The 54,883-nt window shown below is 42.4% G+C and carries 71 protein-coding genes and 1 pseudogene (1 of these 72 cut by a window edge); 46 read left to right on the forward strand and 26 right to left on the reverse strand.

The genetic code is table 11. From position 1 onward, the window contains the following. The 3 genes from AC5YCI_RS02685 to tnpA all read right to left on the reverse strand — a co-directional run. Positions 1-281 (reverse strand): IS66 family transposase (locus AC5YCI_RS02685; RefSeq protein WP_496175161.1); only part of this gene is annotated, 281 nt, incomplete at its 3' end. A 74-nt stretch (positions 282-355) separates the two neighbouring features. After that, positions 356-745 carry an IS66 family insertion sequence element accessory protein TnpB gene (gene tnpB, locus AC5YCI_RS02690; protein ID WP_496175162.1) on the reverse strand — a complete coding sequence of 130 codons (390 nt, stop codon included), beginning with the start codon at positions 743-745 and terminating at the stop codon, positions 356-358. Further along, positions 688-1,071, reverse strand: a complete 384-nt coding sequence (tnpA, locus tag AC5YCI_RS02695) for an IS66-like element accessory protein TnpA (RefSeq protein WP_218999213.1) — start codon at positions 1,069-1,071, stop codon at positions 688-690. Before tnpA ends, tnpB begins: the two co-directional genes overlap by 58 nt. A 67-nt stretch (positions 1,072-1,138) precedes the next feature. Between tnpA and AC5YCI_RS02700 the strand changes: the two genes are divergently transcribed. Next, positions 1,139-1,354: a hypothetical protein gene (locus tag AC5YCI_RS02700; protein ID WP_496175163.1), complete on the forward strand. Its 216-nt coding sequence runs from the start codon at positions 1,139-1,141 to the stop codon at positions 1,352-1,354. Between the two features lie 75 nt (positions 1,355-1,429). Next, positions 1,430-2,953 (forward strand): anti-phage dCTP deaminase, encoded by a 1,524-nt coding sequence (locus tag AC5YCI_RS02705; RefSeq protein WP_496175164.1) that lies wholly within the window; start codon positions 1,430-1,432, stop codon positions 2,951-2,953. 30 nt (positions 2,954-2,983) lie between these two features. Here AC5YCI_RS02705 and AC5YCI_RS02710 read toward each other — a convergent pair whose 3' ends face one another. The 4 genes from AC5YCI_RS02710 to AC5YCI_RS02725 all read right to left on the reverse strand — a co-directional run bounded on the left by AC5YCI_RS02710 (position 2,984) and on the right by AC5YCI_RS02725 (position 5,934). Then, positions 2,984-3,268 carry a DUF3817 domain-containing protein gene (locus AC5YCI_RS02710; RefSeq protein WP_496128787.1) on the reverse strand — a complete coding sequence of 95 codons (285 nt, stop codon included), beginning with the start codon at positions 3,266-3,268 and terminating at the stop codon, positions 2,984-2,986. A gap of 168 nt (positions 3,269-3,436) precedes the next feature. After that, on the reverse strand, positions 3,437-3,994 hold the full coding sequence (gene sodC, locus AC5YCI_RS02715; protein ID WP_496175165.1) for a superoxide dismutase [Cu-Zn] SodC: 558 nt from the start codon (positions 3,992-3,994) through the stop codon (positions 3,437-3,439). A 92-nt stretch (positions 3,995-4,086) separates the two neighbouring features. After that, positions 4,087-5,199, reverse strand: coding sequence for an AI-2E family transporter (locus AC5YCI_RS02720; protein WP_496175166.1), 1,113 nt, complete (start codon positions 5,197-5,199; stop codon positions 4,087-4,089). 90 nt (positions 5,200-5,289) lie between these two features. Continuing rightward, on the reverse strand, positions 5,290-5,934 hold the full coding sequence (locus AC5YCI_RS02725) for a ParA family protein (protein WP_496128790.1): 645 nt from the start codon (positions 5,932-5,934) through the stop codon (positions 5,290-5,292). A gap of 466 nt (positions 5,935-6,400) precedes the next feature. Here AC5YCI_RS02725 and AC5YCI_RS02730 point away from each other — a divergent pair, with 466 nt between their 5' ends. Next, positions 6,401-6,907: a hypothetical protein gene (locus AC5YCI_RS02730; RefSeq protein WP_496128990.1), complete on the forward strand. Its 507-nt coding sequence runs from the start codon at positions 6,401-6,403 to the stop codon at positions 6,905-6,907. 15 nt (positions 6,908-6,922) lie between these two features. Next, complete coding sequence (locus AC5YCI_RS02735; RefSeq protein ID WP_496175167.1) at positions 6,923-7,330, forward strand: protease inhibitor I42 family protein; 408 nt, start codon at positions 6,923-6,925, stop codon at positions 7,328-7,330. Between the two features lie 46 nt (positions 7,331-7,376). Here AC5YCI_RS02735 and AC5YCI_RS02740 read toward each other — a convergent pair whose 3' ends face one another. After that, positions 7,377-7,709, reverse strand: coding sequence for a HopJ type III effector protein (locus AC5YCI_RS02740; RefSeq protein WP_496175168.1), 333 nt, complete (start codon positions 7,707-7,709; stop codon positions 7,377-7,379). Positions 7,710-7,812: 103 nt separating this feature from the next. On the opposite strand from AC5YCI_RS02740, the gene crcB reads away from it, so the two are divergent. Then, complete coding sequence (gene crcB / locus AC5YCI_RS02745; protein WP_496128991.1) at positions 7,813-8,178, forward strand: fluoride efflux transporter CrcB; 366 nt, start codon at positions 7,813-7,815, stop codon at positions 8,176-8,178. Positions 8,179-8,216: 38 nt separating this feature from the next. Here the strand turns inward: crcB and AC5YCI_RS02750 are convergent, their stop codons facing one another. Beyond that, positions 8,217-8,477 (reverse strand): type B 50S ribosomal protein L31, encoded by a 261-nt coding sequence (locus AC5YCI_RS02750; protein ID WP_496128793.1) that lies wholly within the window; start codon positions 8,475-8,477, stop codon positions 8,217-8,219. Between the two features lie 89 nt (positions 8,478-8,566). After that, on the reverse strand, positions 8,567-9,865 hold the full coding sequence (locus AC5YCI_RS02755; protein WP_496128794.1) for an ABC1 kinase family protein: 1,299 nt from the start codon (positions 9,863-9,865) through the stop codon (positions 8,567-8,569). A 133-nt stretch (positions 9,866-9,998) separates the two neighbouring features. Here AC5YCI_RS02755 and AC5YCI_RS02760 point away from each other — a divergent pair, with 133 nt between their 5' ends. Continuing rightward, the gene (locus AC5YCI_RS02760; protein WP_496128795.1) at positions 9,999-10,223 is read left to right on the forward strand and encodes a DUF1737 domain-containing protein; all 225 of its coding nucleotides are present in this window, start codon (positions 9,999-10,001) and stop codon (positions 10,221-10,223) included. 14 nt (positions 10,224-10,237) lie between these two features. Here AC5YCI_RS02760 and AC5YCI_RS02765 read toward each other — a convergent pair whose 3' ends face one another. Both AC5YCI_RS02765 and AC5YCI_RS02770 read right to left on the reverse strand, forming a co-directional pair. Then, positions 10,238-11,575 (reverse strand): MATE family efflux transporter, encoded by a 1,338-nt coding sequence (locus tag AC5YCI_RS02765; RefSeq protein ID WP_496175259.1) that lies wholly within the window; start codon positions 11,573-11,575, stop codon positions 10,238-10,240. 27 nt (positions 11,576-11,602) lie between these two features. Continuing rightward, the gene (locus tag AC5YCI_RS02770; RefSeq protein ID WP_496128797.1) at positions 11,603-12,061 is read right to left on the reverse strand and encodes a DMT family transporter; all 459 of its coding nucleotides are present in this window, start codon (positions 12,059-12,061) and stop codon (positions 11,603-11,605) included. Positions 12,062-12,186: 125 nt separating this feature from the next. On the opposite strand from AC5YCI_RS02770, the gene hemW reads away from it, so the two are divergent. Continuing rightward, on the forward strand, positions 12,187-13,341 hold the full coding sequence (gene hemW / locus AC5YCI_RS02775; protein WP_496128798.1) for a radical SAM family heme chaperone HemW: 1,155 nt from the start codon (positions 12,187-12,189) through the stop codon (positions 13,339-13,341). Positions 13,342-13,582: 241 nt separating this feature from the next. Here hemW and AC5YCI_RS02780 read toward each other — a convergent pair whose 3' ends face one another. The 5 genes from AC5YCI_RS02780 to ribA all read right to left on the reverse strand — a co-directional run bounded on the left by AC5YCI_RS02780 (position 13,583) and on the right by ribA (position 18,576). Continuing rightward, positions 13,583-15,406, reverse strand: coding sequence for an acyl-CoA dehydrogenase C-terminal domain-containing protein (locus AC5YCI_RS02780; RefSeq protein WP_496128799.1), 1,824 nt, complete (start codon positions 15,404-15,406; stop codon positions 13,583-13,585). A 344-nt stretch (positions 15,407-15,750) separates the two neighbouring features. Then, positions 15,751-16,539 (reverse strand): shikimate dehydrogenase, encoded by a 789-nt coding sequence (gene aroE, locus AC5YCI_RS02785; protein WP_496128800.1) that lies wholly within the window; start codon positions 16,537-16,539, stop codon positions 15,751-15,753. 49 nt (positions 16,540-16,588) lie between these two features. After that, positions 16,589-16,795, reverse strand: a complete 207-nt coding sequence (locus tag AC5YCI_RS02790) for a hypothetical protein (RefSeq protein ID WP_496128801.1) — start codon at positions 16,793-16,795, stop codon at positions 16,589-16,591. A gap of 120 nt (positions 16,796-16,915) precedes the next feature. Beyond that, positions 16,916-17,860, reverse strand: a complete 945-nt coding sequence (gene hemF / locus AC5YCI_RS02795; RefSeq protein ID WP_496128802.1) for an oxygen-dependent coproporphyrinogen oxidase — start codon at positions 17,858-17,860, stop codon at positions 16,916-16,918. 113 nt (positions 17,861-17,973) lie between these two features. Further along, positions 17,974-18,576 (reverse strand): GTP cyclohydrolase II, encoded by a 603-nt coding sequence (ribA, locus tag AC5YCI_RS02800; protein ID WP_496128992.1) that lies wholly within the window; start codon positions 18,574-18,576, stop codon positions 17,974-17,976. A 300-nt stretch (positions 18,577-18,876) separates the two neighbouring features. Between ribA and dxs the strand changes: the two genes are divergently transcribed. The 8 genes from dxs to AC5YCI_RS02840 all read left to right on the forward strand — a co-directional run bounded on the left by dxs (position 18,877) and on the right by AC5YCI_RS02840 (position 27,571). Continuing rightward, the gene (gene dxs / locus AC5YCI_RS02805; protein ID WP_496128803.1) at positions 18,877-20,787 is read left to right on the forward strand and encodes a 1-deoxy-D-xylulose-5-phosphate synthase; all 1,911 of its coding nucleotides are present in this window, start codon (positions 18,877-18,879) and stop codon (positions 20,785-20,787) included. A gap of 100 nt (positions 20,788-20,887) precedes the next feature. After that, positions 20,888-21,718: an inositol monophosphatase family protein gene (locus AC5YCI_RS02810; protein WP_496175169.1), complete on the forward strand. Its 831-nt coding sequence runs from the start codon at positions 20,888-20,890 to the stop codon at positions 21,716-21,718. A gap of 455 nt (positions 21,719-22,173) precedes the next feature. Next, positions 22,174-24,048: a DEAD/DEAH box helicase gene (locus AC5YCI_RS02815; protein WP_496128805.1), complete on the forward strand. Its 1,875-nt coding sequence runs from the start codon at positions 22,174-22,176 to the stop codon at positions 24,046-24,048. 352 nt (positions 24,049-24,400) lie between these two features. Continuing rightward, the gene (locus AC5YCI_RS02820) at positions 24,401-25,216 is read left to right on the forward strand and encodes an ABC transporter ATP-binding protein (RefSeq protein WP_496128806.1); all 816 of its coding nucleotides are present in this window, start codon (positions 24,401-24,403) and stop codon (positions 25,214-25,216) included. Beyond that, a complete protein-coding gene (gene mlaE, locus AC5YCI_RS02825; protein ID WP_496175170.1) occupies positions 25,213-25,992 on the forward strand; it encodes a lipid asymmetry maintenance ABC transporter permease subunit MlaE in 780 nt (259 codons plus the stop codon). Before AC5YCI_RS02820 ends, mlaE begins: the two co-directional genes overlap by 4 nt. Beyond that, positions 25,992-26,645: an outer membrane lipid asymmetry maintenance protein MlaD gene (gene mlaD, locus AC5YCI_RS02830; protein WP_496175171.1), complete on the forward strand. Its 654-nt coding sequence runs from the start codon at positions 25,992-25,994 to the stop codon at positions 26,643-26,645. Before mlaE ends, mlaD begins: the two co-directional genes overlap by 1 nt. A gap of 15 nt (positions 26,646-26,660) precedes the next feature. Beyond that, on the forward strand, positions 26,661-27,287 hold the full coding sequence (locus AC5YCI_RS02835; RefSeq protein WP_496128809.1) for an MlaC/ttg2D family ABC transporter substrate-binding protein: 627 nt from the start codon (positions 26,661-26,663) through the stop codon (positions 27,285-27,287). Then, the gene (locus AC5YCI_RS02840) at positions 27,287-27,571 is read left to right on the forward strand and encodes an STAS domain-containing protein (protein ID WP_496175172.1); all 285 of its coding nucleotides are present in this window, start codon (positions 27,287-27,289) and stop codon (positions 27,569-27,571) included. Before AC5YCI_RS02835 ends, AC5YCI_RS02840 begins: the two co-directional genes overlap by 1 nt. A gap of 55 nt (positions 27,572-27,626) precedes the next feature. Here the strand turns inward: AC5YCI_RS02840 and AC5YCI_RS02845 are convergent, their stop codons facing one another. Beyond that, entirely contained in the window at positions 27,627-28,640 is a 1,014-nt protein-coding gene (locus AC5YCI_RS02845; RefSeq protein WP_496128811.1) for a magnesium and cobalt transport protein CorA, read from the reverse strand. Positions 28,641-28,788: 148 nt separating this feature from the next. Here AC5YCI_RS02845 and AC5YCI_RS02850 point away from each other — a divergent pair, with 148 nt between their 5' ends. Both AC5YCI_RS02850 and AC5YCI_RS02855 read left to right on the forward strand, forming a co-directional pair. Then, positions 28,789-29,388: an LOG family protein gene (locus tag AC5YCI_RS02850; RefSeq protein ID WP_496175173.1), complete on the forward strand. Its 600-nt coding sequence runs from the start codon at positions 28,789-28,791 to the stop codon at positions 29,386-29,388. Further along, positions 29,385-29,789 carry an NUDIX hydrolase gene (locus AC5YCI_RS02855; protein WP_496175174.1) on the forward strand — a complete coding sequence of 135 codons (405 nt, stop codon included), beginning with the start codon at positions 29,385-29,387 and terminating at the stop codon, positions 29,787-29,789. Before AC5YCI_RS02850 ends, AC5YCI_RS02855 begins: the two co-directional genes overlap by 4 nt. Here AC5YCI_RS02855 and AC5YCI_RS02860 read toward each other — a convergent pair. Beyond that, entirely contained in the window at positions 29,769-30,413 is a 645-nt protein-coding gene (locus AC5YCI_RS02860; RefSeq protein ID WP_496175175.1) for a ComF family protein, read from the reverse strand. The genes AC5YCI_RS02855 and AC5YCI_RS02860 overlap by 21 nt on opposite strands. After that, positions 30,361-32,406 carry an ATP-dependent DNA helicase RecG gene (gene recG, locus AC5YCI_RS02865; protein WP_496175176.1) on the reverse strand — a complete coding sequence of 682 codons (2,046 nt, stop codon included), beginning with the start codon at positions 32,404-32,406 and terminating at the stop codon, positions 30,361-30,363. The genes AC5YCI_RS02860 and recG overlap by 53 nt, the downstream gene beginning before the upstream one ends. A gap of 41 nt (positions 32,407-32,447) precedes the next feature. Between recG and AC5YCI_RS02870 the strand changes: the two genes are divergently transcribed. Continuing rightward, positions 32,448-33,254 (forward strand): NAD-dependent epimerase/dehydratase family protein, encoded by an 807-nt coding sequence (locus AC5YCI_RS02870; protein ID WP_496128816.1) that lies wholly within the window; start codon positions 32,448-32,450, stop codon positions 33,252-33,254. 15 nt (positions 33,255-33,269) lie between these two features. On the opposite strand, the gene plsB is transcribed toward AC5YCI_RS02870, so the two are convergent. After that, positions 33,270-35,819 (reverse strand): glycerol-3-phosphate 1-O-acyltransferase PlsB, encoded by a 2,550-nt coding sequence (gene plsB, locus AC5YCI_RS02875; RefSeq protein WP_496175177.1) that lies wholly within the window; start codon positions 35,817-35,819, stop codon positions 33,270-33,272. Positions 35,820-36,049: 230 nt separating this feature from the next. Here plsB and AC5YCI_RS02880 point away from each other — a divergent pair, with 230 nt between their 5' ends. Then, positions 36,050-36,925, forward strand: a complete 876-nt coding sequence (locus AC5YCI_RS02880) for an acyl-CoA thioesterase (RefSeq protein ID WP_496128818.1) — start codon at positions 36,050-36,052, stop codon at positions 36,923-36,925. A gap of 40 nt (positions 36,926-36,965) precedes the next feature. Here the strand turns inward: AC5YCI_RS02880 and AC5YCI_RS02885 are convergent, their stop codons facing one another. Beyond that, positions 36,966-37,091, reverse strand: coding sequence for a hypothetical protein (locus tag AC5YCI_RS02885; protein ID WP_496128819.1), 126 nt, complete (start codon positions 37,089-37,091; stop codon positions 36,966-36,968). 256 nt (positions 37,092-37,347) lie between these two features. Here AC5YCI_RS02885 and AC5YCI_RS02890 point away from each other — a divergent pair, with 256 nt between their 5' ends. Then, positions 37,348-38,586 carry a dicarboxylate/amino acid:cation symporter gene (locus AC5YCI_RS02890; RefSeq protein WP_496128820.1) on the forward strand — a complete coding sequence of 413 codons (1,239 nt, stop codon included), beginning with the start codon at positions 37,348-37,350 and terminating at the stop codon, positions 38,584-38,586. Between the two features lie 174 nt (positions 38,587-38,760). On the opposite strand, the gene yihA is transcribed toward AC5YCI_RS02890, so the two are convergent. The 4 genes from yihA to AC5YCI_RS02910 all read right to left on the reverse strand — a co-directional run bounded on the left by yihA (position 38,761) and on the right by AC5YCI_RS02910 (position 42,273). Continuing rightward, positions 38,761-39,606, reverse strand: coding sequence for a ribosome biogenesis GTP-binding protein YihA/YsxC (gene yihA / locus AC5YCI_RS02895; protein WP_496128821.1), 846 nt, complete (start codon positions 39,604-39,606; stop codon positions 38,761-38,763). A gap of 62 nt (positions 39,607-39,668) precedes the next feature. Then, complete coding sequence (locus AC5YCI_RS02900) at positions 39,669-40,109, reverse strand: RrF2 family transcriptional regulator (protein ID WP_496128822.1); 441 nt, start codon at positions 40,107-40,109, stop codon at positions 39,669-39,671. Positions 40,110-40,176: 67 nt separating this feature from the next. Then, entirely contained in the window at positions 40,177-40,938 is a 762-nt protein-coding gene (locus AC5YCI_RS02905; RefSeq protein ID WP_496128823.1) for a globin domain-containing protein, read from the reverse strand. Between the two features lie 144 nt (positions 40,939-41,082). Further along, positions 41,083-42,273 carry a PLP-dependent transferase gene (locus tag AC5YCI_RS02910; RefSeq protein ID WP_496175178.1) on the reverse strand — a complete coding sequence of 397 codons (1,191 nt, stop codon included), beginning with the start codon at positions 42,271-42,273 and terminating at the stop codon, positions 41,083-41,085. A 162-nt stretch (positions 42,274-42,435) separates the two neighbouring features. Between AC5YCI_RS02910 and AC5YCI_RS02915 the strand changes: the two genes are divergently transcribed. The 26 genes and pseudogenes from AC5YCI_RS02915 to rpsK all read left to right on the forward strand — a co-directional run. Further along, the gene (locus tag AC5YCI_RS02915) at positions 42,436-43,173 is read left to right on the forward strand and encodes a type 1 glutamine amidotransferase (RefSeq protein ID WP_496128825.1); all 738 of its coding nucleotides are present in this window, start codon (positions 42,436-42,438) and stop codon (positions 43,171-43,173) included. Between the two features lie 270 nt (positions 43,174-43,443). Next, complete coding sequence (rpsJ, locus tag AC5YCI_RS02920; RefSeq protein ID WP_000070912.1) at positions 43,444-43,755, forward strand: 30S ribosomal protein S10; 312 nt, start codon at positions 43,444-43,446, stop codon at positions 43,753-43,755. A 59-nt stretch (positions 43,756-43,814) separates the two neighbouring features. Further along, positions 43,815-44,453, forward strand: coding sequence for a 50S ribosomal protein L3 (gene rplC / locus AC5YCI_RS02925; RefSeq protein WP_496128826.1), 639 nt, complete (start codon positions 43,815-43,817; stop codon positions 44,451-44,453). 11 nt (positions 44,454-44,464) lie between these two features. Continuing rightward, positions 44,465-45,067, forward strand: a complete 603-nt coding sequence (gene rplD / locus AC5YCI_RS02930) for a 50S ribosomal protein L4 (protein WP_067731189.1) — start codon at positions 44,465-44,467, stop codon at positions 45,065-45,067. Further along, positions 45,064-45,384 (forward strand): 50S ribosomal protein L23, encoded by a 321-nt coding sequence (rplW, locus tag AC5YCI_RS02935; protein ID WP_004809809.1) that lies wholly within the window; start codon positions 45,064-45,066, stop codon positions 45,382-45,384. The genes rplD and rplW overlap by 4 nt, the downstream gene beginning before the upstream one ends. 11 nt (positions 45,385-45,395) lie before the next feature. Further along, a complete protein-coding gene (gene rplB / locus AC5YCI_RS02940; protein WP_122899905.1) occupies positions 45,396-46,220 on the forward strand; it encodes a 50S ribosomal protein L2 in 825 nt (274 codons plus the stop codon). A 19-nt stretch (positions 46,221-46,239) separates the two neighbouring features. Next, a complete protein-coding gene (rpsS, locus tag AC5YCI_RS02945) occupies positions 46,240-46,515 on the forward strand; it encodes a 30S ribosomal protein S19 (protein WP_004281508.1) in 276 nt (91 codons plus the stop codon). 9 nt (positions 46,516-46,524) lie between these two features. Then, entirely contained in the window at positions 46,525-46,854 is a 330-nt protein-coding gene (rplV, locus tag AC5YCI_RS02950) for a 50S ribosomal protein L22 (protein ID WP_001982638.1), read from the forward strand. A gap of 1 nt (position 46,855) precedes the next feature. Continuing rightward, positions 46,856-47,633 (forward strand): annotated as a pseudogene (gene rpsC, locus AC5YCI_RS02955) (30S ribosomal protein S3). Further along, entirely contained in the window at positions 47,612-48,025 is a 414-nt protein-coding gene (rplP, locus tag AC5YCI_RS02960; protein WP_496128827.1) for a 50S ribosomal protein L16, read from the forward strand. Before rpsC ends, rplP begins: the two are co-directional and overlap by 22 nt. Continuing rightward, on the forward strand, positions 48,025-48,222 hold the full coding sequence (gene rpmC / locus AC5YCI_RS02965; protein ID WP_180047003.1) for a 50S ribosomal protein L29: 198 nt from the start codon (positions 48,025-48,027) through the stop codon (positions 48,220-48,222). Before rplP ends, rpmC begins: the two co-directional genes overlap by 1 nt. Then, a complete protein-coding gene (rpsQ, locus tag AC5YCI_RS02970; RefSeq protein WP_122899910.1) occupies positions 48,219-48,476 on the forward strand; it encodes a 30S ribosomal protein S17 in 258 nt (85 codons plus the stop codon). Before rpmC ends, rpsQ begins: the two co-directional genes overlap by 4 nt. Positions 48,477-48,564: 88 nt before the next feature. Continuing rightward, on the forward strand, positions 48,565-48,933 hold the full coding sequence (gene rplN, locus AC5YCI_RS02975) for a 50S ribosomal protein L14 (RefSeq protein WP_005012978.1): 369 nt from the start codon (positions 48,565-48,567) through the stop codon (positions 48,931-48,933). A 9-nt stretch (positions 48,934-48,942) separates the two neighbouring features. Further along, complete coding sequence (gene rplX, locus AC5YCI_RS02980) at positions 48,943-49,260, forward strand: 50S ribosomal protein L24 (RefSeq protein WP_122899912.1); 318 nt, start codon at positions 48,943-48,945, stop codon at positions 49,258-49,260. 16 nt (positions 49,261-49,276) lie between these two features. Beyond that, entirely contained in the window at positions 49,277-49,813 is a 537-nt protein-coding gene (rplE, locus tag AC5YCI_RS02985; RefSeq protein WP_496128828.1) for a 50S ribosomal protein L5, read from the forward strand. A gap of 9 nt (positions 49,814-49,822) precedes the next feature. Further along, positions 49,823-50,128, forward strand: coding sequence for a 30S ribosomal protein S14 (rpsN, locus tag AC5YCI_RS02990; protein WP_106984040.1), 306 nt, complete (start codon positions 49,823-49,825; stop codon positions 50,126-50,128). A gap of 12 nt (positions 50,129-50,140) precedes the next feature. After that, positions 50,141-50,536 (forward strand): 30S ribosomal protein S8, encoded by a 396-nt coding sequence (rpsH, locus tag AC5YCI_RS02995; protein WP_122899918.1) that lies wholly within the window; start codon positions 50,141-50,143, stop codon positions 50,534-50,536. Positions 50,537-50,549: 13 nt separating this feature from the next. Beyond that, a complete protein-coding gene (rplF, locus tag AC5YCI_RS03000) occupies positions 50,550-51,083 on the forward strand; it encodes a 50S ribosomal protein L6 (protein ID WP_122899920.1) in 534 nt (177 codons plus the stop codon). Positions 51,084-51,097: 14 nt separating this feature from the next. Further along, positions 51,098-51,448, forward strand: a complete 351-nt coding sequence (gene rplR / locus AC5YCI_RS03005) for a 50S ribosomal protein L18 (protein WP_004281497.1) — start codon at positions 51,098-51,100, stop codon at positions 51,446-51,448. A 2-nt stretch (positions 51,449-51,450) separates the two neighbouring features. Then, on the forward strand, positions 51,451-51,948 hold the full coding sequence (gene rpsE / locus AC5YCI_RS03010; protein ID WP_496128829.1) for a 30S ribosomal protein S5: 498 nt from the start codon (positions 51,451-51,453) through the stop codon (positions 51,946-51,948). A 6-nt stretch (positions 51,949-51,954) separates the two neighbouring features. Continuing rightward, positions 51,955-52,131 (forward strand): 50S ribosomal protein L30, encoded by a 177-nt coding sequence (gene rpmD / locus AC5YCI_RS03015; protein WP_005094139.1) that lies wholly within the window; start codon positions 51,955-51,957, stop codon positions 52,129-52,131. 3 nt (positions 52,132-52,134) lie between these two features. Beyond that, positions 52,135-52,575, forward strand: a complete 441-nt coding sequence (rplO, locus tag AC5YCI_RS03020; protein ID WP_496128830.1) for a 50S ribosomal protein L15 — start codon at positions 52,135-52,137, stop codon at positions 52,573-52,575. Positions 52,576-52,620: 45 nt separating this feature from the next. Continuing rightward, positions 52,621-53,940: a preprotein translocase subunit SecY gene (gene secY / locus AC5YCI_RS03025; protein WP_171407306.1), complete on the forward strand. Its 1,320-nt coding sequence runs from the start codon at positions 52,621-52,623 to the stop codon at positions 53,938-53,940. Between the two features lie 20 nt (positions 53,941-53,960). Continuing rightward, positions 53,961-54,077 (forward strand): 50S ribosomal protein L36, encoded by a 117-nt coding sequence (gene rpmJ, locus AC5YCI_RS03030; protein ID WP_000867907.1) that lies wholly within the window; start codon positions 53,961-53,963, stop codon positions 54,075-54,077. Between the two features lie 106 nt (positions 54,078-54,183). Further along, entirely contained in the window at positions 54,184-54,540 is a 357-nt protein-coding gene (gene rpsM, locus AC5YCI_RS03035; RefSeq protein ID WP_122899928.1) for a 30S ribosomal protein S13, read from the forward strand. Positions 54,541-54,559: 19 nt separating this feature from the next. After that, on the forward strand, positions 54,560-54,883 hold the 5' portion of the coding sequence (gene rpsK, locus AC5YCI_RS03040; protein WP_001040166.1) for a 30S ribosomal protein S11. Its footprint extends 63 nt past the window's final position; 324 of the gene's 387 nt are visible here — the first part of the coding sequence; the start codon lies at positions 54,560-54,562; its stop codon lies beyond the right edge, outside the window.

The raw sequence follows: 54,883 nt of genomic DNA on the forward strand, positions 1-54,883 counted from the left end.
GCTGCGATATCTTCTTCGACCGCTTCGTCCCATAGATGGATTTGTTTTGCGGTGAGATGTTCGTTTTTACTGCCGAATTTATGCTTTTTAAACAGCGCCAGTTCATGCTCGTATTTTTGATTGAGAATAGAAAGATGCTGAACTTTGGCATCCAATTGCTGGTTTGATTTTTCTAATTCTTGATTTGATTGTGCCAGAGACTGATGCTGCATTGCCAACTGCTGGGTAAATTCCAGCAGTTGTTCATGGGTCAGTTGGCTTAAGTCAGGCAGCGTATTCATGATCGCAGTATGCCTGAGGTCATGACGCAGAGGAAATAGAACGTTTGGAGAATAGCAGAATAACCGAGCTTGGTTTAGAGCATTGTGACCACTTGCTGTCGTCCAATGCGCTGCCAGGGCAAACCCTGGATTAATGCCTGTAACTGTTCCGGGTTGAGGGCCACGGTTTCACCTTGGTGAACTTGAGCCCAGTGGAATTTTCCCTGTTCCAGCCGCCTGGCACACAGCCAGATGCCCAGTCCATCATGTACCAGCACTTTCATACGATGGCCACGTTTATTACAGAACAGGTAAGCACAATGCGGTTTAATGTAGCCAAAGGCTCTCACCACCTGAGCCATGACAGTATCCATCCCTGCTCGCATATCCAGAGGTTGGGTAGAAAGCCAGATTTCATCAATGCGGATCATGTTGCCAGTGCCTTGAGTAATTCTGCTAAAGCAGATATTTCTGATACTTGCCATTTCAAGCCAATTTCTGCTTTTGAGTGGGGTAAAGTAATTTGAACCTTTAACATGTCAGTAGGAGTAGGATCTAATGGTGCAGAGCAAGATAAGGCAATAAATGCAGGTTTATTCGGTAGTGGTGAGCGATCACTCCCTGGCTTAGCATCAATTAAGCGAATCCATTTGGATACAAGATTTGTATTCAATCCATGTTGCAAAGCGACCGAAGCAATTGAAACGTCCGGTGCTTTACAAGCCTGAACGATCTGCTGTTTAAATTCAGCACTGTATGTTCTTCGTTTTTTCGCAAGAGATGCGATGGATGTCTGGTGATTTGTAGTCATAAATTTTAGTCCCCACTTGTTTTTAAGTGGGGACTAAATTAAGGCTTATAGGATGAATTCATAAGGTGTGTTCAGCGGACGCTTACGTTTAAATGATGATTTTGATCGAAATATAAGAGTGATTGTTTACTATTATGATGATTCGGCAAAGTTCTCTTTGCTCAATAATCTCCTTGCCATTTTAGATAAAGATAAAGTTGAAAAATGGATGAAGAAAAAATGGCTACAGTTTAAGCCTAATCCTCAAATTAATTTTGAAGTTCAACAACAGCAAATTGCTTAAAAACAGCTAAAAACTTGAAAAAAAACACATCAGTATAGAGAATAGAGAATCTGCTGTTTTCTTTACTGGTGCACTATGCTCGAAGATATCAAAATAACCAACCATGAGCTTGTCATTGGTCTTGTGGGCGCGGTGGGTAGTCGCCTTGGGCAACTCAGTGACATTGTGCAAAACCTACTCGAACAGCAATTTAACTACCAAGTCGAAATTATTCGCGTGTCTAAAGACATCCTCGCCGAATTCTATCCGTATACCCAAAATGGCAGCGCCTTTGACCGTATTCATCACTATATGGATAAAGGCAATGAACTGCGCCGTGATTACCAAACCGACTTTTTAGCGCTGCAAATTGTTAAAAAAATCTATCAGCGCCGCCAAATATGGCAACAGCAAAATCCTGAGCAAGATATTCAGCAGCGCCGTGTGGCTTATATTGTGGATTCGTTAAAACACGAGTCAGAGATTCAAGCCTTACGCCAAATTTATGGCAATGGCTTTTTTCAGTTGTCATTATATGAAGCCAAAAGCGCACGTACCCATGCTTTAGTCACCAAATACGGCATGAGTGAAAACAAAGCCAAAATCTTAATTGAACGTGATGAAGGTGAGGCCAATTCGTATGGGCAACATACCAGTGAAGCATTCCATCTAGCCGACTACTTTTTAAAGTTTGAACATAATCAAAATCAATTACGTGAGTCTTGCTTACGCTTTTTAAAACTGATTTTTAAAAACCCGTATATCACGCCTACTTTCAATGAATTTGCAGCGTATATGTCGTTTAGTGCTAGCTTGCGTTCGGCAGATTTATCGCGTCAAGTGGGGGCAGTAGTGGCCAAAGATGAAACCATTTTAGCCATTGGCTCCAATGATGTACCTAAGTTTAGAGGGGGTACCTATTGGCCGTACTTTAATGAAGAAACGGGAGCGGTCGAAGATGTGCCCAATGGCCGTGACTATATGCGTGGCTATGACGTCAATACCCAAGAAAAGCAGGGCATTATTCAAGATTTGTTAGGCAAAATCGAAAACGTGATTGAACGCGAAATGCCAGATGAGCGCCGTGCTTTAGTCAAAACCGAAATTGAAGCGATTTTAAAACAAAGCAAAATTAAAAATATTTTGGAATATGGTCGCGTGGTACATGCCGAAATGGATGCGCTACTCAGTTGTAGCCGTAGTAATATTTCGACTGTAGGTGCGACTTTATTTGTCACCACTTTTCCATGTCATAACTGCGCTAAACATATTTTGGCAGCAGGGATTGAAAAAGTAGTATTTGTCGAGCCTTATCCGAAAAGTTTAGCACTGCATTTACATCATGAATCAATTACTCAGCGCTGGGAACAACAAGAAAGTGAAATTCATAACAAACTGATTTTTGAACCTTTTGTGGGTGTAGGTGCGCGGAGTTTTATGAACTTATTTTCGCTGTCTTTAGGTGTGGGTGAAAAAGTCAAACGTAAAGATGCCTTTGGTCGCGTACTCAATTGGCAAGCAGAAACAGCAACTTTACGCATGCCAATGCATGTCTTGTCTTATCAAGCCTTAGAAGAAAAAATTATGCAGATGATGCAAAGCAAAAATAAAGCAGATTAAAACTAAAATCCCGCATATTGCGGGATTTTTTTAAACTTGAAGTTGTTTTAATTTACGGTCATACACAAACGTACCAAAAGGTAGAATAGCTGCCACTAAACCTGCTACAAACATATTCAGTGACCATTTTTCACGTTCACAGACAACCAATAAAACCGCTAAAAAAGCGATGACTAAAATACCGTGCCCCATGCCCACATATTTAACTAAAATAGGATTTCCCCACAGATATTTAAGCGGCATAGCAATAAACAGCAGCAATAAAAAGGATAAACCTTCAATAAAACCAACCAGACGTAAGGCTTGAATATTCATCTTAAAAAATAGCAAAAACAATACTATATGAGATTTTTAATCTTGCTTTAACTCAAGTTTTAATTAAATTGTAAATGGGTTGTGATGTCTTTGGCAGTCTAGCTCAACTCTGTTGTAGCGTTGGCTTTTAAGAACACAATAAAAAAGCAGCCGAAGCTGCTTGTAAACTTAGTGGATGACACCACAAGCAATACGATCACCGCCACCGCCTAAAGGTTTTGGTACATCTGAATAGTTATCACCACCGGCATGAATCATCACTGCACGACCACTGATGTCTGCTAGTTTTAATCGAGGTGCAATTAGACGTACGTTGGCTGTGCCATCTTCTGCCACTTTTAATGCTGGTAAATCGCCTAAGTGACCTGATAAAGGTGTGCCATGGTTGGCAGCGCCATTGCTATTTAAATGGCTACCCGCTGCCAATGCTGCGCCCATTTTGCCATCTTTTTCAGCAGGCGCACATGAGCCATTTTCATGAATGTGAAAGCCACGTTCACCCGCAGGTAAGCCACTTAAATTGGTGCTAATGATTAAACCTGCAACGCTGTCTTGGAACGTGATAGTACCGAGTTTTTGACCCACGCCTTGTGCAGATACGGCATTTACCTCAACAGTTTTTTGTGCTGTAGGGACAATTTGCCCCTGATCATTGGTGGTGGCACAGCCTACAGTAACGGCTGCGCTCAGAGCTGTAAGAACTGCAAGTTTATAAAATGACGACATTGTATTTCCTATGGTTGTAATTATAAACAAGAATCATTTAAACAAACTCAAGTGCTTAACTCAATCTAAAGCGGTGACAATCTGTATAAGTTTTACTTGATTTGTGCATCATCCAAATCATGAGCAAGGGTGGCTTTAGGCATTAAGCCTGCATCAACTTCTTTGCTTTCATGCAGCCATTCGCGCCAAATCGCCAATAACACCGCTAAAATTACAGGACCAATAAATAAGCCCACCATGCCAAAGCTGGCCAATCCCCCCAAAACCCCAAACATAATTAAGATAAATGGAATTTGGGTGGCGCCTGAAATCACCAGTGGACGAATCACATTGTCGGCGGTACTCACTACACAAACACCCCATGCCATCACGCCAATCGCCTCAATGGTATGACCTTGTGAAAATAACCATAGAGATATAGCACCATAGGCCACAGGCGGACCAAATGGAATTAGGGCAAAGATAAAGGTCACTAGGGTGAGGAGCATTGGATTTGGTACACCAGCAACAAAATAGCTGAGACCTGCCAATAATGCCTGTGCAACCGCAGTTAAGCCAACACCATAGACCACTGCGCGTGTTGTTTCAGAAATGGTGTCTAGATAATGGTGAACGCGTGGTCCAATGACCATCTCTAACGCACGACTGACTTGGGTTAAAATAGTTTGACCATCGCGGTAAAAGAAAAACAGAGTCAGTACGGCAAAGCAGAGTTTGACCATGTTGCGCGTGACTTCATTTAATACAATCTTGCCGTAATTCAGATGACCCTGTATCCAAAGTGATGCGGATTGAATAATGCTGTTGGGATCTTGATTGATTTCTTGTAAAGTGCGAGTAATTTCTTTACCAATAAAGGGTAAATTGGCAATCACCTCAGGCACAGATAAATGCCCAGAGAAGACTTGTTTTTGTAACTCGTAATACAAGCTACGACCTTCATGCTGGATCATAAAGATCGCAAAAATGACTGGCACACCGACGATTAACACCACCAGCAGAATCATTAAAGTGGCGCTTAAGGTGGCACGTTGACCACAGGCAGCCTTAATACGGCAGTATAAGGGCCAAGTCATATACGCGATAATTGCTGCCCATAACACCGGAACAATAAAGTATTTGAGCACACTAAAGCTCAAAAACAACAAGAAGAAAAACAGTCCAAAGAGCAAGACTTTTTGTATTGTTGGCGCGTACTGATGCACTGATGTCACTGATTGATTAATGGGTCGTTGACCATCTTAACGCAAAAATCGTGCGCAGCAAGTTAAAGCATGTGTCTAATTGGTTTTAATTTAAAACCAATTGCTTGGATCATCAATAATCGCATTCAGCACGGGCTGCCATTGATCTTGCATGGTTAAATAAGTCTTTTGAGATTTATCAAATATATTCAAACCTTGCTGGGCCAATTGTGCATAAGCAACCCGCTCAGAGATCCATGCCAAAGGGGTTTGCCCGACTTTATCAAAAAAGGCCTGCATATCTTTATTGGTGGCACTGTTGGCTTTAACCCGATTGGCCAGTAAATGAATCTGCACTTTGCCTTTACGAATGCGTTTAATATCTTGAATATGCTTTAAAAAGCGTCGCGTACTATCAATATCAAAAAATGAGGGTTGCAGCGGGGTAATCATGGCATCTGCTTCGGCAATCAATTGTTCAGCATTTGTGCCGGATAAAGCGCCTGGTGCATCAATAATTAAATACTCAATGCCTTTGGGAACTTGGCCAAAGGATTTATCCGCACGCCAGTCGAGGCTTTGAATTTGTGCTGCATCCTGAGGACGTTTTTTAAGCCAATGCAAAGCTGATTTTTGTGGGTCAGCATCAGCGAGTGCCACTTTATAGCCTTTTTGTGCTAGGGCTGTTGCCAAACTAATGGCTGTTATGGTCTTACCACAGCCTCCTTTTTGATTTGCAATTAAAATAGTTTTCATGATCCTGCTGGTTTTATTCTGCTCAGCTCTAGCATAGCATCGTTTTATGTCCAGCATATGACATAGGACAAAAGTATTAACAGCGCTTATATGGCGTAAAACAACCGCTTAAATCAACCTTTTAAACTCTAATCTTTATGTGATAATTCTCATAGATTGATAAGGCGATAGGGTTAAAATCATTGCTGATCAGCATGTTAAAAAACATCTTAATAGCGCTAAATTTGGCTTCAAGGAATAATTAAAATCAGCCACAAAAATGCCGTTTAGATGATGATAAGTGAGCTTAAAAACAGATGAAAAAGCTACAAAAACACAGCAAATGCAATAGCTTTGTTACCGATTTTAAATTGTGATTTAGGCTTAAAGATTTAAGCTAGAAGTACATATAAAACTTAGGATAAGCAGGATGAAAACAGTGTTAATTGCGACGACCTTGGCTGTAGTCAGCATTTTAGGCATTGCGATGACGCATGCTGCCCCTGAATATAATATTGCTAAAGGTCTGCCGCCTGCTTTAGAAAGCCAATCCATTGAAGTGTTACAACCCTTTAAAGGTGATTTTCGTATTTTAGGTTCTAAAGTTTATACCGACGATGCACAAGCCAAATTTTCACCAATTGACTATGCGGTGAGTTGGGGATTGTTTGCTGAACCTGAAATCGCGCGGACCATTAAAGTCAATCAATATGACCGTTATTTAAATTGGAATATGCCACAAGTGCCGGTTCCAGTTGAGCAAGCCATGCAGATGGTATCTAATATGCATATTGTGCCAGCCAACCCAGAAATTGCTCAGCAAATTAAACAGGTTAAGCGTGGTGATCTGGTGCGTTTAAAAGGCGAATTAGTTGAAATTAAAGACCAAGATTTAGTGTGGCGTTCCTCTTTAACTCCAACTGATATTGGCGATGGTGCCTGTGAAGTTTTTCGTGTAAATTCAATTCAGTGGATCGAAAAAGTTCAGGCATGATTAATCGGGGAAAACATGAAAAAAATCACTTTAACGCTGTTAGCGGCAACTTTACTCACCGCCTGTGTGAGCACGCCAAAGCCAACCCAACCACCACAAGGGACCTATCATTATCCAGTGGATAAACCGTGTAGCGACAATCTACGCTTAAAAGTAGGTGAGAGTATTACTGTTCAGGTTTATGACAACCCTTCAACGGGCTATAGTTGGAATGTGGTAGGTGCGGAAAAATTTTCAGTACAAAGTGCTTATATTGCCGCAGTGGCCAAGCCTAAGCAGCCCATTATGGTTGGTGCAGGACAAGATAAAACCTTTATCTTTACCGCTAAAGCACAAGGCGATGACCAAATTGCCTTGCATCATGGACGTAGCTGGGAAAGCCAATCGGCACCACAATGGTCATGTCAAGTAACCGTTGAATAAAGCTATTGAGTTAAAAATCCTCCTTTTAGGGAGGATTTTTTTATGCTTATTTCTCTGTTAATGCTTGACCCGAAAATTGGATACCTGCCCAGCCATGTTGCATAAATTGGCGGATATTTTGATGATCTGTACCCTCAGGATGGGCTAGCACCGCAGCATAATGTTCAGCAAATAAGCTTAAAGTTTGTGCTTGGTCTAATTGTTGCAACTGCGCAAAGGCAAACACTTTAGCACTGCCTTGATTTTGATCTGCTGCATTGCTTTGGCTACCATTTTTAAATGCAGTTGGGGTATGGGTGTAATGTTGTTCGATATAAGCCAAAACATCGCTAAATTGGGCCTGATTTTGGCTTAAACGTTGCAGTAAATCCTGTGCCATTAGACTTTTATCCTCAAAAAATGTGTTTCGAATATAGCAGGCTTAAGCTTTGTTTTTAATACAGGGTTAAACTGTAGTTTTTAGTTTTTTGTATAACACTATGATGACGTGGTTATTGGTGGCAACTGGTGGAGCAATTGGAGCGATGCTTCGCTATGCATTAGGTTTAATGTTGGTCAAGCCAACTAGCCTATTTCCTTGGTCTACGTGGTGGATCAATTTAGTGGGCTGTGCTTTAGCTGGTATTTTCTTTGCTTTTAGCCAAAAGTATCCAAACTTACAACAAGAAGCACGCTTATTTTTTATGGTCGGGGTATTGGGTGGTTTTACCACCTTTTCAAGTTTTGGTTTAGAAACCTTTCAATTATTAAAACATGGACACTGGATGATTGCCCTAAGTTACGCCTTATCCAGCTTGGTTTTAGGGGTATTGTTGTTAACGCTTATGGTGTATCTGTTGCAGCGTTAAAAATAGGTCCAATGTGGAGATTAGACCTATGCCAGCCATTAATCCGCTTTTTTGCGGCCAAAACGTGCAAAACGTTTATTAAAGCTCGCCACACGTCCTTCATTACTGGTTTGACGTTGTTCACCAGTATAAAAAGGGTGAGAAGCACTGGAAATATCAAGGCTAATATATGGATAAGTCTGACCTTGGTATTCACGAGTTACACTGCTTTGCAAGGTGCTACCAATCACAAAATACACATCAGCGTTGGTGTCATGAAACAAAACTTCATGATATTGGGGATGAATATCAGGACGCATATTGTTTTTCCTAATTTATAGATATGTTATAACATAGCATAAAGGGGTAAAAAGTAAACCCAAAGTTGATGAAAACTTTGGGGTGTATACTAAGCTCGGGGCGGCAGCAACTCATCAAATACGTCGTTTAAGTTGTCATTGACCTTGAGGTTGATCAAATTCCAATATTGGCCTGAGATGGTACGATTCACCATTAGAGTATCGGGTGAGGGTTTAAATAAATCCCAGTACTTCAGTGAAGGCTTCACCAATTCCATCGCATCATGATGTGAGCTGTTAGCAGCAAAATCATAATGGGTGGTTAAAGGACGGGTGAAAATCTCAACCCAAGACTCATAGAGCTCGGTTGGAAATTTCCCAGTTTCTGCTAATGAGTTTAAACGTACTAAGTAATCTTCCATGGTCACAAAATCTTGGGCACGTGCAGCATGCACTAGGGCTTTAAAGTTTTCTACCACTTCAGTAGATAAAGTTTTGACCCCACCATAATCGTAAATCAGGACGCTGCCGTCTTCACGAAAAGCAAAGTTACCTGGATGCGGATCACAATGAAAACGTTTTAAATAAAAGATTTCTTGGCCAATGGCACGTAGCAAACGACGGCCGAGTTCATTACGCGTTGCTTGTGACCAAGTACTGGCAGTTTCAATACTATCACCTTGTTCTAAACTTAAAGTTAAAACATGGCGTGAGGAATAGTCAGTGTAGACTTTTGGAATCACGACTTTAGGGTCAAGTTGCTGATGAAAAGTGCGTGCCACTTGCAGGTTTTGTGCTTCAATTTCGTAATTAAGTTCATTATCCAAACTGTCTTGAATTTCTTGAAATAAGCGATCTTGCAGTTTACGTTCAATTTTTAAGACACCCATTAAACGTAGCGCTAAACGTACTTGTTTCAAATCACTTTCACAGGCTTCTTCGACTCCGGGATACTGCACTTTGACCACGACTTGCTCACCATTTTTTAAGATGGCTTTATGGACTTGACCAATCGAGGCTGCTGCAAAAGGAGTTTCATCAAAATGCTGGAACAATTGATCTAAAGGTTGACCGAGCTCTTTTTCCACCTGTGCTTTAATTTGCTTAAAGGGCATTGGCGGTGCTTGACGCTGTAATTTCGCAATGGCTTTAGAAACTTCGGGTGGAAAAATATCTTTATATTGTGAAGCAATTTGCCCCACTTTCATGACAGCACCTTTCATATCCCCTAAGGTTTCGGCAACTTGAACTCCAATGTCTTGGAACATTTTACTGCGCGCGGCATTCTTTTTTTCTTCATCCGCAGTCAAATTGCGTATCGAATTGGAGACAGTTTTTGTCGCGATACTTGCGGTCATGCCTGCAAGTTTTAGAAAACGACGACCAGGCGTACTTGCCGGTTTTGCCATGCGTAAATCCTCGGAAAAAAATCTGCACTATTGAGCTTGATCATAGGCGACAAATGCGCTTGTGCCTACTTTAAATTGTTAAAGGATTGTATAAGGGCGTAGACTCAATCTTATTTTAAAATGAGTCAGCATCATGCAAGTGTATCGCTATTTAACTGGTAAAGATGATGTCAATTTTTGTGCGCGGGTTACGCAGGCTTTAAATGAAGGTTATCAACTCTATGGTTCACCCACCATGACCTTTAATGGTACAGATGTGATTGTGGGACAAGCCATTATTAAGGAAGTTGCTGATGAAACTTTAATGCCACAAGGCTTACAAGATGCAATCCACGCACAAAAAAAAGCGAAGCTTTAAGCTTCGCTTTAGATTTAGCTACTCAGACTTAAACGCTTATTATTCATATATAAACGCATGAGTAATAAGATACATGCCACGGTTAAACCGACAATTAGACCGATCCATACCCCGGGCGCGCCCATACTGGTAAAACGTGATAAATAAATTCCAACAGGGAAGGCCACAATCCAGTAGGCCACCATGGTGATCCACATGGGGCCTTTGGTGTCTTGCATACCACGTAAACAACCGGCTGCACTAATTTGCCATGCGTCCATAATTTGGTAGGCAATCGCAAACCAAATTAAATACATCGCCACTTCAGCCACAGCAAAATCATGGGTATAGATGGCCACAATTTCAGGACGCAACAACCACATGAATAACATCGTCATGAGCGCTAAAGCGGTAGCGGTCAGCAAGCCCAGCTTTTGTACTTTCCGCATGGCAACAAAGTTTTTCTCACCATAGTAGGTGCCAACCCGAATGGTCAGTGCCAAAGCTAAAGACATTGGAATCATAAACAATTGTGAAGTCACAGAAATGGCAATTTGATGCGCAGCGACAATGGTTTCACCTAAAGGGCTTAAAATAATGGCTGCGGTACTAAAAATACTCACTTCAAAGAAAATGGCTAAACCAATCGGGAGCCCAAGTTTTAAAATGCGTTTAATCCAATAGGCATCCATTTTTTCAAAATGACTGAAAATCGAGGTGGCGGTATAAATCTTGGCTTTTTGAATATAAGCCAATAAAGCAAAGAACATCAGCCATTGTAAAATCGCCGTGGCAAAACCGCAGCCGGCACTACCCAGCGCTGGAATGGGGCCAAAGCCATGCATAAAAATAAAATTCAGAGGTACCAATAGCACTAAAGCGATCAAGCTAATTGCGGTGACAGGGCGTGGAAAACCTAAGGCTTCAGAATAACCACGTAAAGCCGCATACATGGTCACCGCAGGCATCCCAAAGCCAATCGCATGTAAGAACAAGCTGGCTTTAGGCAAGAGATTTTCAGGTACACCCAGCACTGGCAGTAAAAATGGCATGAGCTGTAAAACTAAGCCAGCGATAATGCCTAAAATTAATGCCACCCATAAAGATTGCCGCACAATGGTGGCAATTTTCTCAGGTGTTTTGGCGCCGTTGGCTTCTGCCACCAGTGGCGTGGTCGCAATCATAATGCCGCTAAACAGCAACATAATTGGAATCCAAAGACCCACCCCTACCGCAATCGCCGCCAAATCTACTGCGGATAAATGGCCGGCCATAATCGTGTCAATTAAACCAAAACCGGCCTGTGAAAACTGGGTAATTAAGATGGGCAGCATTAAATGCATCAGCTTCTTGAGTTCGAAGCCTGTAGACATCAATTGTGACACAGTAATACTCATCCTCTAGCGTTGTAGGGTGAGCAGTACACCGACAAATATGACCACGCCACCCAATAAACGTTGCCAATGGATTGGATTTTTTTCGGCACCTAACCAACCAAAATGATCAAATAACATAGAGGTGAGTAACTGCCCAAAAATGACCAAACCTGAAAAAGTCAGAAAACCTAATTTGGGGGCAGTATAGATGCTAACGCTAATTGCATAAACCCCTAATACACCGGCAAACCATGCGTACCATGGCAGGGTGAATATACTGTTTAGTTCAGGTAGCTGTTGCTTTTCTAACACCACTAAGCCCGCCAAAACGATGCTGCCCACACTAAAAGATAAAAATGCCGCCTGTAAAGACGAAGCTAGAATTTGACTGACTTGGGTGTTAATGGCTGTCTGTAAGGTCATGGCAGCGCCAATCGCAAATACTAAGGGCATCAGCATTAATAATGGTGTAGATAAATTCATACACATGATCCATTCTTTTTATTGGCTTTTTTACTGTAACCAAAAACGGTCAGGCTTTTCGTCGGTGTCTTGCTAGAGTCATGTTAAAATACGCAGCATTCTCTTTGTTGTTTTGAGCTTGTGCCTTGGCCAAATTAAATCCGCTTGCTGTGCCCTTATCTTTGTATATTCATATGCCGTGGTGTGTGCGTAAATGTCCATATTGTGATTTTAATTCGCATGCCGTACCGGATGGCAAACTGTCGCTCGAGCTAGAGCAAGAATATTTACATGCTTTAGTAGCTGACTTTAAAACCCAAGTGGATTTTGCCAAAGGGCGTAAAATTCATAGTGTCTTTATTGGGGGCGGCACACCGTCGTTGATTTCAGCGCAAGGCTATACTTGGCTGTTTGCCCAGCTTAAGAGTTTAGTGGCTTTTGAAGAAGATTGTGAAATTACCCTTGAGGCCAATCCCGGCACTGTGGAACATGATCCTTTTAAAGATTATTTAGAGGCAGGGATTAACCGCTTATCACTTGGCGTACAAAGCTTTAATGTTGCACAACTCAAAAAATTGGGTCGTATTCATAGTGATGACGATGCGATTTTAGCAATTCGACACGCCAAAGAAGCAGGCTTTAAGCGGGTAAATGTGGATTTAATGCATGGCTTACCTGAGCAAACCCTAGACCAAGCTTTATTGGATTTAAAGCTTGCGGTTGACAATGGTGCCACCCATATTTCGTGGTATCAATTGACCATTGAACCCAATACGGTATTTTTCCGTACTCAGCCAGTTTTACCCGTAGATGAGGTTTTAGAGGACATTCAGGCAGCAGGTGAGGCCTATTTAAAAGCCAATGGTTTTGTCAACTATGAAGTGTCTGCTTGGCGTAAAGAATTACCCTCTGCGCATAATGTCAATTACTGGCAGTTTGGTGATTACCTAGCGATTGGTGCAGGTGCACACGGTAAAATTACCCAACAAGATGGCGTATATCGTTTCCAAAAAACCCGTTTACCTAAGGACTACTTAGCTAAAGTGCCTGCTGAACATTTGCAATATAAACGTATTGAAGATGCTGACATGCCGTTTGAGTTTATGATGAATGCACTGCGTTTAAATCACGGCGTCGACGCTGCACTTTACCCAGAACGGACAGGCTTAAGCTTAAACACGCTACAACCTGTATTAGATTCGCTACGTCAGCGTCAATTAATGCTCAATGAACCTCATCGTTTAGCATGTAGCGAAAAAGGTCATATCTTTTTAAACTCAGTCTTGGAAGAATTTTTGTAAGCTTGAATGTATATGAATTCATGTGGTGGGCGTCTAGGTCTGTATCTAGAGGGCTTATTCTTACTTTATTGAGAATAGGAAGTTCTAAAAATATACAACACTCACTGTTTCTACTTATACCTAAAGATGGGTAGTACAAGAGTGGTAGATTGGACAGTCTCTCATCAAAAAGCCCAACATGATATTGGGCTTTTTTGTGTTTAAAAAATTGATCAGAGAGCACTATGCTGCGCTGTGACCTTTAATAGTCAAAACTAAAATGCTCAGAGTTGAGTGCGGTCATGGTGCGTGATGGATTGACCATTGCTTCGGCATGGCCTTGGGTACGTGGCAAAAGACGCTCAAAATAAAAATCGGCCACTTTAATTTTGGCTTTATAAAATTCAATCGTTTCTGGACCTTGATTAAGCCCAATCTTCTCTGAGGCAATTGCAGCTTGTTGTGCCCAGAAGTAAGCCATCATCACATAGCCTGAGAACATGAGAAAATCCATTGAACTCGACGACACTACATCACGATCTTTACGTGCTACCAATAAAATACGCAGTGTTAGCGTATTCCACTGCGCACAGAGTTTGGTGAGATCCCAAGCAAAACGGCGCATATATTTGTTACGCGCTTGATTGCTACAGAATTTTAAAATTTCGGCGGTATATTCGCGAATCACTTTACCGCGTGAACTTAAAATCACTTTACGACCAATTAAATCTAGAGCTTGTACGCCGGTGGTTCCTTCATATAAGGTGGCAATGCGTGCATCACGCACAATTTGCTCCATGCCCCATTCTTTGATGTAGCCATGTCCACCAAAGACTTGCATCCCTAAATTGGCAGACTCATAACCAAGCTCAGTTAAAAAGCCTTTTAAAATGGGGGTATAAAAACCCAGTTGATCATCATATTCTTTAAATGCTGCTGAATCGCCACGCTCTAATGCATCTTGCATTTTGTCAGAGATTTGTGCGGCATAATAAATCATGGCTCGCCCGCCTTCAGCGACCGCTTTTTGTGTCAGCAGCATACGGCGCACGTCGGCATGATAAATAATCGGGTCGGCGACTTTATCGGGCTCTTTTTTACCTGACAGCGCGCGCATTGATAGGCGCTCTTTGGCATAGGGCAGCGCACCTTGAAAAGACAGCTCTGCATGCGCAATACCTTGAATTGCGGTGCCAATACGCGCCGTGTTCATAAAGGTAAACATGGCATGTAAGCCTTTGTTAGGTTCACCAATTAAATAGCCTGTGGCATTGTCAAAGTTTAAAACAGCAGTAGCAGAGGCACGAATTCCCATTTTGTGTTCAATCGAACCGCAGGTCACAGCATTACGCTCGCCAATGCTGCTGTCTGGATTGGCTAAAAATTTAGGCACAATAAATAAGGAGATGCCTTTAGTACCTTGTGGTGCATCGGGTAAACGCGCCAACACAATGTGCACGATGTTTTCAGTAAGATCATGTTCACCTGCCGAAATAAAGATTTTAGTACCGCTAATACGATAACTGCCATCTTCACATGGTTCAGCTTTGGTTTTAACTTGGCCTAAATCAGTACCACATTGTGGCTCAGTTAAACACATGGTCCCTGACCATTCACCTGTTACCAACTTTGGCATATAGGTATCTTTTTGGGCCTCGGTTCCGTATTGCATAATGGTATTCATACAACCGATGCTTAAACCGGGATACATTTGAAAGGACCAATTGGCAGTGCCCATCATTTCCGACTTAATTAAATTTAAGGACTGCGGTAAGTTTTGACCGCCATATTGCTCAGGATAAGACAGCCCTTGCCAGCCCCCCTGTACCAATTGATCATAAGCTTCTTTATAGCCTTTAGGTGTGGTTACTTCACCATTGTTAAAATGACAGCCTTCTTCATCACCACTTTGATATAAGGGCGAGAGGATATTTTCACAAAACTCAGCTGCACCTTCTAAAATCATATCTACAGTTTCAGGATCAGCCGCTGTGCCATTGCTTAGTGTTTGGTAGTGTTTAGGATAGTCAAACACTTCATTCATTAAAAAACGAATATCGCGTAGGGGAGCTTTATATGTTGGCATAGTTGTAATCCCTCATTGTAAACATTGTTGTTGAGTACTTGATTATTCATATTTGCAGGTGAATTACATTGATAAACCTGCCTAGCTTAAGTGTCAGAAAAGCCAATCTAAGCTAGAATTATTTCAGTTGCGTGAAGCTTGATAATGCTTAAATACTGTACTGATTATTTTTAATCTGTTATTAAGATATTAAATTCAATCATAAAAAAAGGTAGAAAAATATTGTGAAGATATGTGTGCTAAGAGAGTGTTAAGAAAAAATAGGTTTAAAATTTTGGCAAAATAATCAATAAAACTGCAACAAAAAGCCAAAAAAGAGCCTTAATAGGCTCTTTTCAAATAGCTTATAAAAAATCTTTTAAATTAGGACGTACGCCGTTCCAGATATAAAAAGATTCAATCGCCTGACCCACCAGCATGCCAAAGCCATCGGTAGAGGGGACACCACGCGCACGCGCTTGATCTAAAAAGCTTGATGCTTTGCCATAGGCCATTTCATAAGCATGTTTAAAAGTAAGTTCTTGAGGTAAGCGCAGTGCATCACCGCTTAAGCTTGCAGAGGTCGCATTTATCATAAAATCAAATTCACCGCTTAAGTGATCTAAGCTAATCGCGCTGAGTTGTGCTTCAGGCACACTATCTTTTAAATCTCGGACTAATTGTTCAGCACGTGCCAACGTACGGTTAGCAACCACAATTTTCTTTGCCCCAGCATGGACTAAAGGATAAATTACACCACGTGTGGCGCCACCGGCACCTAAAATTAAAATAGAACTATCCTGTAAGTCCCAATTCAAGGCTTGAATTGCCGCCACTAAACCTTGGCCGTCGGTGTTGTCACCATGCAATACACCATCTTGCATCCATAAGGTATTGACTGCCTTTGCAATCTTGGCACGTTCGCTTAGCTGATCACAGGCAGCAAAGGCTTGCTCTTTAAAGGGTACGGTCACATTCATGCCACAACCACCTGCCTTAAAGAAACTATGCATACTCTCAGTAAATCCATCTAGCGGGGCAAGACGTTTTTCATAGCTGAGTTGAATACCGACTTTTTTAGCAAAGGCATGATGTAAATCAGGTGAGCGTGATTGTTCGATAGGGTTGCCAATAACCGCGAATTGTTTGGTCATGATTGCAATTCCGTGTGCACAAATTTGCTGCAACTATACGGCAAAAGCATTAAGGGTTACAAATATCGTTCACTACATCAAACAGCCAAATACTGGCTAATACAAATAAAGAAATGCCAGCTAAAGCACTAATACTGATAGAAATACCATCTGAGAGTAAGCTTTCATAAGCAAGGGTAATACCAAAAGAGATGCCCAAAACGGCTAAGAGAAGCACCAACCACAATGATTTGTGGTTGGAAAAGGACGCAAGCATAAGGCTGCCCTTATTGTAAAAATCAAGAATTTCTAGCTTAAAGGTTTTTATGCTTTAAGTCTGTGGCAGGTTGTAATTAAATATGTATAAAAAAGGCTATTCGAAAATAGCCTTTAGTCATTATTTTTTAAGTTCATTGAGCCAATCATGTGGTTTTAAGTAATAGTCGGTCAGGCGTTTTTCTGGCGAACCCTCTTGCCATTCTGGACGATATGACCAACCCGTCAGAGGCGGTAAGCTGACTAAGATAGATTCGATTCGACCACCCGTTTGTAAGCCAAACAAAGTGCCACGGTCGTAGACTAAGTTGTATTCTACATAACGACCACGGCGATATAACTGGAAATCACGTTGTGCTTCGCTATAAGGTTTGGCTTGGTTACGTTGAAAGATGGGCAAAATCGCCTCTAAATAGCCGTTCCCTACCGCTTGCATATAGTTAAAGCAGGTTTCAAAGTCCCATTGGTTTAAGTCATCAAAGAATAAACCGCCCACGCCACGCTGCTCATCACGATGTTTTAAGTAGAAGTAATCATCACACCATTGTTTGTGTTTTGGATAAATTTCCTCACCAAAGGGTGCACACAGGTCATATGCAGTTTGATGCCACGATAAAACGTCTTCATCATTTGGATAAAAAGGCGTTAAGTCAAAACCACCGCCAAACCACCAAATTGGATCTTGTCCTTCAGGTTCTGCCACAAATAAACGTACATTGGCATGTGAAGTGGGTACATGTGGGTTTTTAGGATGAATCACCAAAGACACACCCATGGCTTGCGCTTTTGCACCAGCAATTTGCGGATGACGCTCAGTTGCCGAAGCTGGCAATTTTGAGATGTTGATGTGGGAGAACATCACACCGCCTTTTTCAATCACGCTGCCATTTTGTAAAACCCGAGAGCGACCACCGCCGCCTTCAGGGCGTTGCCAATCATCAATGGCAAATGTTGCATGACCGCCACCTTGCTGTTCTTGTTGTTCGAGTGCTGCACAAATTCGTGCTTGTAAATCTAGGAGAAATTCGCGAACGCGTTGAATATCAGCCGAAGTTGGATGCTGCATAAGTGACGCCTCAATCAAAAATAGGGGACTTAACCATCAAAACATAAAACCTTAATAAAAGTAAGGGATTTTTAAAGCTAAAAATCCCTTTTTTACAACACAGTTGCTTTGGTTTAAAAATCGTCTTTTTGATACATGTGTGACATACGATCGTGTTTGGTTTTTAAATATTGTTCATTAAATGGATTTAAACCTACCGTTAAGGGTACACGACCGACTACATCAATACCCTGTGAAGTTAATGCTTCAATTTTTAAGGGATTATTGGTAATAAGTTTGACTTCTTTGACCTGTAAATGATCGAGCATAATGCTACACATTTCATAGGTACGTGCATCAGCAGGCAAATTCAGCATTAAATTTGCATCAACAGTGTCATGTCCTTGATCTTGCAAGGCGTAAGCACGAATTTTATTGGTTAAACCAATACCACGTCCTTCTTGGCGTAAATACAAAATTACACCTTGACCAGCATCATTAATTAAACGCTGCGTGGCTTGCAATTGTGGACCACAATCACATTTGAGCGAAGCAAAGGCATCACCGGTTAAACATTCTGAATGTACGCGAACCAAGACTGGTCCTTCAGGTGGCAGATCTAAACCTTTAGACAATGCCACATGCTCTTCTCCCGTTTCGGGATCTTGAAAAACGCTAAGCTTAAATTCACCAAAAGCGGTCGGTAATCGAGACGTTGCGACAAATTGAATTGGCACTGCAAAACCCGTCAAAGAAAAAAAATTGGCTAAAGTATAGCTCAATGCTTGGACATTAGTAGAATTGCTACGCTGAATTTATGCAGAAGATTTTCTTTTTTGTATAAAGCACACGATAATAGTTGATAAATAGTGAGATTATTCAGGATAATCTACCTACCCATGCCCGCGAGAAATTTGTTTTAACAGGACATCGCTAAAAATGTGGCTGATTTAAGGTGCTATCATTCGACGATATGTTCGAGTAACCCATTTGACCTAGCTATAAAATTTGCCAGGCTTTAGAAGGCTTTGCCACATATGTTGTATACAGAAATTCCAACTCATCGCCCTGTAACTCCGTTGCTGGATACGATTGATCATCCAGAGCAACTGCGTATGCTCGACCGCAGCCAACTCGAACAAGTGGCGGATGAGTTGCGTCAATACATTTTGTATGCTGCAGGACAAAGTGGTGGCCATTTTGGCGCAAACCTTGGTGTCATTGAGCTTACAGTGGCGTTACATTATAGCTTTAACACCCCACATGACCGTTTGATTTGGGATGTAGGGCATCAAGCTTATCCGCATAAAGCCTTAACGGGTCGTCGTGAACAGCTCACTACCATTCGTGCCAAAGATGGTTTAGCTGCATTTCCTGCACGTGAAGAATCTGAATTCGACACCTTTGGGGTAGGGCATTCTTCAACGGCTATTTCAGCTGGCTTAGGCATGGCATTGGCCAGTCGTTACCAGAATATTCAACGTGATGTGGTGGCCATTATTGGTGATGGTGCCATGACTGCTGGCATGGCTTTTGAGGCCATGAACGATGCTGTAGCGCATAATGCCAATTTAATGGTGGTCTTAAACGACAATGATATGTCGATTTCATGTAGCACTGGTGGTTTTGCGAAGCATTTAGCTGCCATTTGGGCGCGCGGTGAATCGATTAATATTAGCCAAGATGGTCAGGCCTATGTACAGCCGCATCCACAGTGGTCATACAACTCACGCTTACATCAAGCAGCAACCGATGCAGCCGATAATCTTTTTAAAGCGATTGGCTTTGACTATTTTGGCCCATTTGATGGTCATAACGTACAACAATTAAGTCAAGTGTTTGAGGCCTTAAAAAAACGTCAAGGCCCGCGTTTAATTCATATCTACACCAAAAAAGGTAAAGGTTTTGCTCCTGCTGAAGCAGAGCAAATCAAATACCACGCCATCACTAAAATTAATGCCCTTGTTGCGCCAGCGGCTGCACCTAAATACTCAGATGTGTTTGGCCAGTGGTTGATGGATCAAGCTGAACAAGATTCACGTTTATTGGCCATTACCCCAGCCATGTGTGAAGGCTCTGGAATGGTGAAGTTTGCCAAAAAATATCCTGAGCGTTTCTTTGATGTAGCGATTGCTGAACAACATGCAGTGACTTTAGCGGCAGGTATGGCATGTGAAGGGCTAAAACCTGTGGTTGCTATTTATTCAACATTTTTACAACGCGGCTATGACCAATTAGTGCATGATGTTGCTTTGCAAAACTTAGATGTAACCTTCGCGATTGACCGTGCGGGTTTAGTCGGTGAAGATGGCCCAACCCATGCCGGTGCTTATGACTATGCCTATATGCGCACCATTCCAAATATGGTGATTATGGCGCCAAAAGACGAAAATGAATGTCGTCAAATGTTACATAGCGCCTATATGTACCCGGGTCCTGCCGCAGTACGTTACCCACGTGGTAATGGTATAGGCGTGCATATAGACACACAGATGACAGCCATCCCACTGGGTCAGGCTGAAATTGTGGCTGAATTTAATCCAGATTTAGATGAGCAGATTAGCCTCCTTGCATTTGGTAGTCGCGTAGTACCCGCCATTGCTGCAGCAGAGCAACTGGCAACCCAACTTGCTGTTGCTGTACGCGTAGTGAACATGCGTTTTGTGAAACCATTAGATACAAAAATGCTCGATCGCTTAGCTATAGACACGCATTTATTTGCCAGTGTTGAAGAGCATGCGGTGATGGCAGGGGCAGGAAGTAGTGTTAGTGAATACTTTGCTCATGCACAAATTGTTAAACCAATCATTCATTTAGGTTTAGATGATAGCTTCATGCCACAGGCTAGCCATAGCCAAATGTTAGCTGCAGCAGGTCTTGATAGCGCAGGCATCGCTCAGTCTATTAAATCGGCATGGTTAAAGCTTAAACAGCCTGTTTCATCGTAAAAATTAATTTTTTTGCCCAAAAGCCCCGATCTTTGCTAAAATGTCGGGGCTTTTATGCATTATTCTTTATCGTCTTCAATATATTGTAGTAGGGTGTTCAATGGAACCTATGGTGGTGATGGCTGCGCGTGCGGCTCAGTTAGTTGGTCAAGAGCTTTTGAAAGCGCATCAAAATCGTCATAAGCTCGATCTACAAGTCGAAGAAAAAGGCATCGATGGTCCTGTAACGCGTGTAGACCGTTATTTGGAACAATTAACCATTGATACGCTACGTAAGAGCTATAAAAACCACAGCTTTTTAGGTGAAGAATTTGGTTACCAAGAAGGTAAAGGTCACGACGCCGAATGGTGTTGGGTGATCGATCCGCTTGATGGCACATTAAACTTCATTAACGGCGTTCCGCATTTCTGTATTTCTATTGCTGTTCAACACAAAGGCGTAACTCAACACGGTGTTATTTATGACCCTGTAAAAGATGAGTTATTCTCTGCTAGCCGTGGTCGCGGTGCTATGTTGAATCAACGCCGTATTCGCGTTAACGTGAAAGACAACCTAAGCAACACATTCTTATCTGTAGGTCATGCTTACCGTAAAGTTCGTAACGGCGAAGTGGTTTCTTATGCGAAAAACCATTTTGATGCATTACTAAATGTATCAGAAGCAGGTGCACAATTCCGTCGTACAGGTTCAGCTGCGCTGGATTTAGCGTATGTAGCTGCAGGTCGTTTTGATGGTTACTTCGAACTTGGTTTAAAACCTTGGGACATCGTAGCTGGCGAACTGATTGTGAAAGAAGCCGGTGGTACTGTAGTAGATGCACGTGGTGGCTCTGAATCTATGGAAAATGGCCAAGTGCTTGCTTGTTCTATGAAAATGCTTAAGCCACTTATGCAAGCTGTTGTTCCAGCTTGGGGTGATGCTGCAAAATAATAGAATGCTTTGATCGAGCAAAAAGACATTAAAAATATAGCCCTCCATGCAGGGCTATATTTTTACAAAAAAATAACAATTAAAATAATTATTAAAAACATGAACTTATTAAATTTTTTATAAATTTTAGCTAAAGATTGAGCAAATGGCATGACATTTTCATTAACTCTGCTATAATCCGGCAACGCACTTAATTTCTGTTCGTTACCTGAACATTTCTCTTCTAATCATTGTGTATGCGCGTTCGGTCCAAAGAGAGGACGATATCTCGCGCCCCAATCGCTAAAGCGATTCTATTCAGGTTATGCCGTACTACAAGCGTGCGTTATCACATCGTCGTTACTCGGATCGCCGCTGATTCTCATATTTGTCAGCGATTATTGCTGTACCGCTTTTTGTCGATGTCCATCTGACTTTATTTTAATGGAGCACCCAAATTTCGGGTGAAACACTCTATGAGCAAAACTTTTGCTGATTTTCCTTTACATGAATCTTTACAACAAGCGATTCAAGCTTTAGGTTTTACTTCGCCAACTCCAGTACAGGAACAATCGATTCCTGCAGCGTTAGAAGGTAAAGACCTACTTGTATCAAGCCAAACAGGTTCAGGTAAAACTGCAGCGTTTTTACTCCCAACTTTAAACGCACTTGCATCTGAAGATGCATTCGTTCCGTTTAAAGAGCGCATGAAGGCGATTACTCAGCCGACTATTTTGGTGATTTCACCAACACGTGAATTAGCGCAACAAGTAAGCCAAGACGCAATCGCATTTGTACGTCACATGAAAGGTGTTCGTATTGCTGCAATTATGGGTGGTATGCCGTTTGGTAAACAAATCCAACAATTAAAAGGCGCGCAAGTTGTTGTTGCAACGCCGGGTCGTTTAATTGACTTAGTAAATCGTCGTCAAATTAAACTTGATAAAGTTGAATCTTTAATTGTCGACGAAGCTGACCGTATGCTTGACCTAGGCTTCTCTGAAGACTTAGAAGCAATTGGCGAATATGCTGCTAACCGTAAACAAACATTAATGTTCTCTGCAACGTTTGCACCGCGTATTATTACGCTTGCTGAACGTATGATGAATGATCCACAACGTATTTCAATCGAAACGGGTCACTCTACCAACACTGATATTACGCAAACTTTACATTGGACTGATGGTTTTGAGCACAAGAAAAAATTGCTTACCCATTGGTTAAATGCAGAAGACGTTGATCAAGCAGTTGTGTTTGCTTCAACCCAAGAAGATACTGACATGCTTGCTGAAGAGCTTGCAGAAGCAGGTCTTTCAGTTGTAGCACTTCACGGTGCAATGCCACAAACTGTACGTAACCGTCGTTTACGCAGCATCCGTGAAGGTCGTGCGAAGATCTTAGTTGCAACTGACGTTGCAGCACGTGGTCTTGACGTACCAACAATCTCTCACGTAATTAACTTCGGTCTTCCAATGAAGAATGAAGACTATGTACACCGTATTGGCCGTACAGGTCGTGCTGGCCGTACTGGTAAAGCGATTACACTCGCAACTTACCGTGAACGCGGTAAGATTCGTGCTTTAGAAGACTTCCTTGATGCACGTTTAGACGTATCTGAAATCGAAGGTCTTGAGCCATCTCCACCGCCTGCGCGCGGTAGCCGTGATGGTGCTGGCCGTGGTGGTCGTCGTGACGGTGGTCGCGGTGGTCGTGGCGGTTTTGGTGGCGGTCGTCGTTTTGAAGGCGAAAGCAACTTTAAACGTCGTGAAGGCGGTGATGATCGTCCACGTCGTAGCTTTGATGACAAACCACGTGGTGAGCGTCCAGCATTTGGTGGCGAAGATCGTCCACGTCGTGAATTCAACAATGATCGTCCACGTCGCGAAGGCGGTTTTGGCGACCGTCCACAACGTTCGTTTGATGACCGTCCAAAACGTGATTTTGGCGACCGTCCACAACGTTCGTTTGATGACCGTCCAAAGCGTGATTTTGGCGACCGCCCACAACGTTCGTTTGATGACCGTCCAAAACGCGATTTTGGCGACCGTCCAGCACCACGTCGTGAAGGTGGTTTCGGTGATCGTCCTCGTTCTAATGATGACAACCGTGGTAACCGTGTAGATTACAAACCAGCTCGCGAAACTGGTTACGGTGATCGTCCTAAACGTACTTTCGGCGGTGAAGATCGTCCACGTCGTGACTTTGGTGATCGTCCACAACGTTCATTTGGTGATGATCGTCCTAAGCGTACTTTCGGTGGCGAAGATCGTCCACGTCGTAGCTTTGATGACAAACCACGTGGCGAGCGCACATTTGGCGAAGACCGTCCACGTCGCAAATTTAACGACTAATTGTTAAATTAGCCTATAAGAAAGACCGATATTGATATCGGTCTTTTTTTATGTCTGATAGATTGAAATTTATTATTCAAAATGTATACTCATTCAAATTTTTATTAAAAAGTGATAATTAGTTGTCTAGCTATCATTTTGCTTATTTTGGATACGGAAAACTATTCATGATGCGTTATATCAGTGGCTTATTGTTATTGTGCAATCTTGTCGTATTTTGTTATGGCTATTTGAATTAATCCAACTTCAGCAGCTGACATTTTTACAACGCAGCGTTCTATATTTCTTGCCCTAAAAATGATCTAATCCTTTATAGTATGCCTGCTGAAAAAATGCAGGAATACGCAGCAGTATGAATAATACAGTATCCCAAGCCCAAGCTTTTATTGAAATAAAGCAGTTAAGCTTTAAGCGTGGGGATCGAATAATTTATGACAACATTAGCTTAAATATCCGCCGCGGTCAGATCACTGCGATTATGGGGCCCTCAGGCACAGGTAAAACCACACTTCTTCGTTTGATTGGTGGACAACTGACACCAGATCAGGGACAAGTTTTGCTTGATGGTCAAGATATAGCCCAAATGTCACGTCAGCAACTGTTTAAGGCGCGGGCGCGTATGGGAATGCTGTTTCAAAGTGGAGCCTTATTTACCGACATGTCGGTTTATGAAAATGTGGCTTTCCCGATTCGTGCCCATACCCAGCTGCCTGAACATTTAATTGCAGAGTTAGTGGCTTTAAAGCTTGAATCGGTGGGTTTGCGTGGTGCAGAACAACTCATGCCTGCCGAGCTTTCAGGTGGGATGAGCCGCCGCGTAGCTTTAGCGCGTGCTATTGCTCTTGATCCAGAACTGATTATGTATGATGAACCTTTTGCCGGCCAAGACCCTATTGTAATGGGTGTGCTGACTCGGCTGATTCGTTCTTTACGTGATGCTTTGGACTTAACCACCATTATTGTGTCGCACGATGTGGCAGAGACCTTATCGATTGCTGATTATATTTATGTGGTGGCTGAAGGTAAGATTCAAGGTGAGGGCACACCTGAACAGCTCAAAGCACATACTTCACCTTTTGTCCGTCAATTCTTAACAGGTTCTGTTGAAGGGCCGGTTGAATATCAATTTAGTCATCAGCCTTATTTAACTGCTGAGGGTCAAACATGAATGCAATTGCCTTATTGGGTCGTCGCGTCATTGAACGTGTACGTGGCATTGGGGTGGCGAGTATCATGTTGCTGCAGATTCTATGCTCAATGCCCACTTGGCTTGGGGTTAAACTTTTTATCTATCAAATGTATAGGGTCGGCTTTTTATCTTTGCTGATTATTGCGGTGTCCGGTCTATTCATTGGTTTGGTTCTGGGCTTACAAGGTTACTCCATTTTAGTTAACGTGGGCTCTGAATCGATGCTTGGCACCATGGTGTCTTTAACACTCTTGCGTGAACTAGCACCTGTAGTCGCAGCACTGTTATTTGCCGGACGTGCAGGTTCAGCTTTAACTGCTGAAATTGGTTTAATGAAAGCCACCGAACAACTGTCAAGTATGGAAATGATTGGGGTAGATCCGCTTAAACGTATTGTTTCACCGCGTCTATGGGCGGGTATTGTTAGTTTACCCATGCTATCGGTCATTTTTGCTGCTATTGGGATTATGGGTGGTAAATTGGTTGGGGTAGATTTCTTAGGGGTTGATGAAGGTTCTTTTTGGAGCGGTATGCAAAGTAGCGTACGTTTTTACGAAGATATTTTTCAGGGCACTTTAATTAAAAGCTTTGTCTTTGCCATTTTGTGTACTTGGATTGCGGTCTATCAGGGTTATGCCTGCGAACCGACCTCTGAGGGAATTGCGACATCCACCACACGAACTGTGGTGTATTCATCTTTATGTGTTTTAGGTTTTGATTTTGTGTTGACTGCGGTCATGTTTGGAGGTGTGTAATGAAATCACGTGCAAGTGAACTGGCCGTTGGTATTTTTGTGATCATATTTGCAATTGCAATGTTCTTTTTGGCCATGAAAGTCAGTGGCTTAACTGGCAATAATTTACGTGATACCTATAGCATGCAAGCTGAATTTGACAACGTCAATGGCTTAAAGCCGCGTGCTAAAGTCACCATGAGTGGGGTCACCATTGGCCGCGTGAGTGATATTACTTTAGATCCAGTCACCCGTTTAGCCACAGTGCATTTTGACTTAGATGGCAGTTTGACTTCATTTAACCAAGAACAACTCAAAACTGTACAGGAAAATGCTTTAGAAGAGCTGCGTTACAGCACAGAATATACTCAAGCGAATCCTCAGCAACAAAAAGCGATGCAAAATCAACTGATGGCCAACATGAAATCCATTACCAGTATTGATGAAGATGCTTACATTATGGTGGCAACCAATGGTCTATTGGGTGAAAAATATCTGAAAGTGGTGCCAGGTGGTGGTTTAAATTATCTACCGCGTGGTGGCAGCATCATTAACACCCAAGGTACCATGGACCTTGAAGATTTGATTAGTAAATTTATTACAGGCGGTAATAAGACGGCTGATACTAGTCAAGTTTCAACTGAAGAACCAGAAGCATCATTTGTTGCAGACTAAGCAAAGGAGACCAATATGAAAACTTTAATGAAACAGACCCTCACAGCAAGTATTTTAGCAAGCATGTTCGCAGGAACCGCATTTGCTGCTCCTAGCCAAACGCCGCCTGAATTTGTAAAACAAGTAGCAGATAACTTGATTAAACGTTTGCAAACAGACCGCAGCAAATTACAAAATAACCCAGCTTTAGTGAAAACAATTGTGCGTCAAAACTTGGATCCCTATATTGATTCACAAGCATTTGTGCGTACCGTCATGGGAACTTATGTGCAACAAAGTACACCTGCGCAGCGTGCCAAGTTTGAACAAAATTTCCGTGAAACTTTAATTGAAAACTACGGTTCTGCATTTGCCAAATATAGCAATCAAACCTATAGCATACGTTCATATAAAGCTGTAGCGAACAACAAAAATCCTGTTGTGACCATTGATTTTAATAACAAAGGTGAAAAAATCCCAGTGTCTTTCCAATTGGTCGACAAAGGCAGCCAATGGAAAATTCGTAATATTAACGTTGCAGGCATTGATTTAGGTTTACAGTTCCGTAATCAGTTTGCAGCCAACGTCAAACGTAACGGTAATAATTTAGACAAAGCGATTGCGACTTTTGAACCCAATGCTGACGCAGTTGTGAAAAAATAATGCTACGCCTGCAACATCAAACTTTATGGGTGAGTGGTAAAATTGACTTTACCAATGCCGAAGCCTATTACCAGCAAGGTTTAAAGTTGATTCAACAGCAAAACTTGCCGTTAATTGTCAATTTAGCTGAGTTAGAGCAAGGCAGTACCTTAGCTTTGGCAGTGTTGGTGCGTTGGCTACGCCAAACACCGCAAGCGAAGGGGCTGCATTTTCAGGCTGTGCCAGGAAAAATGTTGAAGATTATTCAATCTTGTCATTTAGAGCCCGACTTAAAATTGATTTAAAAAAAGCACCGTAAGGTGCTTTTTTACTATGATTAGGAGGTTGGATTGAATTGCATCAAATCCATTTTTTCCATCTAAAGTAAATCAATGGCCCAATAAAGAAGGCCACAATAATCAAACTCACCGCAATAAAGCTGGTGGTGCCTTTGGCAAAAGGTAGTACATCCGTATTCATACCGTACACACTGGCTACTAGCATAGGAGGCGCTAACATACTAGGTAAAATCGAGAAGCGACGGATGGTGTCATTCTGTTCGGTGTTAATAAATCCAGAGGTGGTATCCAGTAAGAAACGCACTTTTTGGAATAAAAAGGCATCATGTTCTACCAATGAGCGCACATCTTCACTCAATTCTCGAATATCAGCATCATAGATATGGCTGCCTAAAGCGCGTGGACGTGCTAAAAAGGTCAGTACACGGCGTAAATCAATTAAACATAGCTGTGCTTTACCCAGCATATCTTCTAGCTGTGCCAAACGGGTAATCATGTCATCTAAATCTAGAATTTGTTCACGGTGGCGGTTATTGAGCACTTCGGTTGAATATTTCTCTAAATCTTTATGTACATCTTCTAAAATGTCCGCGAGCTCATCGAGTTTGGCTTCGAGTAAACCTAATAAGACCCAAGTGGGATCTTTATAATCAATTTCATAATCATTACGCCGCGCGCGGGCGCGAAAAGCACGAAAGGCAACCAGTTTTTCACCACGTAAAGTAAATAAGCGATCTTTATGTAAGATAAAAGCGACCGTTTGTACCGTAGATAAAATACCAGAGTTATCATCTGGCTCACCATCCACTTGATAATTTTTGTTTTTGGTTAAAAAATACGTACTAATATGCAAAATACCATCGTCATCACGGTAAAAGCGTGCACTAGAGGAAATATCCTCTAAAGATTTTAAGGTGGGTAAGTTTTGCTCATAAGCATCTAAGACCCACTGTTGTTCTTCTTGTGAGGGGGCAATCAGATCTACCCAAACTAGATCGGGGTGTAAATCAAAACCGCCATTGATCGTAGCATCTTCTAAACTACCGCGCTCTGTGGCATAAAAGGCTTCAAGCATTATTCTTTTCCTTTGCGCAGAGTTGTAAACCAATGGGTGTATTTTAGACAAGGATCTAAAGAAAGCACAGCCATGCTGCTGGTTTTTTTACAAAAACTGGCTGAAGTTTATGCGGCAAATATGACAAAAAATTGATAGAGGGCCAAATATGATCAAATCCATTGCTGTTTTTTGTGGTTCTGCTTTGGGGGCAGAGCAAATTTATGTAGAACAAGCACAACAGGTAGGACGTAGTATTGCTGAGCAAGGCAAAACCTTGGTTTATGGGGGTGGGCGTTCGGGTTTAATGGGCGTGGTTGCCGACAGTGCCTTACAAGCTGGTGGAGAGGTGATTGGAGTGATTCCTGAAGCTTTAGTGAATCGTGAACTTGCCCATCCAAATTTAACTGAGTTGCATATCGTGCAAAACATGCATCAACGTAAAACCTTAATGGCGGATTTATCCGATGCTTTTGTTGCTATGCCGGGCGGTGCTGGCACCATGGAGGAAATTTTTGAGCAATGGACATGGGCACAATTGGGGATTCATCAAAAAGCCAATGCCTTTTTAAACGTCAATGGTTTTTATGATGATTTACTTAAATTTATTTATATGACGGCTGATAAGGGTTTTACTCAACATCGTTTTAGTGATGCTTTAATCGTGTCTGATGACATCGAACAGATCTTAAAACAGTTTGACAGTTATACGCCACCTTTACCAAAATGGGGCGTCACTGACCAACAAGAGCTCGTTAAACCTGTATGAAAACCATTACCGTAGCAGCAGCAATTATTGTCAATGATAAACAGCAATTGCTGTTGGTACGTAAGCAAAATACTGCCTGCTTTATGCAAGTGGGCGGTAAACTCGAGCCCAATGAAGCCCCTGAAGTGACCATGTTGCGTGAGATTGCTGAAGAAATTGGTAGTGCAGCTAAAATTGAGCAATTTATTGGCCGCTTTGAAACCCAAACGGCTAATGAACCAGATCATCAATTGGTATCTTATGTCTACTATGTGACTTTAGCTCAAGCCCCACAGATTGCTGCGGAAATTGCCGAAATGAAGTGGGTCGATTTAGATGACCAAGCCACACGATTGGCACCATTAACCACACAAGTGGTGATGCCGTGGGTCAAACAGCATTTAGCCCTCAGCCACAGCTAAACACGCGGCACGAATCTGCTGACAACCGAGCAATTTTAATTGCTCAGTTAAAGCGTGAATGGAACTGCCAGTGGTCACCACATCATCCACAATCAGCACCCGTTTAAAGCGGGTGTTAGTGTGAGGGTCGGGGTAAAATTGCTGTTCAATATTGATCAAGCGTTCTTGGCGGCTTAACCCTTTTTGTGAATGTTCGGCATGGCGTAAAACCGGTTGCCAAATCGGAACTTTGAGTTTTTGACTTAAAGTTTTAGCAATTAGAATACTTTGATTAAAGCCGCGTTCAGCCAGTTTAGACAGCGAAATCGGCATTGGCACAATGGCTTGAATTCCAACATATTTCACTTCTGCTAATATGCCACTGAGCAAGCTTTGATAATGCAATTGCTGCTGATATTTAAACTGCTGAATCATGCGATCCATTGGATACTCATAATAACAAGCTGCCCAAATCTGCATTTCTTGGCGTAGGACTTCTTTTTTAAGCCACGGCAAACTGCGCCAGCAATCAAGGCACAGGCTGGCTTTAACACTTGGGCTTAACTCACAGAGTTGGCATGTTGGCATAAAGTTAAACATAGGCGTAACGTGGGGCTTCGGGTAACCAACGCTGTAATAGTGCATCTACATGACCAGGATAGTGGCTTAAAATTTGCTGTGCTACATAATGCGCCTGATTGAGTAGATGATCATCACGCTCGAGTTTGGCCACCCGAAAACCCAAATCTCCTGTTTGTTTGGTTCCCAATAATTCGCCCGGCCCGCGAATTTCCAAATCCTTTTCGGCAATCACAAAGCCATCATTACTTTCACGTAAAATTTTTAAACGTTCTTGTCCATTTTGTGACAGCGGATGTTTATACAATAATGCACAAAAACTTGCCGTTGCGCCACGTCCAACTCGACCACGTAACTGATGCAATTGTGACAAACCTAAACGCTCGGCATTTTCAATCACCATAATGGATGCATTGGGCACGTTGACGCCTACTTCAATCACTGTGGTGGCAATTAAAAGCTGTAGCTGATTGTCTTTAAATTGTTGCATCACGCTTTGCTTTTGATCGGCTTTCATTTTGCCGTGTACTAAGCCAACTTTCAGCTCAGGATAACGCTGTTGAATCTCTAAAAAAGTTGCTTCAGCGGCCTGCGCATCTAAGGTTTCCGATTGCTCCACCAAAGTACATACCCAATAGGCTTGCTTACCTTCTATACAGTTGCTGGCAATACGATCTAGTACTTCATGTCGGCGCTCTAAGGGCACAGCCACGGTTTGAATCGGAGTACGTCCGGGTGGCAATTCATCAATAATAGAGGTATCTAAATCGCCATAAGCGGACATCGCGAGGGTGCGTGGAATAGGCGTTGCGGTCATGACCAATTGATGCGGGGTTGTGCCTTGTACGCCTTTATTGCGCAGTGCTAAACGTTGATCGACCCCAAAGCGGTGCTGTTCATCAATAATCACTAAACCGAGTTTGGCAAACTGCACACTATCTTGAAATAAGGCATGCGTACCAATGACTAAATTGGCAGAACCATCTTGTACTGCTTGTTCGGCCGCTTGGCGGGCTTTACCTTTTTGCTTGCCTGATAACCAAGTTACTTGTATGCCTAAAGGTTCAAACCACGCTTTAAAGTTTAAATAGTGTTGCTCGGCTAAAATTTCAGTCGGTGCCATCAGTGCCACTTGCCAACCTTCTTCTAAAGCATGACAAGCGGCTACAGCTGCCACCAAAGTTTTACCAGCACCTACATCACCTTGCACCAAACGTAGCATCGGTTTATTGAGTTTTAAATCTTGCACAATATCTTTAGACACGCGTTTTTGTGCAGCTGTCATTTCAAACGGCATCGCGGCAAGCAGTTGTTTGGCGAGATTTTGGCTTGGCTTAAAACTTGGCGCTTGAATTTGCTGAATATAAGCACGACGTGTGAGGAGGCTGAGTTGATGCGCGACCAATTCTTCAAAAATCAGGCGTTGTAGGGCAGGGTGGGAACCTTGCGCCAATTGCAGCATATTGGCATCACTCGGTGGTTGATGCAAATAATACAACGCCTGTTTTAAGTCATAGCCATTGGTGAATTCTGCAGGTAATAATTCAGGTAAATCATCGGCATGTAGTTCTAAGGCTTTCGCGACAAAACTACGAATTTTGGCTTGGGTTAAACCTTCGGTACTCGGATAAATCGCGGTCAGCTGAGTTTTAGGTAAGGGCGTATGTGCTTGCACCAGTTCAATTTCAGGATGATACAGCTCTAAACCACGCGCACCGACACGCACTTCACCAAAAACGCGCAAGCGATTACCGACTTGTGCACGGTCTGTTAAGGCTTTATAGACATGATAAAAACGTAAGGTGACTTTGCCAAAATCATCTTGGAGCAACACCGCCATAGATTTACGTTTGCCTGCTGGGAAATCTACCCCACGCACAATGCCTTCTAATAAATAACTGCGTCCTACAGTTAATTGGTTCATGGCAATGATCGTGCTACGATCTTCATAGTCACGTGGCAAATGAAACAGCAGATCGTCACTGTTAAAAATATGTAATTTTTCAAGTAAAGCCGCTGCGGCGTGACCTACGCCAGGCAATTGATGGATGGCAGTCATGTCCCCTCAAAATAAATTTTAGCTAAAGTGGGTGCTACATCATGCATATTCTGTTTATAGGTTACGGTAAAACATCTGAGCGAGTGGCTCAACAGTTATTTACACAACATCAAATCAGTAGCATAAGTTTATCGCCTAAAGATGATGCTTTTGCTACGCATTATGTCCAAGATGTGCATGCCTTAGATTTGAGTCAGCTTGCGCCGATTGATGTGGCTTATGTGTTGTTAAGTCCGAAACACAGCAGCATTGAAGGCTATCAACATACCTATTTAGATTCGGTTGCACCGATTGTAAAAGCCTTAAAATCGCATCCCATTCAACGGGTGATGGTACTGTCCTCTACGCGGGTTTATGGTGAAAATAGCGGTGAGCGCATTGATGATGAATCTGAGATTAAACCCATTGATGCACAAGGCGCTGTATTGCATGCAATGGAACAGCATTGGCAAGCGGCTTATCCAAATGAATGTGTCATTGTGCGTCCGACAGGAATTTATGGGACATCGGCTGCGCGTATGGTGAAGCTTGCTCAAAACACTTTAAACTATCCGCATATTCATTATAGTAACCGCATTCATATTGATGATTTAGCACGTTTTTTAGCAAATATGCTTCACGTGAAACATCCAAGAAAATCTTATATTGTGAGTAATAATCAACCCTTGCCTTTACATAAAATCATTGAATGGTTTCAGCAGCAATTGGGCTTGCCTGAATTGGTATTAGAAAGTGATCGTTTATCTGGAAAACGTATTTATGCCACCAATTTGCAGCAGATGGGGTTTGAGTTAGAGCATGAAGATTGTTTTTTAGACTATCAGAAATTATTAGAGTTAGCCCCGTAAACGGGGCTGATCGATTTATTTATTGCCTTTCACTTTACGCAATAAACGTCGTTTAGCGGCTTGCTCAGCTGCTAATGCATCTAAAGCTTGTTGTAACTCTGCATCACTAAAGGTGGTGATATGTTGCAACATTTGTAAGGTCGCATCATCAAGGACTAAATTGGCGTATTTAGCCACATCGGTGAGTTTGCTGTCATACATAATTGCGCCGCCTTCTAAGCGAATATAGCCTTGCTTAGTCAGCTCTTTAATAAAACTTTGGAATAAGGCTTTATCAAAAAATTCAGGTGAATTAAATTCATACAGCACCGATAAACGCTGTCCGATTAAATAACTCAACTCTTCGACCTGACGTGCAGAAATGTTGCCTGAGCCACGTTGGGTAATTAAAGCCAAGGTCATGTAATAACGCTCTAAACTTTGCATCACAGGTGCAGCTAAAATCTGTAATTGAGCGCGTTCTTCGCTATTTGGAGCAGGGGCAACTAAATCTTCACCTTGTGCCAGCAATAGATCGGCCGCCACCAAGGCATCAGTGTAGGCGCTAATGGCATCTTTGAGTTCATGACTTTGCCATTTTAAAAATAATTCTGCTTTTAAAAATGGATACAGTAAACGAATCACATTGGCTAAATCATGGCGTTGAATTTGCCCATTATGCTCGACTAAGGCAGCAATCAAAGATGGTAGGGTAAAGGCATGCACAATATTATTACGGAAATAGGTCAATAACACCGCTTGATTATCTTCAATCGCAATAATATCGCCTAATACATGGCGAATCCGTTTAATTAATTTAAGTTTTAAACCATAGGCAATAATTTCTTGTCCAGATAAAGCGGTAATTTGCATACGCGCATCATAAGGTAACTGGGTAAGTAGCTTACGATAGCCGTCTAACTGCTTGATACAAACGGCTTCGTCTAAGGTATGTTTATCTGTAGCCAGTAAGATCAGTGCCAACAATGACACAGGGTTAATCACCACAGCACTATTAATATTTTTTAAGATTTCTTGTGCTGCGTCATTAATAGCTTCTGAAACGGGCTCTGGAATAGGATCGTCATTTTTAGCAATTATTACCTCTTGGGCATGATGTTGTTTTAACATCTCGTCTAAAAACACGGGTTCCCCAAAATTCACATGCACTTTTCCAAAGATGCGTTCTATTTTACGTAAGGTTTGTAAGATACCTTTAATAGATTCTGCCTCTTTGGGCTTACCTTGCATTTCACCTACATAGGTTGAGCCCTCCATGAGGCGCTCATAACCAATATAGGTGGGTACAAAAGCAATGGGTTTGGCCTTGCCACGTAAATGGCCATGTACAGTCATGGCAAGCATGCCAGTTTTAGGCGGCAACAAACGCCCCGTGCGTGAACGTCCACCTTCAATAAAATATTCAAGTGGCGCATTGCGTGACAAAATACTATATAGATATTCTTTGAATACAGAAGTGTATAAACCATTGCCACGGAAGCTACGCCGAATAAAAAACGCGCCACCACCACGTAACAGTTGACCGACAAAAGGCAAATTTAAATTATCGCCTGCAGCAATATGGGGTACGCGTAAACCACGCTTAAAAATCACATAAGACAGCAATAGATAATCGATATGACTACGGTGACACGGGGTATAGACAATTTCATAATCTTTAGCCAGCTCACGCACAGTACTAAAATTATGCACTTCTACACCGTCATAAAGCTGTGTCCAAAGTCGGGTGAGGGCTTGTTCTGCAAAACGTACGGTTGGATAAGAATAATCAGAAATAATCTCAGATAAATAACCTACCGCACGCTGCTCGGCATCCAATAAGCTAATTTTACTGCGCGTGCTTTCACGTCGAATGGCTTCTTGGATCGCTTCAGATTTAATTAAGCTGTGCATCACATTGCGACGATCAGACAAATCTGGCCCTAACACCACTTTACGCTGCGCATCTAAAAAATTATTTAGATGATTCACAATATAAGTCACAGGCGATAAATTGGGATGCGTCGTATGGGCATACTCAATTAAATCACGTAGTGATTCTGCTGGATGAAACTCTAAAAAGGTTTCACGGCCATGTAAGCCAATATTAAGCAATTGTTTGAAGCGACTTGGTGGGGCCCAGTTGTCGGTAAACAGCAGTTTGAGCCAAGAATCTTCATTTTCTGGTGCGCGTCCCCACAGTACCGTCACAGGAATCAGTTCAATATCTAACGCAGGCTGTTCTTGCAAAAGTTCCACCAAACGCAATAAACGTGGTGGAAAGGCATGTTGCTCAGGGTGTAAGACATCTTCTGGATGATGCTGTAAAAAGATCACGGAGGTTTTTTCATGCAAATCTTGAATATGCAAAGGATTTAATGCGGGCTTCAGTTTTAAGCGCCGTGTTTCAGCATCAACCAATAAAGCATTACTACGCGAATAGTTTTGTAATACATAGCAGGTCAGCTTGTCTGTGCTGGGAGGTGCGGGTTCAGGTGCTTCGCCTAAAACCTGCGGTGTAACCACCAAATCCAGTAATTTACTCGACATCTGACGATAAATTTGACCAAATCCGCGCTTGGGCATAGTTACTCCTTGCTATTGTTATTCGCGCAAAACATCAGCAATTGTAAACAAATAATCGCTGTTTGTTTGAGCAATATAACCAAGTTTGCCAAGATTCGGCAGTAAAAATCAGACTAATTTAAAAAAAACATCAAAAAAGCAGGTATGGCTCAGCTTGAAAAAGCGCGCTAACCCCACAATTCAGTTTATGCTAGAAAATAATTGCTGTCGTTAGATGAGATAGGTTGGCCATGAATGCATTAACCCAAGAATTAGTTGAGCTGTTGAGTTTAGAAAAACTCGAAGAGAATATCTTTCGCGGTCAAAGCCGTAATTTGGTGGGTAAGCGTGTATTTGGTGGTCAGGTCTTAGGACAAGCCTTACGTGCAGCATCCTATACCACAGATCGGCCAGCCCATTCATTGCATGCTTATTTTCTATTTGGTGGTGATGTTAATGCGCCGATTGTTTATCATGTAGATCGTATTCGAGATGGTAAAAGTTTTATTAGCCGTCAAGTGCGCGCCATTCAGCATGGACGTACCATTTTTATGTGCATGGTGTCATTTAGCCACCCTGAAGAAGGTTTAAATTACCAAACCGAAGCACCAGATTATCCACCAGTTGAAACCCTTAAATCAGAACAAGAACTAAAACAAGGTTTTATTCATTTTGTACCAGAAAATGTACGTGCCAGCTTTATGCGTGAACGGCATATCGAAATTCGCCCTGCGGTGGATGTAGGTAATATTTTCCATCCGCAACCTGAAGCACCAGTATATGCCCATTATTTACGTACCCACGATAAAATTGCGGCAGATGTCGACTCGGTGGCCTTACATCAAGCCATTGCTGCGTTCTACTCAGACTTTACCTTAATGACCACGGCCTTACGTCCGCATGGTTTAAGTTATTTATCGCCAAGCTTACAATGTGCCAGTATTGACCATGCCATGTATTTCCATAAGCCATTTCGTGCCGATGAATGGATGCTATACGACATGGATGCGACCGTAAGCAGCAGCTCACGTGGGCTAAATTTTGGACGCATGTGGCAAAATGGGGAGTTGGTGTGTAGTACCACTCAAGAAGGTTTAATTCGCTTACGTGAAATTGAAACCCAATAAGCTCATGACAATAAAATAAGCCGCATAGCGCGGCTTATTTTTAATGGCAATGGGCTAATTCTTTGCCATGACTATGACAGCCTTGGTTACTTTTACCATTTTGGCTATGTGCCATGGCTTGTCCCATAATGCTTATTAATAGTGCAGTAAGCATGATTTTTTTCATGATTTAGTCCTTATTTGTGCCTAAAAAGTGTGCATGGTTGAAATTGATGCGCCATAAATAGGCGAAATAGCTCAATAGATGCTTTATAAATGCTTGGATGCACCTGATATGCACATTACATGCCAAGCTGATTGGTTACAGAACTACATCGTGCATATTAAACACAGCACAGCTTTTAGCTGACAAAAAAATAGTCGTAATTCAAAATGCTGCATGGCATAGTGCTGCTAAATTGCAACAATATATAGATTAAATTATGAGCTTAAATACTCAAATTTTAGTGGCAGCAATTTTGGGACTCATCTTTGGATATATTTTAAATTTCTTCCCAGAGACTGCCTTTTTTTCTGCCTCTCTTTATGGCATTGGGATAGCCAGTAGCATTTTTATTGGCTTACTTAAAATGCTATTAATTCCTTTGATCTTTAGTTCGATTGTAGTTGGAGTATCCAATTTACAAGCGGGTGGTCAGTTTGGGCGGGTATGGAAAATTACGGTTTTATGTTGTATCACCACCACCACTTTAGCCTTAGCGCTTGGTCTGGCTTGTGCACATCTATTTGATGTGGGTAAGGGGGTTGATATTGCGATGTTCCAAGATGCCATGCGCCAGCATCAAAGCCCAGATACCTTAACCCCAAGTTCTTTTATTACCAACTTTATTCAAAATACCTTAATCAATCCGTTTAGAGCCTTTAGCGAAGGCAATGTACTAGCAGTAGTGTTATTTGCACTGTTTGTTGGTGTGGCTTTGGTCAAAGGTGGCGAGCGCTTTAAAGGCGTGCGTAGTTTAAGCCAGCAGTTTTTTGACATGATGATGATGATGATTGGCTGGGTTATGAAATTAGCGCCAATTGGCATCTTTGCCTTACTCGCAAAACTTATTGCCACCGAAGATATTAGTGTGCTGACACGTTTGGCTGAATTTGCCTTGGTGGTCACAGGAACAACGATTTTCCATGGGGCGGTGGTATTACCATTATTGCTGTGGATTTTTGGCAAAATGAATCCAATCACCTTTTTTAAAGGCACTAAAACTGCATTGATTACTGCTTTTGCGACCAGCTCAAGCTCGGCCACTATGCCTTTGTCATTAAAATGTGCGCAGGAAAATTTGGGTGTACGTCCGCAGACTGCAGGTTTTGTGATTCCCATTGGTACACAGCTCAATATGGATGGCACGGCATTATATGAAGCAGCCGCAGCTTTATTTATCGCTAATTTAATGGGTTTAGATTTAACACTCGGTCAGCAACTTATTGTTTGTCTAACTGCCATGATTGCATCGTTGGGTGCACCTGGTATTCCAAGTGCTGGTATGGTCACCATGATTATGGTGCTGCAATCGGTGGGTCTACCTGCAGAAGCCATTGCGATTTTATTACCAATTGACCGTTTGCTGGATACGGTTCGAACGGTGGTCAACGTACAAGGCGATATGATGATTAGTGTAGTGGTAGATCAGCATACCAAAACGCCTCAAACAACGACTTAGTGGACAGCCCAGTCAAATAGTACACGGCGTGGCTTATGAGTAAATAGGCTGTGCTGTGATGAAGTTTAGCATTTTTACTCAGCTGTTTTAGCCTGTGTTTAAGGCGATTTTTCTCTCAATAGTAGCGACCCAATAAAAAGCCACAGACTATGCTGTGGCTTTTTTTAAATCTGCTTATTTTTTAAGGGAATCAGATGCGTTATCTGGCTCATCCACAATAAAATCAACATCATCGCCTTCAATAAATTCTTCATCATCCTCAGATGCTTCAGGAATTTGGCTGAGATCAATATTGTTTTGCTGTTCTAAAGTAAAGTTTAGGCGACCTGCCATAACGCTGGCTAACTCTTGTAAACCTTCTTTGTTCAGTGAAGAGAACAATTGAATCGAGAAGTCCAGCTTCATTTTGCGTAGCTGTGCTTTAACTTCTTGTAAAGCTTTTGAAGCTGGGCCACGGTTTAATTTATCCGACTTAGTCAGTAACACATGCACAAATAGGCGACGTGAATAAGCCCATTCCAACATCATTACGTCAAAATGTTGTAATGGATGACGAATATCCATTAACAACACCAAGCCTTGTAAACTTTTACGATGAATCAGGTAATTTTCTAACTCTTTTTGCCACACGATTTTCATTGCTTCAGGTACAGCGGCATAGCCATAACCGGGTAAATCCACCAGACGCTGGTCTGGATTACCTAAGCTAAAAAAGTTAATCATCTGGGTACGACCCGGACGTTTTGAGGCACGCGCCAACTGCTTTTGGTTGGTTAAAGCATTAATTGCACTTGATTTACCTGCATTAGAACGACCTGCAAAAGCCACTTCATAGCCAGTATCTTCCACACATAAATTAAGCTTAGGTGCACTCATTAAAAATTCAGCTTTACGAAGCCAGTTGAGTGAGCGTACAGCATATTCAGTAATTGCAGAATCAACTTTTTTCTCATAAGTAATCTTTTGCTTTGGCGCATTGGCCACTTTACTGTTACGTGATTTTCCTCGGTGCTGATGCATAACCTAACTTCAAACTTAATTTACCAAGGGGTATTATAAAGGAAGTCGCCGAGGCAAGCGAATTAAACATTGAAGATGTCTATTGCCAGTGGATGCTGGGTGTGCTTAGGCAGACTCAGGGCTTGGGCAAAAGTATATTGATTTAAGCTTTGATAAAATTGTAATAAGGCTTGATGCAAAATGCCTTTTAAGCCACAGCGCGGTAGTAAAATACATGGCTCAGGTTTTTGACAGTCTACGATTTGTGCATCACCTTGTAAGGTTTGTACCAATGTGCCTAAGCCTATGTCTAATACTGTAGGGTTTAAACGAATCCCGCCACCTTTGCCACGTGTGGTAATCAACCAATTTTGTTTGGCCATAAAATGTACCACTTTAGTTAAGTGGTTTTCTGAAACATGTAAATTTTGCGCAATTTCAGCGATGGTGTAGGGTGCTTCACGTGCTGGAGCAACATACATCAATACACGTAATGCATAGTCAGTAAATTTGTTGAGCTGCATTGCAAAAAAAACTAGGGCCGGAGCCCTAGTTTAACCACAATACAATTGAAAGCAAAGCGCCGGGCAGTTACAGCATAATCGGTGCTGAAACTTCAACACTATCACCCAACTGATAATGTTCAATTAAGATATTTGCGACTGAAAATTCTGATGCTGACTCTTCTGCTTCAACAGCAAATTGGTAGGTGTTGTGATCTACACGGCTTAACTTAAATTGTTGAGGTTGATGCAATTCTTGACCTGGTACACGTACACGTACTGAAATAAGCGCGTTGAGCGGTGCTGCCAATACTGCTTGCTGATCAGCCGCTGTCACAGTAAAGTGGGTTGGCACTACATTTTGATCTATAGCAGTAATATTAAACTCACGCCAACCTGCCCAACCGCCATTTTGTGCGGCTAGCTGATCATACTTCGCTTTTTCCATGCCGACCATTAAATCTGCTAGCTGCATATAAGCGGCTTTCCATGCAGCAATGAGTTCAGAATCCATAGGCACATTTAACACTTCACTAATTGAGTGCAACAGGTTGTCACCCACAATCGCATATTGTTCAGGTTGGATATCCAAGCTGACGTGTTTGCTGGTAATACGCTCTAAAGCTTTAGCCAATACACTTGGATTTTCAATATTTTCTGCATAGGCCAATACAGCTGCTGCTAAGGCACGTGGCTGACGTCCTGTAGTTTGATGATCTAAGTTAAAAGTGTTCTTTAATTCAGGATGATTATTAAGCATACGCTGATAAAAGTATTGGGTGAGTGCAACACCATTTTCACGTAATACAGGTACAGTGGCTTTTACAAGTTCAATATATTGCGGTGTCATCACTACACTCACTCTAAAACAGATTTAAAAGATGTATTTAAAATATATCTTTATGGTTGGCTTGACAAGAGCTGATATCAATAAAACCATAAAAAAAATATGGGATATTTTTAAATATTCCATATCTTGCAGATAAACCTCAATTTATCCGTTTAATACATTAAAAGCTTGCGCTAAGTCATTGATTAAATCTTGAGCATCCTCTAAACCTACGCAAAAACGCACCAAAATCCCTTTTTCTAAATGTGAGTTGTCTAAACTACGGACATGGGGCAATTGATAGAGCATCACTAAACTGACCGGGCCACCCCAGCTAAAGCCCAGTTTAAATAATTGCAGCGCATCACAAAAACGGCGTATATCGGCTAACTGATAGTGCTCTTTGAAGATAACACTGACCAAACCTGCACTTTGTCCATCTTGGCAAACCTGTTGCCAATACACATGACTCATATTGTCAGGATCGGCAGGATGCAGCACTTGACTTAAGTACGGTTGTTGTTTGAGCCACTTGAGTAGGCTTAAAGCCGTTTGACTTTGTGCCTGATAACGCAATCGCATAGAAGCCAAACTACGTTGAATTTGTGCCACGTCATCGCCTGAGACGCTAATGCCTTGAAGAGCGTGGGTACGATACAGGGCATGATGCAATGCTTGATCACGCGTGACTACAGAACCCATCAAAATATCTGCACCGCCACTTGGATATTTAGTGAGGGCATGCACCGTAATATCGACGCTTAAATGTTCATTACTAAAGTCAAAGGCGTTAAAAGCTAAACCTGCACCCCAAGTATTGTCGAGTGCAATGAGCATCTGATGTGCTTGAGCTTTTTTTACTAAACCAATTAAATCTGGAAATTCTAAGGTTAAAGAACCCGCTGCTTCTAGCCAAATCAGCTTGGCGTTGGCACTTGGATTAAAACTATTAACATCAATCGGGTTATACACTTTGACCTTAATTCCATAGCGTGTTTCTAGATTGCGCAAATGCTCCATATTTGGCCCATAAATATTGTCTGCTACCCAAACTTCATCTCCATGACCTAAAAAACATGAATTGACCAAGTTAATCGCAGATAAACCGCTTGGGCATAACAGATGGTGTGTACCCCCTTCAATTTGAGCAATGTGATCGCCTAAGGTAAAGGTGGTAGGTGTGCCATGCGTGCCATAGCTATAGTCATACTCATCCGTCCAGTGACGATTAAATAGTGCATTGGTGTCTTTAAAAATAATGGTCGATGCACGATAGAGGGGAGGTTGCACAGTTGTAATGTACTGAGGGGCATTTCGTGGTGCATGAATTAGTTGGGTTTGTGGATTTTTCTTCACGTCCGTGCTCAAAATAAACTGTATATGGCACTTAGCTTAAGAGAAAGTCATTGATCCTGCTAGACAAGTCACAGTTTTTATAAAAATCGGATGAAATTTTAAAAGTTGGCGCTATTTTTGCAAAACCTCTGTTAAAGCAATAACAATAGGTTAAACAAAAGCATGAAACCGCAGTTAAAAGTACATTATTTTCAACATATTGCGGGAGAGGGTTTTGGTAGTTGTTACGAATATCTAAAACAAAAGAATGCCAAAATTACCGCAACAGAATTCTTCGCCTTGCCTGTCGACCGACCTTTAGACATTGAGGCCTTGCCCGATATTCATGACGTGGATTTACTCATCATTATGGGCGGTACGATGAGTGTCAATGACGAAGCGAATTATCCATGGTTGACTGTAGAAAAGCGTTGGTTAAGACGTTATTTATCTTTAGGTAAACCAGCCATTGGTTTATGTTTGGGGGGGCAGTTGATTGCCAATGCACTAGGTGCCGCGGTCAGTCGTAATAAACAGCAAGAACTAGGCTGGAGTACTATTCGTAAAATCCAAACCGTACCGAAGGACTGTTTTGAAATTCCAGAGCAGCTACAGGTTTTACAATGGCATAGTGAAACCTTTGAAATTCCTAAGGGGGCTGTGCATTTGGCCGAAAATGAAGCTTGTCGTAACCAAATGTATCAGATTGGTAAGAACGTCTTGGGTTTTCAGTTTCATCCAGAAATTACCCCGGAAGTATTGGAATTATTTCTAGAAAATGCTGAAGAATTGTCCATTTTTTCTGGTCAATATGTCCAAGATGTCAATACGTTGATTAAATCATCAAAAAACAAATTTATTCAAGGAAATCAAATATTAAACCAAGCTATTGACTATGTTTTGAGGAAAAGTGCCTATTGAATGCTGTTTAAACAATCGAATAACAAAATATATGGAAAAAACAAATAAAAGGGCAAAAAGGGATTTGCTTATGCATTAAACAATAGCTATAATAAGCGACCCTTCAATAGGAAGGGGGTTAACTGCGAAGAAAGTAGTTAACTATCGTTACAGTCGTGGCATCGATCACGACCTTAGTGATAATTCACTGCTCTTGACACTTGCCTTAAATTAGTGGGGTGAGATGCGTCAAGAGTGATTCTTTATATATTTGGCTTGGAGTTAACTGGTATGTCTAACCAGAGAATTCGTATCCGTCTTAAGTCTTTTGATCACCGTTTAATTGATCAATCTGCTCAAGAAATCGTAGAAACAGCAAAACGTACTGGCGCACAAGTTTGTGGTCCAATTCCAATGCCTACACGCATTGAACGTTTTAACGTTTTAACATCACCACACGTTAACAAAGATGCGCGTGACCAATACGAGATCCGCACTTACAAACGTTTGATCGACATCGTTCAACCTACAGACAAAACTGTAGACGCGTTGATGAAGTTAGATCTTGCAGCTGGTGTTGATGTTCAGATCGCATTGGGTTAAGGCTTTAGGTTAATTAACGCTCTAAGTTAATTAAGCCGCTTTTTTAGAGGTTTATGCACATGGCTATTGGTTTAGTCGGTCGCAAGTGCGGTATGACGCGTATCTTTACAGATGCTGGCGTTTCTGTACCTGTAACAGTGATTGAGGTTGATCCTAACCGCATCACTCAAATCAAAACGCTTGAAACTGATGGTTATCAAGCGATTCAAATCACTACTGGTGAACGTCGCGAATCTCGCGTAACTAACGCTCAGAAAGGTCACTTCGCTAAAGCGGGTGTTGCTGCTGGTCGTCTAGTTCAAGAATTCCGCGCTACAGAAGCTGATCTTGAAGGTCGTGAAGTTGGTGGTACGCTTACTGTTGAATTGTTCCAAGTAGGTCAAATTGTTGACGTAACTGGTACTTCTAAAGGTAAAGGTTTCCAAGGTGGTGTTAAGCGTTGGAACTTCCGTACGCAAGATGCTACTCACGGTAACTCTGTATCTCACCGTGTTATCGGTTCTACAGGTCAAAACCAGACTCCTGGTCGCGTATTCAAAGGCAAAAAAATGCCTGGTCACTTAGGTGCGGAACGCGTAACTACACAGGGTCTTGAAATCGTTGCTATCGACGTTGAACGTTCAGTTCTTGTTGTAAAAGGCGCGGTTCCTGGTGCTACTGGTGGCGACGTAACTGTTCGTCCTACTATCAAGGCCTGAGGGGAAATAAAGTGAATTTAAATACTGTTTCCGGCTCTGCTGTTGAATTATCTGAAGTTGCTTTCGGTCGTGAATTTAACGAAGCTCTTGTACACCAAGTTGTTACAGCTTACTTAGCTGGTGGTCGTCAAGGTTCGAAAGCTCAGAAATCTCGTGCTGACGTATCTGGCGGTGGTAAAAAGCCATTCCGTCAAAAAGGTACTGGCCGTGCACGTGCTGGTTCTATTCGTAGCCCAATCTGGGTTGGCGGTGGTAAAACTTTTGCTGCTCGTCCACAAGACTGGTCTCAAAAAGTAAACCGTAAAATGTACCGCGGTGCTATGCAATGCATCCTAGCTGAACTTGTTCGTCAAGATCGCTTAGTTTTAGTTGAAGAGTTTGCTGTTGCTGCTCCAAAAACTAAAGAATTGCTTGCAAAACTTAACGACTTAAATGCCACTCGCGCATTAATCGTTACTGATGCTGTTGATGAGAACTTGTATCTAGCTGCTCGTAACATTCCACACGTTGATGTGGTTGATGCGACTGCGATTGATCCTGTTAGCTTGATTGCGTTTGACAAAGTTGTTATGTCTGTAGCTGCTGCTAAGAAAATTGAGGTAGAACTCGGATGAACAACGAACGTTTATATCAAGTCCTTCAAGGACCTGTATTCTCTGAAAAAGCTCAAGTTTTAGGCGAAACTGCTGGTGTTCAAGTTTTTAAAGTTGCGACTGATGCAACTAAACTTGAAATCAAAAAAGCTGTTGAGCAATTATTTGGTGTTCAAGTTGTTAAAGTTAACACAACGATCACTAAAGGTAAGACTAAACGCTTTGGTAAAACTATCGGACGTCGTTCTGATGTTAAAAAAGCATACGTCACCCTGAAAGCTGGCCAAGATGTTGAAATGGCTGACTTGGGCGATGCCGCTGAAAGCGCAGCGGAATAAGGACGAAAACTATGCCTATTCAAAAATGTAAGCCAACGTCTCCAGGACGTCGCTTTGTAGAGAAAGTCGTTCACGACCATCTTCACAAAGGCGCACCATACGCTCCATTAGTAGAAGCTAAAAAGCGTACTGGCGGCCGTAATAACAACGGTCACATCACGACTCGTCACGTTGGTGGCGGTCATAAGCAGCACTACCGTCTAGTTGACTTCAAACGTAACAAAGATGGTATTCCTGCAACTGTAGAGCGTATTGAATACGATCCTAACCGTACTGCACACATTGCACTTGTATTGTATGCTGATGGTGAACGTCGTTACATCATCGCGCCTAAAGGCCTTCGCGCTGGCGATAAAGTACAATCTGGTAACGATGCTCCAATTCGTCCAGGTAACTGCTTACCGCTTCGCAACATGCCTATCGGTTCTACTCTTCACAACATCGAACTTAAAATCGGTAAAGGCGCGCAATTAGCTCGTTCTGCTGGTACTTCAGTTCAATTGTTGGGTCGTGACGGTTCTTACGCTATCGTTCGTCTTCGTTCAGGCGAGATGCGTAAAATTCACGTTGAATGCCGTGCTGTGTTAGGTGAAGTATCTAACTCAGAAAGCAACCTTCGTTCACTAGGTAAAGCTGGTGCATCACGCTGGCGTGGTGTTCGTCCTACCGTTCGTGGTATGGCGATGAACCCAGTTGACCATCCACACGGTGGTGGTGAAGGGCGTAACAAAGGTATTCAACCTGTAAGCCCATGGGGTCAAAAAGCTAAAGGGTACAAGACACGTACCAACAAGCGTACGACTAAGATGATTATTCGCGACCGTCGCGTTAAGTAACAAGTAAAGGAATCTGACAATGCCTCGTTCTCTGAAAAAAGGCCCATTCGTCGATGCGCACTTGTTCGCTAAGGTTGAAGCGGCTATCGCGGCTAATAACCGTAAGCCGATCAAAACTTGGTCGCGTCGTTCGATGATCCTCCCGGATTTTGTTGGTTTAACAATTTCTGTTCATAATGGCCGTAACCATGTTCCAGTAATCGTATCTGAACATATGGTTGGTCATAAACTCGGTGAATTCGCGCCAACTCGTACCTATCGTGGTCACGGTGTTGACAAGAAATCTAAACGCTAAGGTGCTATGATGGAAGTTACTGCTAAATTACGCGGTGCCGCTATCTCGGCACAAAAAGCACGTTTGGTTGCAGACTTGATCCGCGGCAAATCTGTTGCGCATGCTTTAAACATTTTAAACTTCAGCAACAAAAAAGCTGCTGTTTTAGTTAAAAAAGCATTGGAATCTGCGATTGCAAACGCTGAACATAATAACAGTTTAGATGTAGACGATCTTAAAGTTTCTACGATCTACGTTGATGAAGGCATGAGCCTAAAACGTATTATGCCACGTGCTAAAGGCCGTGCAGATCGTATTACTAAGCGTACTTGTCACATCACCGTTAAGGTAGGGGTTTGATATGGGTCAGAAGGTTCATCCAATCGGTATCCGCCTAGGTGTTGTGAAACGTCATAACGCTAACTGGTATGCGAGTCCGAAACAATACGCTGAATACTTGCTTAAAGATTTGCAAGTTCGTGAGTTTTTAAACAAAAAACTTAAGAACGCAATGGTAAGCAACATTCTTATCGAACGTCCTACTGGCGCTGCTAAAATTACTATTAGCACTGCTCGTCCTGGTATCGTTATCGGTAAAAAAGGCGAAGACATTGAGAAATTACAACGCGAATTAACATCTATTATGGGTGTTCCTGCGCAAGTAAGCATCAACGAAATCGATCGTCCAGACTTAGACGCGCGTCTAGTTGCTGAAGGTATCGCTTCTCAATTAGAAAAACGTGTAATGTTCCGTCGTGCTATGAAGCGTGCGGTTCAAAACTCTATGCGTGCTGGTGCTAAAGGTATTAAAGTTGAAGTTTCAGGCCGTTTAGGTGGTGCTGAGATCGCTCGTACAGAATGGTATCGTGAAGGTCGTGTACCTCTACATACACTTCGTGCGGACATCGACTACTCTTCAGTACGTGCTGAGACTACTTACGGTACGATTGGTGTTAAAGTTTGGGTATTCCGCGGTGAGATCCTTGGTGGCATGAAACAAGTCATGAACCCAGCTCCTGCTGAAGAACGTCCAGCTAAACGCGGTCGCGGTCGTGGTGAAGGTCAAGAGCGTCGTGGTCGTCGCAATGATCGTTCTGCTGAAAAAGGAGAATAATCCATGTTGCAACCTAAACGTATGAAATTCCGTAAGGTGCAAAAAGGCCGTAACACTGGTCTTGCGCATCGCGGTAGCTCAGTATCTTTCGGTACTATCGCGCTTAAATCGCTTGAACGTGGTCGTATGACTGCACGTCAAATCGAAGCAGCTCGTCGTACAATCAGCCGTCGTATTAAACGTGGTGGTAAGATCTTTATCCGTGTTTTCCCAGACAAACCGATCACTAATAAACCATTAGAAGTTCGTATGGGTAAAGGTAAAGGTTCTGTGGAATACTGGGTTTGTGAAATCAAACCAGGTAAAGTCTTGTACGAAATTGATGGCGTAAACGAAGAATTAGCGCGTGAAGCATTTATTCTTGCTGCTGCTAAACTTCCGTTCAAAACGACTATCGTTACTAAGACGGTGATGTAATGAAAACTAAAGATCTACGTGAAAAGTCGGTAGAAGAGTTGAAAGCTTTGCTTGATGAGCAACAGCTTAACCAATTCCGTCTTCGTATGGCGAAAGCAACTGGTCAATTGGGTAAATCGCATGAAGTTGCGTTAACTCGTAAAACTATTGCTCGTATTAAGACCCTCCTTACCGAAAAACAGGGGAACGGACAATGAGTGAGCAAACAGTTCGCACGTTAACAGGCAAAGTAGTAAGCGACAAGATGGACAAGTCTATCGTTGTTCTTATCGAACGCCGCGTTCAACACCCGTTGTATGGCAAATCAATCCGCCGTTCAACAAAATTACACGCTCATGATGAAAACAACACAGCTAAAGCTGGTGATGTTGTAACAATCAAAGAATGCCGCCCAATGTCTAAAACTAAGTCTTGGACTTTAGTTGAAGTTATTGAAGCAGCAGCTGAGTAATTAACGTTCTTGCATCATCGGTCAATTTCGAGTACTCTTTGAGCCTTTCGAAATTCTGACCGATGTTGCTCGGTTTTGGAGTAGGGCAATGATTCAAACCGAAAGTATGCTCGACGTAGCAGACAACAGTGGTGCTCGCCGCGTACAATGTATCAAAGTACTTGGTGGTTCACATCGTCGTTATGCTTCTGTTGGCGACATCATTAAAGTTACTGTAAAAGAAGCAATTCCACGCGCTCGTGTTAAAAAAGGCGACGTGATGAATGCTGTAGTTGTACGTACAAAATTCGGCATCCGTCGTGCAGACGGTTCAGTGATTCGTTTCGACGATAACGCTGCTGTTATTTTGAACAACAACAAAGCGCCGATTGCGACTCGTATTTTCGGACCAGTGACTCGTGAACTTCGTACTGAACAGTTCATGAAAATTATTTCATTGGCTCCTGAAGTTCTATAAGAGGCACTCATGGCTAAGATTAAAAAGGGCGATCAAGTAATTGTGATCGCAGGTAAAGAAAAAGGCAAACAGGGTACTGTATTGTCAGTTTCTAATGACCGCGTTCTTGTTGAAGGCTTGAACTTGGTTAAGAAGCATCAAAAGCCGAACCGTGCAACGGGTGCTGAAGGCGCTATCGTTACACAAGAAGCTACGCTTCATATCTCAAACGTGGCAATTTTTAATGCTGCAACCCAAAAGGCTGACCGTGTTGGTTACCAAGTAGTAGAAGGCGTGAAAACTCGCGTATTCAAATCTACTGGTGAATCAGTGGCGGTAGCGAAGTAATAGGTTGAATTAGGCTATGGCCAGACTTAAAACACGTTACAACGACGAACTTAAAGCTCAGTTACAAGAAGTATTGGGCGTTAAGAATGTGATGGAAATTCCACGCATTACAAAAATTACTATCAACATGGGTGTTGGTGCAGCTTCTGCTGACAAAAAACTCCTTGATGGTGCTTTAGCTGATATGCAAGCAATTGCTGGTCAAAAACCAGTGCTTACATTAGCGCGTAAATCAATCGCTGGTTTCAAAATCCGTGATGGTTGGCCGATTGGTTGTAAAGTTACTTTACGCGGCGAACGTATGTACGAATTCTTAGACCGTTTGATCTCTATCGCGATCCCTCGTATCCGTGACTTCCGTGGTTTCTCTGCGAAATCATTCGACGGTCGTGGTAACTACTCAATGGGTCTTAAGGAACAAATCATGTTCCCTGAAATCGATTTTGATAAGATTGATCGTATTCGTGGTATGGACATTACCATTACTACGACTGCTCGCACCGATGACGAAGGCCGTGCGCTTATGCGTGCATTCGGCTTCCCGTTCAAATAAGAGGTCGATATGGCTAAGAAAGGTATGATTAATCGCGAATTGAAACGCGAAGCTACTGTTGCAAAATTTGCTGCAAAACGTGCTGAATTAAAAGCAACGATTGCAAACGTAAATGCATCAGACGAAGAACGTTTCGAAGCGATGATGAAATTACAAGCATTACCACGTAATGCATCTCCAGTACGTCTACGTAACCGTTGTGGTTTGACTGGTCGTCCTCACGGTTACTTCCGTAAGTTCGGTCTAAGCCGTAACAAACTACGTGATACAGTAATGCAAGGTGATGTACCTGGCGTTGTTAAGGCAAGCTGGTAAGGAGCACTATAAATGAGTATGCAAGATACCGTTGCCGACATGTTAACACGTGTTCGTAACGCGCAAATGGCGAAGAAACAAACTGTTTCTATGCCAAACTCTAAGTTAAAAGTTGCGATCGCTAACGTTCTTAAACAAGAAGGTTATATCGCTGAAGTAGCGGTTGCTGATGCCGAAGGTAAAGCAACGCTTACTTTGACTTTAAAATATTTCGAAGGCAAACCAGTTATCGAAACTGTGAAACGCGTAAGCCGTCCTGGTCTACGTCAATATCGCGGTAAAGATGCACTTCCAAGCGTTAAGCAAGGTTTAGGTATTGCAATTGTTTCTACAAGCAAAGGCATCATGACTGATCGCGCTGCACGTGCTGCGGGCATCGGTGGTGAAGTTATTGCTTTTGTTTCTTAATAGGTGATTCCTCATGTCTCGTGTGGCTAAAGCCCCAGTAACTGTACCTAACGGTGTTACAGTTACTCAGAACGGCCGGCAGGTCGAAGTGAAAGGCACTAAAGGTACATTGTCTTTCAACCTGCATGCGCTGGTCGAGCTTAAACAGGAAGACGGTACTCTAGTTATTGCTCCAAAAGCTGAGTCGAAAGACGCTTGGATGCAAGCTGGTACTGCTCGCGCTGTGCTTAACAACCTTGTAAAAGGTGTTAGCGAAGGTTTCGAACGTAAGTTACAGCTTATCGGTGTTGGTTATAAAGCTGCGGTTAAAGGTAACGTTGTTAACCTTAACCTTGGTTTCTCTCACCCGATCGATTACAACCTTCCTGAAGGTGTAACTGCTGAAACTCCTACAGCAACTGAAATCGTACTTAAATCAGCTGACAAAGCTGCTCTAGGTCAAGTTGCTGCAGATATCCGTGGTTACCGTCCACCAGAGCCGTATAAAGGTAAAGGTGTTCGTTATTCTGACGAAGTTGTACTTCGTAAAGAAGCTAAGAAGAAATAAGGCGCGAGGTTCTTATGAACGAAAAGAAACAATCCCGTTTGCGTCGTGCGAAAAGCACACGCTTGCACATCCGTGCGTTGGGTGCGACTCGTTTGTGTGTAAACCGCACTCCGCGTCACATCTATGCTCAAGTTATCTCAGCAGATGGTGGCAAAGTATTAGCGCAAGCTTCTACTTTAGACGCTACTCTACGTGCTGGTACAACTGGTAACGTTGAAGCGGCTCAAAAAGTTGGTGCTTTAATTGCAGAGCGTGCGAAAGCTGCTGGTGTAACTAAAGTTGCATTTGACCGTTCTGGTTTCAAATATCATGGTCGTATCAAAGCCTTGGCTGATGCTGCTCGTGAAAACGGCTTGGAGTTCTAATCATGGCTAAAGTTGAACAAAACGAAGGTCTTGTTGAAAAGCTGGTAGCCGTTGATCGTGTTGCCAAAGTTGTTAAGGGTGGTCGTATCTTCTCTTTCACAGCATTAACTGTTGTGGGTGATGGTAATGGTCGCGTAGGTTTTGGTCGTGGTAAAGCACGTGAAGTTCCAGCTGCTATTTCTAAAGCACTTGAAGCTGCTCGTCGTAACATGATTACTGTTGACCTTGTTGACGGTACTGTTCAACACCCGATCAACGCTCGTCACGGCGCAAGCCGCATTTACATGCAACCTGCTTCTGAAGGTACTGGTGTAATTGCTGGTGGTGCTATGCGTGCAGTTCTAGAAGCTGTGGGTGTACGTAACGTACTGACTAAATGTTATGGTTCTACTAACGCTGCTAACGTAGTAAACGCGACTTTCAATGGTTTGCGTGATATGACTTCTCCTGAGAAAGTTGCTGCGAAACGTGGTTTATCAGTAGAACAAATTCAAGGGTAATCAATCATGAAAACGATTAAAGTTACCCAGACTAAATCTGCATCGCACCGCTTGAAAAATCACAAGCTTAGCCTTCAAGGTTTAGGTCTGCGTCGTATTGGTCATACTGTAGAAGTGCAAGATACGCCTTCTAACCGTGGTATGATCAACCAAGTATACTATATGGTTAGTGTAGAGGAATAAGCCATGACTCTGCGTTTAAATACAATTGCACCTGCAGAAGGTGCTAAACGTGACAACCTTCGTTTAGGCCGTGGTATCGGTTCTGGCGTTGGTAAGACTGGTGGCCGTGGTGTCAAAGGTCAAAACTCACGTAAGAGCGGTGGTACTCGTCCTGGTTTCGAAGGCGGTCAAACAGCACTTTATCGTCGTTTGCCTAAATTCGGCTTCACTAGCCAACAGGCATTGAAAACTGCTGAAGTACGTTTATCTGAGCTTAACAAAGTTGAAGGCGATATCGTTTCTCTTGAAACTTTAAAAGCTGCAAACGTTGTACGTAAAGATATGTTACGTGCTCGTATCGTACTTTCTGGTGAAATTACTCGCGCATTCACTATTCAAGGTGTTGTGTTGACTAAAGGCGCTAAAGCTGCTGTTGAAGCTGCTGGCGGTAAAGTCGAGGAGTAATCTCCAGTGTCTATGACTCCTAGTTCTACAGGTCATGTTAACATGATGAAAGGTCAGCCATTTCACGTGAAATATCGTGAAATTATTCGCCGAATGATGTTTCTCATTGGTGCGCTGCTGGTCTTTCGACTAGGAGCGCATATTCCAGTACCGGGTATCGATAATGCTGCCCTTGAGAATTTATTTAATGCAAACTCAGGCACAATCCTGGGTTTGTTTAATATGTTCTCAGGTGGTGCATTAGAGCGAATGTCTATTCTTGCTCTTGGGATTATGCCTTACATTTCTGCCTCTATTATTGTGCAGTTAATGTCAACGGTGGTTCCATCGCTCGAAGCTTTGAAAAAAGAAGGCGAGCAGGGTAAGCGTAAGATTAACCAATATACACGACAAGGAACGCTGTTCTTAGCCTTAGTGCAGTCGATTGGTATGTGTGCAGGTCTGATTAGTCAAGGGATTACCTTAACGTCAGGACTTGCTTTTTACATTCCAGCCGTCACTTCATTGGTTGCGGGTACAATGTTCTTGATGTGGTTGGGTGAGCAGATCACTGAACGCGGGGTAGGTAATGGTATTTCCATGATTATCTTCGCGGGTATTGTTGCAGGCTTGCCAACATTGGTAATGCAATCTTTCACCTCTATTGACAGCGGACAGTCAAGTTTAATTGGCTTAGCGATCTTCGCTCTGTTATCATTAGCGGTATTGGCAGCAATCGTGTTTATCGAGAAAGCGCAACGTCGTATTCCGGTAAACTATGCTCAAAAACAACAAGGTCGTCGTGTGTTTACCGCGCAACAGACACATTTGCCATTAAAAATTAATATGGCGGGTGTGATTCCGGCAATTTTTGCCAGCTCATTGCTTTTGTTCCCAGCGAGCTTAGGTCAGTGGGTCGGTAGTGCCGATCCTGATGCAGGTTTAATTAAGCGTGGCCTACAAGATTTGGCACTCGTTTTGTCGCCTGGACAACCACTATATTTGGTACTCTTTGGTGCGTTAATTATCTTCTTCTGTTATTTCTATACTGCGCTAGTATTTAGCCCGAAAGAAGTTTCCGAGAATTTAAAGCGTAGTGGAGCTTATGTGCCCGGTATACGCCCAGGTGAGCAAACTGCTCGTTACTTAGATCATATTCTCAATCGTTTGACCTTTATTGGCGCGATCTACATTACAGTGGTGTGTTTGATGCCAATGGTGCTACAAAGCTCATTTGGTATTCCATTTAGCTTAGGGGGCACATCGTTACTGATTGTAGTTGTTGTGGTGATGGACTTTATGGCTCAGCTACAAGCTCATCTCACCTCGCATCAATATGATAATCAAACCCTAATGAGAAAAACGACTGCTCATCCTAAGGGATAAGCGCACTTAGAGGTTTCATCATGAAAGTACAAGCTTCTGTAAAGAAAATTTGTGGTAGCTGTAAAGTTATCCGTCGTAATGGGGTTATTCGCGTAATTTGTAGCGCAGAACCTCGTCATAAGCAGCGTCAAGGTTAATCTAATCAAGACCTGTTGATTTCAGTAGGCTAATTAGGTTATTATCCGCCCCTCAAGATTTTTGTGGGGCGGTTGATTATCTCTACTGCCTTTTTGGAGAAAGTGAATGGCTCGTATTGCCGGTGTAAACATTCCGGATAACAAGCATGCTGTTATCTCCCTTACGTATATCTTTGGTATCGGTCGCCACACTGCTAAGCAAATCTTAGCTGCTGTTGGTATCGAAACAACTACTAAGATTCGTGAGTTGGACGATGCTCAGCTTGATGCGATTCGTGCAGAAGTTGCTAAGGTTCCTACCGAAGGTGACTTACGTCGCGAAATTTCCATGAACATTAAACGTTTAATGGATTTAGGCTGCTACCGTGGTCTTCGTCATCGTCGTAGCTTGCCTGTCCGCGGTCAACGCACAAAAACTAACGCACGTACCCGTAAAGGTCCGCGCAAACCGATTAAAAAGTAAGATTTCTGGAAGCTAAAAGATGGCTAAAGATACTCGCACACGCAAGAAGGTCACTCGTACCGTCTCTGAAGGTGTTGCACACATTCACGCGTCTTTTAATAACACCATTGTAACGATTACCGATCGTCAAGGTAATGCATTGGCTTGGGCCACTTCAGGTGGACAAGGCTTCCGTGGATCACGTAAATCAACTCCGTTCGCTGCTCAGGTAGCTGCTGAAGTTGCTGGTAAAGCAGCTTTAGACTACGGTTTGAAAAACTTGGACGTCCTTGTAAAAGGTCCTGGTCCAGGTCGTGAATCTGCGGTTCGTGCATTAGGCGCAGTGGGTTATAAGATTAACAGC

It is taken from the genome of Acinetobacter sp. CY17 (genome assembly GCF_059515825.1).

Coding starts and splice junctions, on each gene's coding strand:
- rplW (WP_004809809.1), top strand. CDS start 45,064: ATGAACAACGAACGTTTATATCAAGTCCTTCAAGGACCTGTATTCTCT.
- rpmC (WP_180047003.1), top strand. CDS start 48,025: ATGAAAACTAAAGATCTACGTGAAAAGTCGGTAGAAGAGTTGAAAGCT.
- rplF (WP_122899920.1), top strand. CDS start 50,550: ATGTCTCGTGTGGCTAAAGCCCCAGTAACTGTACCTAACGGTGTTACA.
- AC5YCI_RS02810 (WP_496175169.1), top strand. CDS start 20,888: ATGGAACCTATGGTGGTGATGGCTGCGCGTGCGGCTCAGTTAGTTGGT.
- AC5YCI_RS02880 (WP_496128818.1), top strand. CDS start 36,050: ATGAATGCATTAACCCAAGAATTAGTTGAGCTGTTGAGTTTAGAAAAA.
- rplN (WP_005012978.1), top strand. CDS start 48,565: ATGATTCAAACCGAAAGTATGCTCGACGTAGCAGACAACAGTGGTGCT.
- crcB (WP_496128991.1), top strand. CDS start 7,813: ATGACGTGGTTATTGGTGGCAACTGGTGGAGCAATTGGAGCGATGCTT.
- rpsQ (WP_122899910.1), top strand. CDS start 48,219: ATGAGTGAGCAAACAGTTCGCACGTTAACAGGCAAAGTAGTAAGCGAC.
- rpsS (WP_004281508.1), top strand. CDS start 46,240: ATGCCTCGTTCTCTGAAAAAAGGCCCATTCGTCGATGCGCACTTGTTC.
- AC5YCI_RS02780 (WP_496128799.1), bottom strand. CDS start 15,406: ATGCCAACATATAAAGCTCCCCTACGCGATATTCGTTTTTTAATGAAT.
- AC5YCI_RS02905 (WP_496128823.1), bottom strand. CDS start 40,938: ATGACACCGCAATATATTGAACTTGTAAAAGCCACTGTACCTGTATTA.
- AC5YCI_RS02820 (WP_496128806.1), top strand. CDS start 24,401: ATGAATAATACAGTATCCCAAGCCCAAGCTTTTATTGAAATAAAGCAG.
- hemF (WP_496128802.1), bottom strand. CDS start 17,860: ATGCAGCATCCAACTTCGGCTGATATTCAACGCGTTCGCGAATTTCTC.
- AC5YCI_RS02725 (WP_496128790.1), bottom strand. CDS start 5,934: ATGAAAACTATTTTAATTGCAAATCAAAAAGGAGGCTGTGGTAAGACC.
- rplC (WP_496128826.1), top strand. CDS start 43,815: ATGGCTATTGGTTTAGTCGGTCGCAAGTGCGGTATGACGCGTATCTTT.
- plsB (WP_496175177.1), bottom strand. CDS start 35,819: ATGCCCAAGCGCGGATTTGGTCAAATTTATCGTCAGATGTCGAGTAAA.
- rpsJ (WP_000070912.1), top strand. CDS start 43,444: ATGTCTAACCAGAGAATTCGTATCCGTCTTAAGTCTTTTGATCACCGT.
- secY (WP_171407306.1), top strand. CDS start 52,621: ATGAAAGGTCAGCCATTTCACGTGAAATATCGTGAAATTATTCGCCGA.
- recG (WP_496175176.1), bottom strand. CDS start 32,406: ATGACTGCCATCCATCAATTGCCTGGCGTAGGTCACGCCGCAGCGGCT.
- sodC (WP_496175165.1), bottom strand. CDS start 3,994: ATGTCGTCATTTTATAAACTTGCAGTTCTTACAGCTCTGAGCGCAGCC.
- rplE (WP_496128828.1), top strand. CDS start 49,277: ATGGCCAGACTTAAAACACGTTACAACGACGAACTTAAAGCTCAGTTA.
- rpsH (WP_122899918.1), top strand. CDS start 50,141: ATGAGTATGCAAGATACCGTTGCCGACATGTTAACACGTGTTCGTAAC.
- rpsE (WP_496128829.1), top strand. CDS start 51,451: ATGGCTAAAGTTGAACAAAACGAAGGTCTTGTTGAAAAGCTGGTAGCC.
- yihA (WP_496128821.1), bottom strand. CDS start 39,606: ATGCATCAGCACCGAGGAAAATCACGTAACAGTAAAGTGGCCAATGCG.
- AC5YCI_RS02870 (WP_496128816.1), top strand. CDS start 32,448: ATGCATATTCTGTTTATAGGTTACGGTAAAACATCTGAGCGAGTGGCT.
- AC5YCI_RS02760 (WP_496128795.1), top strand. CDS start 9,999: ATGCAAGTGTATCGCTATTTAACTGGTAAAGATGATGTCAATTTTTGT.
- AC5YCI_RS02790 (WP_496128801.1), bottom strand. CDS start 16,795: ATGCTTGCGTCCTTTTCCAACCACAAATCATTGTGGTTGGTGCTTCTC.
- AC5YCI_RS02855 (WP_496175174.1), top strand. CDS start 29,385: ATGAAAACCATTACCGTAGCAGCAGCAATTATTGTCAATGATAAACAG.
- AC5YCI_RS02860 (WP_496175175.1), bottom strand. CDS start 30,413: ATGCACTATTACAGCGTTGGTTACCCGAAGCCCCACGTTACGCCTATG.
- rpsN (WP_106984040.1), top strand. CDS start 49,823: ATGGCTAAGAAAGGTATGATTAATCGCGAATTGAAACGCGAAGCTACT.
- AC5YCI_RS02835 (WP_496128809.1), top strand. CDS start 26,661: ATGAAAACTTTAATGAAACAGACCCTCACAGCAAGTATTTTAGCAAGC.
- rpsM (WP_122899928.1), top strand. CDS start 54,184: ATGGCTCGTATTGCCGGTGTAAACATTCCGGATAACAAGCATGCTGTT.
- rplR (WP_004281497.1), top strand. CDS start 51,098: ATGAACGAAAAGAAACAATCCCGTTTGCGTCGTGCGAAAAGCACACGC.
- tnpA (WP_218999213.1), bottom strand. CDS start 1,071: ATGACTACAAATCACCAGACATCCATCGCATCTCTTGCGAAAAAACGA.
- AC5YCI_RS02750 (WP_496128793.1), bottom strand. CDS start 8,477: ATGCGTCCTGATATTCATCCCCAATATCATGAAGTTTTGTTTCATGAC.
- AC5YCI_RS02885 (WP_496128819.1), bottom strand. CDS start 37,091: ATGAAAAAAATCATGCTTACTGCACTATTAATAAGCATTATGGGACAA.
- rplO (WP_496128830.1), top strand. CDS start 52,135: ATGACTCTGCGTTTAAATACAATTGCACCTGCAGAAGGTGCTAAACGT.
- AC5YCI_RS02770 (WP_496128797.1), bottom strand. CDS start 12,061: ATGAATTTATCTACACCATTATTAATGCTGATGCCCTTAGTATTTGCG.
- AC5YCI_RS02740 (WP_496175168.1), bottom strand. CDS start 7,709: ATGGCACAGGATTTACTGCAACGTTTAAGCCAAAATCAGGCCCAATTT.
- AC5YCI_RS02890 (WP_496128820.1), top strand. CDS start 37,348: ATGAGCTTAAATACTCAAATTTTAGTGGCAGCAATTTTGGGACTCATC.
- AC5YCI_RS02735 (WP_496175167.1), top strand. CDS start 6,923: ATGAAAAAAATCACTTTAACGCTGTTAGCGGCAACTTTACTCACCGCC.
- AC5YCI_RS02845 (WP_496128811.1), bottom strand. CDS start 28,640: ATGCTTGAAGCCTTTTATGCCACAGAGCGCGGTAGTTTAGAAGATGCT.
- mlaD (WP_496175171.1), top strand. CDS start 25,992: ATGAAATCACGTGCAAGTGAACTGGCCGTTGGTATTTTTGTGATCATA.
- aroE (WP_496128800.1), bottom strand. CDS start 16,539: ATGACCAAACAATTCGCGGTTATTGGCAACCCTATCGAACAATCACGC.
- rplB (WP_122899905.1), top strand. CDS start 45,396: ATGCCTATTCAAAAATGTAAGCCAACGTCTCCAGGACGTCGCTTTGTA.
- AC5YCI_RS02815 (WP_496128805.1), top strand. CDS start 22,174: ATGAGCAAAACTTTTGCTGATTTTCCTTTACATGAATCTTTACAACAA.
- tnpB (WP_496175162.1), bottom strand. CDS start 745: ATGGCAAGTATCAGAAATATCTGCTTTAGCAGAATTACTCAAGGCACT.
- rplP (WP_496128827.1), top strand. CDS start 47,612: ATGTTGCAACCTAAACGTATGAAATTCCGTAAGGTGCAAAAAGGCCGT.
- AC5YCI_RS02710 (WP_496128787.1), bottom strand. CDS start 3,268: ATGAATATTCAAGCCTTACGTCTGGTTGGTTTTATTGAAGGTTTATCC.
- AC5YCI_RS02705 (WP_496175164.1), top strand. CDS start 1,430: ATGCTCGAAGATATCAAAATAACCAACCATGAGCTTGTCATTGGTCTT.
- AC5YCI_RS02765 (WP_496175259.1), bottom strand. CDS start 11,575: ATGTCTACAGGCTTCGAACTCAAGAAGCTGATGCATTTAATGCTGCCC.
- mlaE (WP_496175170.1), top strand. CDS start 25,213: ATGAATGCAATTGCCTTATTGGGTCGTCGCGTCATTGAACGTGTACGT.
- rpmD (WP_005094139.1), top strand. CDS start 51,955: ATGAAAACGATTAAAGTTACCCAGACTAAATCTGCATCGCACCGCTTG.
- rplX (WP_122899912.1), top strand. CDS start 48,943: ATGGCTAAGATTAAAAAGGGCGATCAAGTAATTGTGATCGCAGGTAAA.
- dxs (WP_496128803.1), top strand. CDS start 18,877: ATGTTGTATACAGAAATTCCAACTCATCGCCCTGTAACTCCGTTGCTG.
- AC5YCI_RS02730 (WP_496128990.1), top strand. CDS start 6,401: ATGACGCATGCTGCCCCTGAATATAATATTGCTAAAGGTCTGCCGCCT.
- AC5YCI_RS02915 (WP_496128825.1), top strand. CDS start 42,436: ATGAAACCGCAGTTAAAAGTACATTATTTTCAACATATTGCGGGAGAG.
- rplV (WP_001982638.1), top strand. CDS start 46,525: ATGGAAGTTACTGCTAAATTACGCGGTGCCGCTATCTCGGCACAAAAA.
- rpmJ (WP_000867907.1), top strand. CDS start 53,961: ATGAAAGTACAAGCTTCTGTAAAGAAAATTTGTGGTAGCTGTAAAGTT.
- AC5YCI_RS02900 (WP_496128822.1), bottom strand. CDS start 40,109: ATGCAGCTCAACAAATTTACTGACTATGCATTACGTGTATTGATGTAT.
- AC5YCI_RS02755 (WP_496128794.1), bottom strand. CDS start 9,865: ATGGCAAAACCGGCAAGTACGCCTGGTCGTCGTTTTCTAAAACTTGCA.
- AC5YCI_RS02850 (WP_496175173.1), top strand. CDS start 28,789: ATGATCAAATCCATTGCTGTTTTTTGTGGTTCTGCTTTGGGGGCAGAG.
- AC5YCI_RS02840 (WP_496175172.1), top strand. CDS start 27,287: ATGCTACGCCTGCAACATCAAACTTTATGGGTGAGTGGTAAAATTGAC.